The sequence below is a fragment of the Actinocatenispora sera genome (genome assembly GCF_018324685.1).
GTDB classification, from domain to species: domain Bacteria; phylum Actinomycetota; class Actinomycetes; order Mycobacteriales; family Micromonosporaceae; genus Actinocatenispora; species Actinocatenispora sera.
The window spans coordinates 571,882-628,684 of record NZ_AP023354.1; the positions used below are offsets into that span (position 1 = coordinate 571,882).

A 56,803-nucleotide genomic window follows, 5' to 3' on the forward strand; every position below is an offset into this window, starting at 1 on the left:
TGAGCTGGTTCGCCGGATCCGGCAGCGGCGGTACGCGCATGTCATCGAGCGTATGCCCCACGCACGGGTCGTCGGCACCTGGCGCTGGCAGGTCGTGGTACTTGACCCTCACGTGGCGTCATGCCGCATGGTCGAGGAATGGCGGAGCACCTGACCGTGGGACGCGTGGCCGAGCTGGCCGGGGTGAGCGTCCGCACGCTGCACCATGACGACGAGATCGGGCTCGTCCGGCCGTCCGCACGGACCGCGGCCGGCTACCGGGCCTACCTCGCCGACGACATCGAACGGCTGCGCGAGGTGCTCGCGTACCGGCGGCTGGGCTTCGGGCTGCGCGAGATCGCCGATCTGGTCGACGATCCGGCCGCCGACGCCATCGGCCACCTGCGCCGGCTGCGCGGCCTGCTGCTCGAACAGCGCGACCGGGCGGCCGCCATGGTGACCGCCATCGACCAGGAACTGGAGGCTCGGGCCATGGGGATCAGGACGACACCGGAGGACCAACTCAGGGTGTTCGGCGCGCAGCTGTACGAGGTCATCGGGTCCGCGTACCCGGCGACGCGACGCACCGAGCCCCGGATCGCGGAACGGATCTGGGCGGCGCTTGGCGACGCCCGGACGGTACTCAACGTCGGCGCGGGGACCGGTTCGTACGAGCCGCCCGACCGCGACGTCACCGCCGTGGAACCGTCGGCGGTGATGCGGGCCCAACGTCCCGCGGGCGCCGCACCGTGCGTGGCCGCGAGCGCCGAGAGCCTGCCGTTCGAGGACCGGTCCTTCGATGCCGCGATGGCGGTCAGTACCGTGCACCACTGGCCGGACCCGGTCGCCGGGCTGCGCGAGATGCGTCGGGTGGCCCGCCGGGTCGTGGTGTTCACGTACGACGCCAGCAGCCCCGGGTGGCAGGACCGGTTCTGGCTCACCCGCGACTACCTGCCCGAGTTTGCCGAGCTGTTGTCGGGCCGGCCAGCACTGGCCGACCTGACCCGTGCGATCGGTGGACGGGCGGAGCCGGTACCCGTGCCGTGGGACTGCACCGACGGGTTCTTCGAGGCGCACTGGCGGCGACCCGAGGCGTACCTGGACGAGCAGGTCCGCCGCGCGGTGTCGGTCTGGACCCGGGTCGGGCCGTCGGCCGAACTGCGGGCGGTCGAGAACCTCCGCGCCGATCTCGCCTCCGGCCGCTGGGCCGAACGCAACCGCGACCTGCTCGACCTCGACGCGGCGGAACTGGGCCTCCGCCTCCTCACCGCCTGAACCAGCTACCGTTCCCGGTCGACACCTCCAAGTCCACCGTGGAGTGGATGAGCCGGCAGCGGGCCGCACTGCGCACCGGCACCATGCCCGAGCCGCATCGCGTCGTGGCTGGCCGCCGTGCTTGCTGAGCCGGCAGCGGTCGGCACCGTGTTGGTGCCGCACCATCCGCCTATCGCGCCGATCGATTCGCCGCTGCTGGGTTCGGTGAACCTTGCCGATGCCGACCGGCTCGGCAGCGTGGTCCGCGGTCCGGACGTTCGGGCGCTGCTGTGCGAACACTTCCACCTGCAATTGACCGGCGTCACCCACACCGGTATACCGGTGTGGGTGACGCCAGGTGTGGTCACGCGCATCGACCGCACCGCACCGCCGCACCTGGAACGCGCCGTACTCGGCGCGAGCGCAACCGTGGTCGACCTTGATGTGTCTGGCGGACCGATGTTCCATGCGTTGCATGCACGCGACCCACGCGCCGGCACGACCGCCTACCTGGTCGACGCGCCTTCGGGCGCTGACGCGGTGGAAGAAGAAGACCGCCTCATCAGCTGACCGCTCGTCTGGCTCGCTGCGGGTGCGGGGCCGCGCTGGGGCGACTGCGCGGGGATTCCTTGGAGTGCCGTGGATCTGGACAATGCCGTGCTGCATGTGGCTCAGGTCGCCGTGGAGACGTCGCACAGCGTCGAGCTACGTCCGTACCCGAAAACGGAGGCTGGGCGGCGTAACGGCCCCGATGGGCGCCGGGCTGTCGGCCATCCTGCGGGAGTACCGGGAGATGACCGGCAACCCGTCGGACCGTGACCTCGCCGTGCTGAGTCGCGTCGGCCGTCCGATGCGTCGCGCCAACTTCCGCAAGCGGGTGTGGCGTCCGGCGCTGGTACGTGCCGGCCTGCTCGGCGCCGTTACCGAGACCACCGACGGTCGCTGGCGCGCTGAGTGGCCTGCCGCGGACGGTATCGAGGGTCGACCACGCTGAACCTGTACACGCATCCGTCCGCGGGCTTCGAGGAGCGGATTCGGCGGTCCATCGACGGCGAGTCTCCTGACTTTCTGCTGACTTCTGGGCCGGACGACCAGGACGACGACGGTGCGGCCGGCGTGCCCCTCCCGGCCTAAGCTGCACGAACGTTCAGGAACACACAACCCCGGGATAGGGACGACCCCCGCCGGGGGGTGGCGGGGGCCGTCAGGGGGGCCGGCTCCGGGGGGGTCGAGCCGGGCCCACTCAGCGGTCACGGGGGGTGCAACCGCCGAGAGTGTGGTGACGAGCCGGAAGCGACTGCCTCGGCCCGCATGCACCTACTCCATAAGGATGCCCGAGATCGAGGCGCGACGTCGAGTAGTAGCAGGAATCCGGCGCACGTACCTCCACCTTCAGGGTGCAACCGTTCGGCCACCCAGCGCGGCCCACCGACCGGGACACGAACCGCCCGGTCGAGGCGAGTGTCGGTGGTGATGAATACACTCGGCCCGTGGGCCCAGGCGCCGCTTTCTTCGATCTCGACCGGACAGTGATCGCGACGTCGAGCGCTTTGGCATTCGCGCGGCCGTTCTACCGCGACGGCTTGTTGAACCGCCGCGACGTGGTCGCCAGTGGGTACACGCAGGCGGTGTACAAGTTGGCCGGCGCGGGCGACGAGCAGATGGCGAGAATCCGCGACCAGTTGGCCACCATGAGCCGCGGCTGGCCCGTTGACCAGGTAAGACGGATCGTCGCCGGCGCGATCGACGAGCTGATCGCGCCCTACGTGTACGCCGAGGCGCTGGTGTTGATCGAGCAGCACCGGGCGGCCGGGCGTGACATTGTGCTCGTCTCGTCCTCGGGCGAGGAGATGGTCCGACCGATTGCGCGATTGGTTGGCGCGGACGATGTGATCGCCACCCGGATGGCGATCCGGGACGGCCGGTTCACCGGCGAGGTCGACTTCTATGCCGCCGGCGAGAGCAAAGCGGAGGCGGTGCGGGAATTGGCGACCCGAAACGGCTACGATCTTGCGACCTGTTACGCCTACTCCGATTCCGTGAGCGATGTACCGCTCCTGTCAACTGTCGGATATCCGACAGTTGTCAACGCGGATCGCGGACTGCGCCGTGTCGCCCGGGAGCGTCAGTGGCCGCTGCTGGCCTTCCGGAACCCCGTTCCGACCCCGCTGACCCGCATCCGGTACGTGCTGAGCCGACCGCCCGGCGGGTCCCTGGTCCCGATGGCCGCCATCGTCACCGCGGGCGCCGCCGTCACCGCCGCCATCTGGTACGCACGCCGTCGCCGCCCCACCGCACGGATCGAGCCGGCGCCGCAGCGACCCGGCGCCTGAGCCAGGGTCGCACCGCACCGGCACGCCAGCGGGCCGGGGCCCGACGGCCGTTCCCGCACGCCGCCGGCCCCCGGCATCCGTACCCTGCCGGCTCCCGCACCCGTTCCCCGCCCCACACCAACCATGCCCGTACAACGACACCCGTCCCCTGCCGGCGCGTCGGGTCGTTTCAGGAGCGCTCCCGTTCGTGCCGTGCCGGCGCATTCCCCCTCGTGCCGTATCCGTGGGCGGGCGACCATGCGCGGAACGCACGCCCGCGCGGCCGCGGCGGTGGCCAAGGCACCAACGCACCAACGCACCGACGCACCGGCCGACCGTTCTTCGGTCAGGATTCCCTGGCGTACAACGGGTTCGGCACCTCACCGGACGCGCCGATGGCGTGCCGCAGCGGACGGTCGGCGTAGCCGGTGACGAGCAGCCGGTCGGCGTTGAGCCGGTAGCGCGGGAACGTCGGCCCGAGCAGCGGGTACTCGTCGAAGCGGGCCGCAAGCTGCGGCTCGGCACGCTGCACCGACCGGACCGCCTCGCGGGCGATCGACCAGAACTGCGGCTCCGGTACGTCGAGCTGGTCGGCGCACAGCGGTGCCAGGTAACGGAAGTGGCCGATCAGTACGCTGTCCACCACGTGCTGGGCGATCAGCTTCGGCGCCTTGCGCGGCACGATGCCGGCCGGTTCCGGCAGCCGTTCCGGTACCACCGTGTCGGACAGTTCCAGGTCGTCGACGAGGTCCTTGAGCAGCAGCCGGCGTGGCAGCTCGTCCGCGTCGAAGGTGACGAGCGCGTTCTGGCCGTGCGGGTTGACGGTCAGCCCGTACCGGTAGAGCAGGTGCACGAGCGGTCGCAGCACCGTGCGAGCCAGCGCGGTCAGCCACTCGGCCGGCGACCGGCCGGAGGCCGACACCAGTTCTGCCAGCAGCGATCGGCCCGCTGCGTCCACATGCAACAGTGCGGCGAGTGACCGGGCGCGTTCACCGTCAGCCAGGGCCGGGGTGACCGGCTCGCGCCAGATACACCCCAGCGTCTCCAGCTGCCGGTACGGCACACCGTCCACGTCGGACAGGTACGGGTGGCGCACCGTCACCGAGGCGACCTCGCCGAGCAGTACCGTGCCGGCCAGGAACTCGTCGGCCGCCACCAACCCCTGTACCCACGCGGTGAGCACCGGCGCGCCGGCGGTGCAGTGTGGCGGGATGCCCCGCCACACCGAGGTGTTCAGGATCGACACCGGCAGCTTCACGTCGTACCGGCCCCGGTCGCTCAGGTTCGTCATCGTCCGGATCGACTGCTGCGCCAGGTACCGGTCCGGTGAGTCGCCGAGCGGCACGATGCGACGCTGCGCGATCTCTCCCGCGTACCCAACCGAGATCTGCCGGTCCCACTGCCACGGATGCACCGGCAGCCACACGTACGCGTCCGGGTCGAGACCGGCGTCGCGCAGCCCGGCGGCGAACCGCGCCTCGGTCGCCGCACCGAGCTCCGACCGGCGTACCGCGTGTTCGGACAGCCCCGGGGTACCGGTGAAGGTGGCGAGACCACGATGGACGGCCACCCAGCGCAGCCGCAGCGACCGCCGAGCCTCCGGCGCGTACCGGCGCAGATCCGTTGCCCCGAACCCGATCCGGCCCTTGTTGGCCACCAGCCACGGGTGGCCGGTGAGGTGGCCCTCGAGTTCGGCGTGGTCCAAGGTACGCAGCTTGGCGACCGGCAGGTCGTCCGCGCTCGCGTCCGCGGCGAGGGTCGCGGACAGCTCACCGAGGTACCCGGCGAGCGTCGCCGCGTCGACGCCCATCGTCGGCGCCGCATCGACGGCGAGCCGCTGCACGTCCCAGGCCGGCGCGCCGCCGCGGTTGCCGAGCAGACCCGGCGCGTACCGCCGGATCGAGTCCGGGCGGACCCGCAGCGTGCCGAAGGCACCGGCGCGGGCGGCGAACTCGTACCCGACGTCGCCGGCCAGGTCGATCCGGTACGCGCCGGCGCTCGTCTCGACCGGCGTCAACAAGCCCTCGTAGCACCATTCGCTCAGCGCCTTGGCGGCGAGGGCACGGTTCACGTCGCGCCAGCGTTCGTCGTTCACCGGACACCGCCGAAGGTCTGGAACGCGGTTCGCTTCGGCAGCCGGAACGCCTCCCGGCCGGTGACGGCGTTCAGGATCGTCGCCGACCGGTACGCGCCGATGCCGAGGTCGGGTGCCGCGGCGCCGTGCGTGTGCAGTTCCGCGTTCTGCACGTACAGCCCGCCGGACACCACGGGTGCGGTACGGATCCGGTGCTGCGCGTCGATGCGGTAGCGGCCCTGCTCGTCCCAGTCGATCAACGACCGCACCGGGTCCAGCAGCGCGGGCGGCTCGGCCGCGTAGCCGGTGGCGGCGACGACCGCGTCGGCCCGGAGCTTCCCGCTGCTGCCGGTGTCGGCGTGCGTGCAGGACAGCTCGATGCCGTCGCTGTCCCTGGTCGCGTCCGCTATCGTGGTCGCGGGATACAGCCGCACCGGCGGCAGCGTGTCGTCGATCAGCCGGTGGTAGAGCTCGCCGTGGATCGCGTCGATCGTCTCGCTGTCGATCCCCTTGTACAGCTGCCATTGCGTCCCGATCAACCGGTCCCGCACCGCGGGCTCCAGCCGGTGGAAGTAGTGCATGTACTCCGGCGTGGTGTACTCCAGCACCAGCTTGGTGTAGTCCAGCGGCGCGAACCCGGCGGTACGGGTCAGCCAGCTCACCGCCCAGCCGCGCTCACGCTGCCGCCGCAACAGGTCGAGGAACACCTCCGCGCCGGACTGGCCGGAGCCGACCACGGCGACGTGCCGCACATCGCCGCCCCAGCCGTCCGCTGTAGACAGGTAGGACGCGGAGTGGATCACCCGGTCGCCGCGGATCGCCCGCAGCGGCGCCGGCAGTACCGGTCGGGTGCCGACGCCGAGCACCACGTGCCGGGCCTCCACGGTTCGCTCCCGGGCCGAGTCGCGCAGCCGTACCGTCCACAGTCGATGCTCGGGATTCCAGTCCAGCGCGGTGACCTCCACCCCGAAGTGGGTGGACGGCAGCCGTTCCGCGGCCCAGCCGCAGTAGTCGGCGTACTCCCGGCGCGGCAGGTGGAACCGTTCCGCCACGTAGAACTGGTACATCCGGTCCCGGTCGGCCAGGTAGGACAGGAACGACCACCGGCTGGTCGGCCGTACCAGGCTGACCAGGTCGGCGAGGAAGCTCACCTGCACCGTGGCCCAGTCGAACAGCACGCCGGGGTGCCAGTCGAACCGCGGCTTCGCGTCGTACGCGGCGAACCGCAGCTCGGGCATGTCGTCGGCCAGCGCCGCCAGCGCCAGGTTGAACGGACCGATCCCGACCGCCACCACATCCAACGTCTCGCTCACACCGCACTCCCCTCACCATCGCGCGGTGCCGGTGCCGGTGGCGTGCTCCGGCGTTCGGCGATCAGCAGTGCCGCGGTCTTGTCCGGGAGCCGGATCTCGCCGCGGTGGGCGAACCCGGCGCGCCGGAACGCCCGTACCGAGGCGGTGTTGCGCACGTCCGGCTCGGCGACCACCCGGGTGCAGGCCGGATCGGCGGCGAACAGGCCGTCGCGGACCGCGGCAAGCAGGGCGCTACCCAGCCCGCGCCCGGTCAGCGCCGGATCGCCGATCAGCACGTGCACCCCGATGTCGGTCGGCCTTGCGGGGTAGGCGGCGCCGACGGGTTCGACCGCCGCCCGGTAGAGCTCCCAGTACGCCACGGGTACGCCGGCGAGGAGCCCGAGCATCGGCCGGGAGACCCGCCCGGCGAGCAGACCGGTGAGGTAGTCCCGTACCCGGTCTGCCGGCCAGTCCTGCTGCCAGTAGCGGGCGACGTGCGGGCGGTTCATCCAGTCGTGCACCAGATCCAGGTCGTTGTCGACCCGAACCGGTCGCAGGGTCAGGATGCCGCGCCCGGTCGGCACCGAGAGCCCGTCCGGCAGCCGGCGACAGCCGGCCCCGACAGGGGTTGCGGCGTGAGGGGCGCCGTCGACGGCGTTCATCGTGCCTCCCGCACGGGATTCGGTACGGTCAGGTAGATCGACTGCCGGTCCACCGGTGCGAGCACCTCGTCGATGCCGGCCAGCCGGGTGGCGAGGTTCGCCTTGCGCGGCAACCGGTCCGCGGTCAACCACCGGCGTACCAGGCCGCTGCTCGTGTCGTGGCCGCGGGACACGATGGCGCGCAACCCGTCCCGCAGCGCGCCGAGCAGGTCGCGCTCGTCCGCGACACCGGCCGCACCCAGCGCGGACACTGGCGCGAACGCCTGGTTGAACAGCAGGTAGTAGGTGAGTCGATCGTCCACTATGGAGTCCTCGGTCACCGCCAGGGTGGACTCCGTTGCGCCGGTGGCGGCCAGTACCGCCGGCAGCGCGGAGGTGGCCAGGTAGTAGCCCTGGTTGTCCCGGTACCAACCGGTGTCCGGCCAGCCGTCGCCGTCCAGCAGCACCAGCGTGTTCTGCTGGTGCGCCTCCAACCCGATCCCGGTCGTCGCGTACAGCAGCACCATCGGCGCGAGTACCCGATCCACGTACCGGCGCACCCACTCGGTGGCGACGGTGGCGGTGGATCGACCGGCGGCGAGACCGCGCACCAGCCGTACGACGGTGGTGTCCCGCACCCCGGGCTGCGGCGCGACGAGCCCCGCCAGTACCCGGGCGGCGGTCAGGCCGGGCGGCGCCTCCCGTACCGACACGTCGAGCTGGGTCGGCGTGCCGTCCGGATGCTGCACGCTCGCGTATGCCGGGTCCGCCAGGATCCGGAACTTCGGGTACGCGGCGGCGACCGGTGCGGCGATCCCGGCCGCCAGCAACCGCTGCACCTCCAGCCCGCGGACCAGCTCGGTCGGGGTGTTCTCCCGCCGCGAGTTGGTGATCCGCAGCCCGAGCGAGAGCTTCAGCATCACCGGATGGCCGGGCCGGTACACGGTGCGCAGCGACGAGGTCGGATACCAGTCCGGTCCGGCCGGCCCGAGCGGTTCGATCCGACCATCGTCGATCAGCTGGCGGAAACCGCTGCGGTGCAACAGATCGGCGGCCTGCCACGGATGGGCGGGCAGGATCGGCCGGGCGTCGCCGGTGGGTGCGCCGAGCAGCTCGGGCAGTGGCGCCGACAGCGCGGGATGCGGCACCGAGCCGGTCCGTACCAGGTCCGGGTCGACCGCGAACCAGTGCAGCGGGAACCGGCCGCGCAGCTCGGGTGCGTACCGCGCGTCCTCGTCCGGGTCGATGCCGTCCCTGCTCTTGGCGGCCGGATGCAGCAGGTGCCCGAGCAACAGATCCTGCTCGGCGGCAAGGAACCCGTCCGCCGCGCGCATGGTCGCCCATCGAGTGGCGGCAGGCGGTGCGGAGACGGCGCCTGGCTCCGGGATCGGCGGTTGCGCCGAACCGCCGTCCGTGGCCGCCTCGGCGGCGCGCGCCCGAAGGTACCGGTCGATCCGCCCGGCGCTGTCCGCGACCCGTGCCACCAGATCGGGATCGTCGCCGGTCAGCAGCGCCGCGAGAGCGGCCGCGGACCCGACCGCACCGTCTACTGTGGACACCGGGCCGAACCCGTGCAGCCCGGTGGCCGAGCGGTACCGGACGTCCACCGTGACGGCGCCGCCGCCGGGCAGTCGCAGCCGCAGCGGGCCGCGTTCGGGTACCGGTACCGCGTTGTCCAGCACGTAGCACCGCAGCAGCGCCTCGATCGCCGCCCGCTCGCCGGCGCTCGGCGCCGCGTTCGGCCGGGTCGCGGGCGTCTCCAGCGTCGTCATGCCGCCTCCCGTTCCTGATCGCCGGCGGCCAGGACGGCGTCCACGAGGTCGTCCACGTCCACGGTGCGGGCGGCCGGGTTGAGCAGCGTCAGCTTCAGGTGCACACCGCGGCCGGCGATGGTGGTACGGCCGACCAGGGCGGCACCGGTGCGCAGCAGCCGGCGCCGCAGCCGCCCGTTCAGCGCGTCCGGGTCGGGGCCGCGGTGCCGGAACACCACCGTGGTCAGCGTCGCGCCCGCGGCGAGCTCCAGCCGGGGCTCGGCCTCGATCCGCCGCTGCGCGTACCGGGCGAGGTGGTGGCAGCGGTCCAGCAGCGCACCGAGCCCATCGGCACCGAGCGCCAGGAACGTCGCCGCGACCTTCACCGCGTCCGCGCGGCGGGTGGTGGCGAGCGCGGACCGGTCCAGCAGCCCGTCGTACCCGGCCGCACCGTCGTCGGCGGGGTTGAGGTAGTCGACCCGGTGCGGCGCGAAGTCGGCGCCGTCGGCCACCAGCAGCACGCTCGCCGGCGCCGGCTGCCAGCCGAGCTTGTGCAGGTCCAGCGTCACCGAGTCGGCCGCGGCGATCCCGGCGAGCAGTCCGCGCAGCCGGGCCGAGAACACCGCACCACCGCCGTACGCGGCGTCCACGTGCAGCCGGCACCCGTACCGCCGGGCCAGCTCGGCGCACGCCGGCAGCGGGTCGATGCTGCCGAAGTCGGTGGTACCGGCGGTGGCTACGATCGCCACCGGCACCTCGTCGGCGGCCAGCCCGGCGAGCGCGCCGGCAAGCAGGTCGTCCCGCAGCCGGTACCGCGCGTCCACCGGTACGGTGTGCACCGCGTCCGCGCCCAGTCCCAGCACCGCACACGCGCGGGACACCGAGAAGTGCGCGACCGCGGAGCAGAACACCACCGGCCGCGCACCCGCCGCGAGCCGGTCGGCCACCGCGCCCCGCGCGATCAGCAGGGCGTGCAGGTTGGAGGCGGTACCGCCGGAGGTGAAGACGCCGTCCGCGGTCCCGGGCAGCCCGAGCCGGTCGGCCAGCGCGCGCACCACGTGCCGCTCGATCTCCACCGCGTACGGCCCGGAGTCCCACGTGTCGACGCTCGCGTTGAGCGCGGCCACGATCGCCTCCACCGCCGCCGGTACGCCGAGCGTCGGCGGCTGCAGGTGCGCCGCCGCGCCCGGGTCGGCCAGGTCGACGGCGCCGGTGGCGTACCGCCGGATCAGGTCGACGACCGCGGCGGCGCCCCGCCCGGCGTCCGGCAGCACGCCACCGCCGGCGGCAAGCTCGGCCCGTACCTGCTCCGCAAACTCGGCGGGAGTGCGGGCGGGCAGCGGCCCGGTGCGGTCGCGGAGCCCGGCCGCGGCGGCGGTGGCGAGCGCCGCGGTGAGTGGGGCGAGCCGGGCCAGACCCGCGGGCGTACCGGCGAGGTCGTCGGCGTCGATCGCCAGCGGCACCGTCGACCCCGCGGCCGGCGTCGACTCCGGAACCGCCGAGGCGCCCGAAGCCGGCACCGGAGTCGGCGCCGTCCGGCCCGGAGCCGGAGTCGGCGCCGTCCCGCTCGGAGCCGAGGGCGGCGTCGTCGGGTCCGGAGCTGGAGCTGGCGTCGTGGGGCTCGGGGCGGGGCCCGTTGACGGGCCCTGGGGCGGGGGCGCGGGGTGCGGCACGGCGGCCGGCACGGTGTCAGGCAAGATCATGACGTGCAGCTTAGGATAGCCTTTCCTAAGCTAACGACCCGCCCCCCGACCCGCACGGAGCGTTGCCCTTCCTGGGGAACTTCGAGCCGCACCCCTGGCGTGATTGCGCTGGTAGGCGTACAAATGGGCGTACGGAGCTGGGTCAGTCGAGCGGCACGGGGAGTGTCCGCAAGGCCGAGTCCGTGGCGCGACCACCCGGGGACCCACGTGCGATCAGCCGCGGAGGGCACAGTCGCCGGGACCGACGGTCACCGACCGCGCGGCCCTGAGTCGACGAACACGAATGCACGCCTGGTACCCCGGGCGGACGCGTGGCGACGGCGCCCCACCGAGGGCGCCGTCGATCTGTCCGCGGCCGGCTTCACCCGGCTCCGGTGCGCCGATCGGCGCGAGGGCAGCTCCGGTCATCGCGCGGGGCGACCGCAGGGGACGAGTCTGGTTTTCCGGTTCGGCTAGGGTCTGTGGCGAAGTCCGCGCGCCGGCCGCGTCGGCCCCTCGCTTCGTACGGCGTCCCTTACGCCGTGTGCGGCCCGTACCCACGTGCGGTCATCCGAGGCGCCACCGGTCGGGGATGCAGTGTCTGCCGCTGCTCGACATCCAAGGAGCCGTCCCGCATGCAGCCGAACGATCCGTCGCAGCCCCCTCCGTACGGGCAGCCTGGGCAACCCACGCCGCCGGCCGCCCAGCCCGCACCGGGCCAGCCGGTCCCGCCGCCCGGCCCGGTACCGCCGCCGAATTCCGGTCCGGCGCAACCGATGCCGGGGCCGGGCGGCTTCGACACCGGACTGCCGCAACCCTCCGGCGCGCCGTACGCACGACTGCCCGGGCCGGGATGGTCGCCGGAGCGGCGGATCCTGATCGGCGACGCGCTCACCGCGTTCGGCGGGCTGCTGGTGTTCGCGTTCTCGTTCGCCCCGTTCGTCGGGTACTCCGACGACTCGACCGTGCGCGACCTCGCCCGGGAGAACCTGCCCACCTGGTTCAGCGCCTGGGCCACCGAGACGTTCATGGCGCCGCTGACCTGGTTCGTGGTGCTCGGCGGGCTCATCTCGATCAGCCTGGCCGCGGCCCGGATGGCGGTACCGCGGGAGCGCGAGGTCGCCGGCTTCCGCACCGGCCACCTGCAGATCGGCGTCTCGATCTTCGTGTTCCTGGTGCTGTTCGGCTACGCCACATCGGCCAAGAGCATCATGTTCGGCCACGACCTCGGCGTGAGCATCACCAGCCTGGGCAGTTCCGAGGGACTGGACATGTCGCTCGGCTGGGGCGGTTACCTGATGCTGTTCGGTTCGCTCGTCGCGGCCGTCGGCGCGGTGCTCAGCCACCTGGAGATCGGCCCCACCGTGTACCCGCAGCCGCCGCGCCCGGCCGCACCGGTCGCCGCCGGCTACCCGCAGCAGCCCGGATACCCGCCGGCGCAGCAGGCGTACCCGCCGGCCGGTGGCGACCAGCCGACCGCGCCTTACCCCACCGTGCCGCAGCCCGGTCAGCCCGCGCCGCAGCCCCCCGCCGCCCAGCCCGCGCCGCCCGCGGGCCAACCGGTACCGCCGGCCGGGCAGCCCGCGCCACCCGCGGGCCAGCCGCTACCGCCCGGGGGTCAACCCGCACCGCCGGCCGGCCAGCCGGGTCAACCCGGGCCGCCGGCCGGCCAGCCGGGTCAGGCCGGCGGGCAGGTGGCGCCGCAGCCGCCGACCGGACAGACCTGGCCCCAGCAATAGGGCCCCTGCAGCCCGGCCCGGAGCCCGAGCGAGCGGAACCCGACGACCGCCGGTACCGATCGGTGCCGGCGGTCGTTCACGCCCGCCAGGTCACGGTCGGGACACGCGTGGTGGCCTGCCGAAACGATGCCCCACGGGTTGCACGACACGACTAGTGTCAGGCGACCCTGCTCGGGCGCCGCCCGTCCACACCCCCTCCCTCAAGGGACATTCCATGAGTCACCAGACAATCCTCGCCGAGATGACGTTGACCCCCGGCCAGTTCAAGGCCATCGCGGTCTTCTACGTCATCGCCGGCCTGATCTGCCTCGGCATCGGCGTCCTCAACCTGAGGAAGAAGAGCACCGGCAGCGGCGTGCTGTCGCTGCTCGTCGGCATCGCCGGCGTCGTGTACGGCGCGTACATCCTGATCGGTGACCCGGACACGGTCTGGGTCTCGTTCAAGATCTTCATCCTGCCGGTGATCGCGATCATCTACGGCATCGTCGCGCTGGTGAAGGGCAAGGCGGGCGGCTCGTCCAGCGGCCCGGCCCAGGCCGCGCCGTACAACGCGGCCGGTGCGCAGCCCGGCTGGAACCAGCAGCCCGGCCAGCCGATGCCCGGCCAGCCCGCGCCCGGCCAGCCGGCTCCCGGGCAGATGCCCGCCGGCCAGTACGGCCAGCCCGCCGGCTACCCGCAGGCGCAGCAGCCGGGCGCTGCCCCGACCGCGTACGGCCAGCCCGTCGCCCAGCAGCAGTGGGGCCAGGGCGCCGCGCCGCAGCCGGTGCAGCGCGACCCGCAGAGCCCGCCGCCCCCGCCGCCGGCGCAGACCGACCAGCCGCTCTGGCCGGGCCAGAACCGGTAACACCCGCGGTCGGACCGGCGAACCCAGCAACGCCGGTCCGACCCACCGCCTCGCGCACATCCGAACCCTCGACGCCGTGCACCGCCCGGCGCGCACCTGATCGACGCCCCAGGTGGGCGGCCCCTAGGGTCGGTCGAGTTGGTCCACCGCCCACTCGGCCCAGTCACGGCGCATCGCGCTGAACCGCAGTCCCCATTCGAGCGCCATCCGGCCGTAGCGGGACAGGTCGCTGTCGTCCCAGTCGATCGCCGTGCTGATGTGCTCCATCGCCGCCCGGTCGCGCTTGGCGTGCTCGAGCATCTCGTCCAGCACCGCTTCGCGTTGCTCCGGGTCGAGTACTCCAAGGAAGAACACCCGTAGCAGTGACGGGTTGCGGGTGGGTCGGCTCGGCTTGCTCTCGACGAGCCAGTGCTGGAGTTCGGCGCGGCCGGCGTCGGTCAGCGCGTACTCCTTGCGACCGCGCGGACCGGTCTCCGAGACGGTGATCAACTCGTCCGCGGCCAGCTTGGTCAGTTCGGTGTAGATCTGACTCTGGGACGCCGGCCAGACGTTGGCGAGCGATCCTTCGAAGAGTTTCAGCAGGTCGTACCCGCTGGCGGGGTGTTCGACCAGCAGACCCAGCAGCGCATGACGAAGACTCATGCCCCACACCCTACATTCCATACTTGACATGTCTCCAGAGCACCTTCTAGTTTTGACATGTCAGTTCTGGAGTGCCGGAGGAGCCCGCCATGTCGTACCTGCTCGCGTTCGCACCATGGATCGTCTACACGGTGGTTCCCTCGTCGCAGTGGCAGTGGGGTGCGCTCGCCGCACTGGCGCTGACTGCGGTGACGCTGGCCTGGTCATTCGCCCGGCGCCGGCCCATCGACTCGCTGATCATCCAGCTCGGCTCGGTGCTGTTCTTCGCCGCCGGTACCGCGTTGGCGTTCGCCGATCCGGACACCGCGCTGCACCCGTACCTGCCCGCGCTGGCGAACGGCTGGCTCGCGGTGATCTCGTGGTTCTCGCTGGCGATTCGGCGGCCGTTCACGTTGGGCATCGCCAAGCTCGATGCCCCGCGCGAGGCATGGCGCCAGCCGCTCTTCATCCGGACGAACGTGATCATCACGCTGGTCTGGGCGATCGCCTTCACTCTCGGCGGGGCCATGCTCGCGGCCGCTCGCGTGGCCGATGCCGGTACGGTCGTGGTCCTGGTGGTGCAGGTGGTGATCTTCGTGCTCCCGATGGCCTTCACCGTCCGGTACGTTGCGGCCGTGAAGCGCCGGGTCGCGCAGCTGCGGGCCCAGGCCGGCACAGCCCGGTAGCAAGCCGCGCCCCCGCCGAACGCCCCGCCGCAGCGCCGGCCGGTGCCACGATCAGGCGGTACGGGCGGCTTCCAGTGCGGCGGTCCGGTCGGCGCCGAGCCGTACCGCCTCGGCGTAGTGACGCAGCCACGAGCGGACGCCGTCCTCGGTGCCGGCGGCGTACGCGTTGGCGGCCCCCTGGTACTCCGGGGCCCGGTCCAGGTGCCCGGCGTCGACGGCGATCAGGGCGCGCGGGTCGACACCGCGGGAGATCAGCGTCAGCCGGGCCGCGGCGCGCGCGACGACCCCGTTCGGCCCCGGGAACGGCGCCAGCGCGAGCAGTTCGGCGTGCACCACCGCGGCGTGCAGCAGGCCGGGTCCCGGGTTGGGGTCGGCGATCAGGCCGAGCAGCCCACCGAACCGGGCCGTGGCGCTCGCGGTGAGGTCGGGCCGGCCGAGCTGGTCGTCCGGGACGGTGCCGCGAGCGGCGAGCAGGTGCAGCCGGGCGAGCGCTTGGCCGGGCGCCTTGCCGTACGTGTCGGCGAGGCCCGGGAGCGCCTCGGCGACGCGCAGGGCACCCTGCACCACCGGGTCGGTGACCGTCCCGGCGCGTACCTCGGCGAGGTCGGCCTCGGCACCCTCCAGCGCGGCGGAGGCGTGTGCGCAGCGCAGCGAGACCTCGGCGGCGAGCGGGCCGCCGGTACGGCGCAGGCTGCGCTGGCCGAGCACCGCGTCGACGGCGTCGCGGGCCGAGTCCAGGGCGGCGGCCACGTCGGGGAGGTCGAGCAGGCGGTTCAGCACGGTCATGGCTCGCCAGCGTACCGACCCGGAGGCCTGCCACCGGGCACAGCCGTGCGCAGCTCGTGCATCAGCCGTGCAAGTTCGTGAACGGAACCCTACGATAATGATCAAGCTTTGACAGCGGTTCGCGGACACCCGGCCCTCGCCATGTGTGCCGCGTCGCACTAAGTTGACCAATACGAGGTGCCAACACGACGGCGCCGGATGCCCGCAGGCGCCGACGGCCGTCGTGCTGGAACCGCTGAGAAACCTCGCTGGAACGGCACGTCGGAGAGGGAGTCGCGCTGATGACCGAGACATCTACCGAGGGCACCGGGCCGGAAGGCGGCGCCCTGTCCAATCTGCTGCACGAAACGCGCAGGTTCGATCCGCCGGCCGAGCTCGCTGCGAACGCCAACGTCAAGGCCGACGTGTACCAGCGCGCCGCCGACGACCGGCTCGGCTTCTGGGCCGACGCGGCCGAGCAGTGCCTCACCTGGGAGCGCAAGTGGGACCAGGTGCTCGACTGGTCGAACGCACCGTTCGCCAAGTGGTTCGTCGGCGGCAAGCTGAACGCCGCGTACAACGCGGTCGACCGGCACGTCGAGGCCGGCCACGGCGACCGGGTCGCGTACTACTGGGAGGGCGAGCCGGGCGACACCCGCACGATCACCTATGCCGACCTGCAGAAGATGGTGTCGCAGGCGGCGAACGCGCTGGTCGAGCTGGGTGTACAGACCGGTGACCGGGTCGCCATCTACATGCCGATGATCCCCGAGACGGTCGTCGCGATGCTCGCATGTGCCCGGCTCGGCGCGCCGCACACGGTGGTGTTCGGCGGGTTCTCCGCGACCGCGCTGCGCGACCGGATCCAGGACTGCGACGCCCGCATCGTGATCACGGTCGACGGGCAGTACCGGCGGGGCAACCAGGCGGCGCTGAAGCCGGCCGTGGACGAGGCCGTCGCGGACTGCCCGGACGTGCGCAACGTGCTCGTGGTCCGGCGCACCGGCCAGGACGTCGCCTGGACCGACAAGGACCTGTGGTGGCACGAGGTCGTCGACCGCCAGCCCACCACGCACACGCCGGAGGCGTTCGACGCCGAGCACCCGCTGTACGTCATGTACACCTCGGGTACGACCGGCAAGCCGAAGGGCATCCTGCACACCACCGGCGGCTACCTGACCCACTGCGCCTGGACGCACTGGGCGGTCTTCGACCTCAAGCCGGAAAAGGACATCTTCTGGACCGCGGCCGACATCGGCTGGGTCACCGGCCACTCGTACATCGTGTACGGACCGCTGATCAACGGCGCGACCTCGGTGATGTACGAGGGCACCCCGGACACGCCGCACCAGGGTCGCTGGTGGGAGATCATCGACAAGTACAAGGTGTCGATCCTCTACACCGCGCCGACCACGATCCGGATGTTCATGAAGTGGGGCGCCGAGGTCCCGGCCCGGTACGACCTGTCCACCCTGCGGGTGCTCGGCAGCGTCGGCGAGCCGATCAACCCGGAGGCGTACATCTGGTACCGGCACAACATCGGGCACGACCGGACCCCGGTCGTCGACACCTGGTGGCAGACCGAGACCGGCGGGCAGATGATCAGCCCGCTGCCCGGGGTGACCGCCGGCAAGCCGGGCTCGGCGATGACCGCGCTACCCGGCGTCAGCGCCGACGTGGTCGACGACGCGGGCAAGCCGGTCGCCAACGGCCAGGGCGGCTACCTGGTGCTCACCGAGCCGTGGCCGGGCATGCTGCGCACCATCTGGGGTGACGACCAGCGTTACCAGGACACCTACTGGTCGCGGTTCCCCGGGTTCTACTTCGCCGGTGACGGCGCGAAGAAGGACGAGGACGGCGACCTCTGGCTGCTCGGCCGGGTGGACGACGTGATGAACGTGGCCGGCCACCGGCTGTCCACCACCGAGATCGAGTCGGCGCTCGTCAGCCATCCGAAGGTGGCCGAGTCGGCCGTCGTCGGCGCGACCGACGAGACCACCGGCCAGGCGGTCGTGGCGTTCGTGATCCTGCGCGGTTCGGTACCGGCGGAGGAGGCGCAGGGCGCCGAGCTCGCCGCCGAGCTGCGCAACCACGTGGCCAAGGAGATCTCGCCGATCGCCAAGCCGCGGCAGATCCTGATGGTGGCCGACCTGCCGAAGACCCGGTCGGGCAAGATCATGCGCCGGCTGCTGCGGGACGTCGCGGAGAACCGCAAGATGGGCGACGTGACGACGCTGCAGGACTCCTCCGTGATGGACCTGATCTCGGCCGGCCTCGCCGCCGGCAAGTCCGACGAGGAGTGACCAACCCGCACGCCAGCGGCCCGCACCGAGCACGGTGCGGGCCGCTGCCACGTTCTCCGCAGGCACCCCCGAGTTCTGCCCGGTCGGTACGTTTGTCTCCCCTCGCGCTGGCACATCCGGTACGTGGTCGAGACGAGCTGCTGGCGGAGCTGGCGGACGGGATCCACGGCCGGATCACGGTGCTGTGGGGTTTCCGGGGTGTCGGCACGTCCACGGTGGCGACCGCACTCGCGCAACGGGTGCAGGCGCGTACCTGGTTCGTCCGGGCGGCCGATGCCGACGCCCTGCGGGCCGGGATGGTCAGCCTCGCGTACGAGCTGGGTGCCGGCGAGGGCGAGGTCCGCTCGCGACATCTCGGCGACCTCGTCTGGCAGCGCCTGCACGACCTGGACACGCACTGGCTGCTCGTCCTCGACGGTGTCACCGAGCCGGACGCTCTCGGCACCGACGGCACCGGTTTCCTGCGCCAGCCACCGGACAACGGTGCGCTCGTCGTCACCGCGCAGACCGATCGCTGGCCCGGCTGGGTCACGGAGCGTGCGATCGACACGCTGGACGCCGAATCCGGAGCGCGCGTTCTGCTCGATCGCGCGCCGGCGGCCGGTTCGGTGGAGTCGGCCGCACGGGTGTCCGAGCGGTACGCGAACTTCCCGGCGGCCCTCGACATCGTCGGCACACAGCTGGCGTCCGGCGCCGAGGGCGTCACGACGTGCGACGAGCACCTGGCGACGTACGTCCGACACGCCTATGCCGACCAGATCGAGGACCTGCTCGACGACCCGCGCATCGGCCTGGCGGGCCGGTTCGGCGCGGCCGGGAGGCACGACTTCGTCGCCGACCAGCTGCTGAACCTGCTCTCGCTGCTCGGTCCGGCGCCCATCCCGTACTCCGCGCTCACGGCCGATCTGGCGCCGCTGACGGGACCGGGCGGGCTCCGGGACGGCATCACCGCCGAGCGACTGGACGCGGCCCTGCGCGACCTCGCGGACCACGGCTCGGTGACGATGCACGACGCCGGACCGCCGTCGATCGGGCGGCTAGTTCGCCCGCATCCGATCATGCGGACCTGGATCCGGGACGAGATCGCGAGCGGCTTCATCCCGGCCAGCCGGGCGGTGTGGGTACGGGTCCTGGCCTCCGAGCGGCGCGGCGGCATCGCGAACCGGCCGGCAACGGATCCACTGTGGACACTCCTGGCGCCGCACCTGCGGTGCCTGGTGGACGATCTGGCCCGCGGACCGCGCGCGGACCGGCACCTGATCGCCGACCTCGTACCGGTGCTCGACATCGCGGCGGTCGCCCGCAACGACCCGGGCCCTGCGGCGGCCGGGCCCGATCGGGGCGACGACGGAACAGCCGTCCGTCGATAGCCCCGGCCGCCCACCACCCACTGCCCCGGCGGGTCTCCCGGTTCGGCGGGCAGTTGCGCGCCGCGGTGCCGGGATTCGACCGGCTGGTCGCCGGCACGTATCGCCGGCTCAGGACGCTGCCGGTCCGGCCGGGCGGGCTGCTGCACGGCGATCTGTGCCTGCCGAACGTGCTGATCGGGTCGAACCTGTACGACCCGCTCGGCCGGGACGGCCACTTCGCCTGGTGCGTGCGCGTGCTCGCCGACCCGGGGATCACCGCGCTGCTGCGTTGAGCTCGCTCGACCGTGTTTACGGTCTTTGAGAAGGTTCATGGCAGTCGCGTAGTTTGGGTCTTCGCCCCTCGTCGCCACGGAGGACTCGATGCGCATCCGTACCGCCCTGCCACTGGTGCCCGCCGCGCTGGCGCTCGTCGCCGCCGTACCCGCCGCGCCCGCCGCCACACCTCACCTTGCCGCATCCACCAGCCGTGCAGTCCGCACCGCGGCGCCGGCCACCGGCGCACTCCGCACCGCGTCGCTCGCCGCGGCAGCCCCCGCCGCCGCGACACCGCCGCACATCTCGCTCGCCCCGGGCAGCGCACTGTTCGGGCGGGCCGGCGATCGCGCCGCGCCCGCGACCGACACGTTCACCTACGTGTACGGCCGACAGTCGGTGGCCACCGACGGGGCCGCGGTGACGATCGACCAGGCGGCGCCGGCGCTCGCCACCGCGGACTACCACTCACTGGCCGAACTGGCGCTCCAGTCGGCGGACGGCCAGCAGATCGTCGAGATCGGCTGGACCGTCGACCGCGCGGTGAACAACGGTGACACCGGGCCGCACCTGTTCGTCTACCACTGGGTCGACCGTCAGGAGTCCTGCTACAACGGCTGCGGCTTCGTACCCACCTCGACCACCGTGCACGCCGGCGATCCGGTCACGCCGGGCACCGCCGGCCGGTACGAGATCGTGCACACCGCCGGCCAGTGGCAGACCTGGTACAACGGGACCGAGGTGGGCTATTTCCCGGATGCCTTGTGGGGCAACGGGTACACCCGCGCCGGGCTGGTGCAGGCGTTCGGCGAGGTGGCCTCGTCGGGCACGGCGCCGTGTACCGACATGGGCAACGGCACGTTCGGCGACGCGGCCGGGTCGACCACGATCGGCGCCTTCGCGCTGGACAACGGCTCGACCTCGGCCCAGCTGTCGGTGGCCGACACGAGCCCTGACTACTACGACCACGGCGGTACGACGGGGACGTCGTTCCGCTTCGGCGGCCCGGGCGCCTGCTGAACGCCGCGCTGCCCCTGGATCAGCTGCTGAGCACGCCCCCCGGCCGCTGGACGTCGCTGCCCTGGACGGCTGCCGGACGCGGTGCAGATGATCACTTTAGTTTGCTGAGTTGCTCAGGATTCTGTAGTTTGGTGGCGGGCGGCGCGGAGCGCGTCGCCGACCGCGAGCGGGTCGGGCGGCGCGCCGCCGGCCGTACAGGGAGATGCACAGATGGCGAAGCTGGAGATCATCGTGGGCAGCGTCCGGCCCGGCCGGGTGGGGCTGCCGGTCGCGCAGTGGATCGAGCAGGAAGCCCGGTCGCACGGCGGATTCGACGAGATCGAGCTGGTCGACCTGGCCGAGGTCGACCTGCCGATGGCGAACGAGCCAGAGCACCCGCGGCTGCGGCGCTACGTGCACCAGCACACCAAGGACTGGAGCGCCAAGATCGACGAGGCGGACGCGTTCATCTTCGTGATGCCCGAGTACAACTACGGCTACAACGCGGCGCTGAAGAACGCGATCGACTACCTGCACCACGAGTGGGCCTACAAGCCGGTCGGCCTGGTCAGCTACGGTGGCGTATCGGCCGGGACCCGCGCCGCGCAGATGATCAAGCAGGTGGTGACGACCGTGAAGATGTTCCCGGTGCCCGAGGCGGTGCAGATCCCGTTCGTCGCCAACTTCCTGACCGCCGAGCGCACCCTCGCCCCGAACGAGGTCATGACCGGCGCGGCGAAGGCGATGCTGGACGAGCTGGTCCGGATGACCGGCGCGCTGCGCACCCTGCGGACCGGGCAGGGCTGAGCCGTGACGCGGCCCGTCTGCACCCGGTTCCACGCGGCGATCGAGCTGATCGGTGCCCGCTGGACCGGCGCGATCCTGCGCGCCGTGTTCACCGAGGCGCACCGGTACCACGAGATCAAGGCGGCGGTGCCCGGCGTCTCGGACACCATGCTCGCCCAGCGGCTGCGCGCGATGGAGGCGGACGGGCTGCTCACCCGGCAGGTCGACACCGGCACGCCGGTGCGGGTCGAGTACCACCTGACCGAGATGGGCCGCGACCTGGCGCCGGTGATCGACGCCGTTCTCGCCTGGTCGCACAAGTGGATCCCGGTGCCCGCCGGCGGGGACCCGCACTGACGCTCAGCGCGACAGCCTCGGTACCTCGGCCAGAAACGCGCGCCACGCCGCCGGACCGACGGACAACATTCCGTTTGTGGGGTTCTTGCTGTCCCGCACGTACCAGGCCGACCCGCCACCGGCAACCTCGACACAGTTCCCGCCCTGGCCACCAGACCGACTGCTCTTGAACCAGCGCAGCTGGTTACTGTCATTCGCATCCATACCGCTCTCTCCTGACCATCTCGATGAAGGCGATTGAGTCTGCCATGGAAAGCGCCTGGCACTGCGCGGCCGAAAACGCGCGGGCGAAGCGATCGACGATCTCTTCATCCGGCACCAACCGGCCGTTGCCGACACCTTCCACGTAGAGGACTCGCTCTCGCTGCGGCAACTCCAGTACCACGAATGCCCCGTCCGTCGGCGCATCGCGCGCCTGCTCGAAGGTGAGGATCTGGAGTTGGATGTTGGGGCGGGCGGCCGTCTCGATGAGGTGGGTGAGTTGGGCGGCCATCATCGACGCGGGGCCCATCGGGCGGCGCAACACGCTCTCGTCCAGGACGAAGGAAAGCAGCGGCGGGTCGGCCCGATCCAGGATGCGCTGCCGGTCGAGGCGAGCGGCGAGCCGACGCTCGATCTCCTCCGCTGACTTCGGCGGCCACGAGTTGAGCACCGCCCGGGCGTAGTCCTCGGTCTGCAACAGGCCGGCGATCACCTGCACCTCGAACTCCTGGATGGCGGTGGCCTCGGCCTCCATCTCGACGAACGGGCGGAACCACGACGGGTACGACTCGGCGGCGAGCAGCGGCAGCAGCCGGGCCAGCGCGCCGCCGGTACGCAACACGTCGTCACACCGGGACGTGAACTCGCGGGTGGGGTTGCGCTGCAACTTCTCCACCATGCCGACCAGCGCCGCCGAGTAGTGCGTCAGCGCGGCGAGCCGTTCCTGCGTGACGCCGCGCTCCTGCCGCCAGCGCCGCAGCTCGGCCGCGTACAGCCGGTGCGCGGCGTCGCCGCATTCGTCGGTCTGCGTGGCGACGCTCGTCATCACGGCTGCTCCCACCCGTGCCGTCAGAACCGGTACACGTTCACGTGTAGAGGCTAGAGCACTACCGTGCGTCGATTCCAGCCGGCAATGTCGACGGCATGACCGACGAGACGACGGCGTACGACGCCGAGCACGACACCATCGACCTGGCCGCACTGACCGGTGGCGCGCTGCCGCGCCGGTTCGCGATCTGCACGTACTCCGACGACGACGGCGAGCCGTCGCTGCGGTACTGGGGGCTGCAGACCACCGACACCGCGATCGGGTTCGGCCGCGGCGCAGTGCATTCGGCGGCCAGCGCGGAACGGATCGCGCGGCGGCTGTCCCTGGTGTACGACGTGGAACTGCTCTGGCTCGACCCCCGCCGACCAGCCCGAACATCTAGGCTGGCCCGATGCCCACCGACATCGGGTTCCCTCGATGGATTCATGGCGCGCCGGCCAAGCGGCGGCGCAACGACCCGCCGATCCAGGTGCACCGGCACGACGAGCGCACCTTCGTCCTGCGCCAGAGCAAGGACCTGTCGTACGAGGCGCCGTTCCTCTACCTGCTCTGCGGGACGGACGCCGCGCTGCTGCTCGACACCGGCGCCACCGCCGAGGCGGACAGCTTCCCGTTGCGCGCCACCGTCGACGGGCTGCTGCCGGACCGACCCGGCTACCGGCTGATCGTGGCGCACAGCCACGCGCACGGCGACCACGTCGCGGCCGACGCGCAGTTCGCCGACCGGCCCGGCACGACCGTCGTCGGCACCGACCTCGACGCGGTACGCGCGCAGTTCGGGCTGGCCGACGAACCGTACGCGGCGGCAGACCTCGACCTCGGCGACCGGCTGCTGCACGTCGTGCACACCCCCGGCCACCACCGGGCCGCGATCACCCTGCACGACCCCCACACCGGCTGGCTGCTGACCGGCGACACCGTCTACCCGGGCCGGCTGTACGTGGAGGACTATCCGGCGTTTCTCGGCAGCCTGGACCGGATGGTCGCGCTGACCGAGGAACGGCCGGTCACCGCGGTGCTCGGGACGCACGTCGAGATGGCCGACCGGCCGCGGCGCGACTACCCGCTCGGTTCGACCTGGCAGCCGCGCGAGCACCGACTGGAACTGAGCGTCGAGGACCTGGTCGCGATCCGGGACGCGGCGCGCGGCTTCGCGGACCGGCCCGGCGTGCACCGGCTCGACCACGTGGTCGTCTTCCACGGGTTCACGCAGCGCCGGCTGCGGTACGAGCTGGCCCGGCACTACCTGTACCAGGCCCGCAGCACCGTCGCCGCGCTGTTCGTCCGCAGTCCAGCCCGACCGGCCCGACCTCCGGTCGACGCGGCGTGACCGACGCCGCAGCGCGCTCGGCGGCCCGGCGCGGTGTAATGGCCGGATGATCGAGCTACCCGACGACCTGCCGGTGCTGGAACGCGAGGTGGTCCGGCTGATCGTGCGCGACGCCACCGGCGCGGTACTGCTGTTCCGTGCCCGAGAGCTGACCATGCCGGAACTCGGCTACTGGTGGGAGCTGCCCGGTGGCGGCATCGAGCCGGGCGAGACGTACGTCGACGCAGCCGTACGGGAACTGCGCGAGGAGACCGGCCTGCGGATCGACCCGGCGCAGGTCGGGCCGGCGAACTGGCGGCGCACCTCGTCGTTCCGGATGCGCGGCAAGCGGCGGGTGCAGCACGAAGTGGTCGCGGTGGCGACGCTGGACGCGGTGGCCCCGGGCATCGACGAGCAGGACCGCGAGCAGCACGAGATCGAGGACTACGTCGGTTTCCGCTGGCTGCCGGTGGAAGAGATCGTGGGCAGCGCCGAGCGGTTCTACCCGGGCCGGCTGCCGAGCCTGTTGCCGGATGTGTTGGCCGGCAAGGACATCGACGAGCCCTTCGAACTCTTCTCCTGACCCCGACGGGACGACACCATGACCTCGAACGCCAAAGAGCTGGTCCGCGAGTTCCTGCTGGAGGTGCGGTCGGGCCGGCATCCGGAACGCACCGACCGCTACCTGGCGCCGGAGGTTCGGGCGCACCAGGTCCAGGCGGAGGACCCCGTCACCGTGGTCCGCACGCCCCAGCAGTACACCGAGCACGTGCACGAGATGCTCGACGCCAACGGGCGGTTCGAGTTCGTGCTCGACGAACTCCTGGCCGAGGGCGACCGTGTCTACGCCCGCTGGCACCAGGTCGGCCGGCACGTGGGTACCGTCGACGGCCACGCACCGACCGGGCGGCCGCTGATCCAGTTCACCAGCGCGGTGTACCGGGTCCGGGACGGAGCGATCGTCGAGTACTGGATCCAGATCGATCGCGCTGGCATCGCCGCGCAGCTCGCCGCTGACCGGGGCTGACGGCTGGGTCGTACGCGGCGGGGCGCGCCTTCCGACGAGCGTGCCGGGTCGATTGCGGACCGTCGGCACATGCCGCGCAAAAACGTCATCGCACGCGGACGACGGCTGACTGGCCGTCGAGCTTAAGCATCCCTTAAGAGGAGGTCATAACAGGATTTCCATTCCTGAAGGGGGATCTTCCTTGTGCCAGGGTGGGCGGCACCGTGCCCTCCGATCCCACGGGCACGCCATCCGGCATCCCCAGTTCGCCGGAAGGACACAGAGGAGGAACGCGTGCGGAGACTAACCGCCGGTGTGATCGCCGGCGCCGCAGCGGGGCTGCTCGCCGTCGGCACCATCGGCTCCGCGGCCGGTGCCGCGCCGAGCGACGGCCATCCCGCGACCAAGACGACGAGCAAGGCCGAGCCGGCCCGGGCACACGCCGAGGACGATCTGCCCAGCCCGCTCTCGGACAAGCGCCGCGAGCTGATGCAGCAGGCGGCGAAGAAGCAGGCCCAGGGCAAGATCACGCCGAAGCGGGTCGGCAAGTCCGACGTCGTCAAGATGGGCAAGCGCGCCGACGGCAAGAACCAGTACGTCGAGACCTCGAGCACGCGCACCGACGAGATCTTCACCGTGCTGGTCAGCTTCGGCGACCAGACCGATCCGCGTACCGGTGGCACCGCCGGCCCGGCCAACGGCCAGATCAAGCAGCCGGACCGGAACTGGAACGGCGACTCGACCGACGACAACTCGACGTACTGGGTGCCGAACTTCGACACCCAGCACTACAAGGACATGTTCTTCGGCAAGAAGGACTCGTTCAAGGACTTCTACGAGCACCAGTCCAGCGGCAAGTTCAGCGTCAGCGGTGACGTCTCCGGCTGGGTGACCGTGCCGTACAACGAGGCGCGGTACGGCAACAACGAGATCCCCGAGACCGACGGCTACTGGAACCTGGTCCGGGACTCCGTCAACGCCTGGTACGCGGCGGAGAAGGCCCAGGGCGCGACCGACGAGGAGATCGCCGAGTACCTGTCCCGGTTCGACAAGTGGGACCGGTACGACTACGACGGCGACGGCAACTTCGACGAGCCGGACGGCTACCTCGACCACATCGAGATCGTGCACGCCGGTGAGGGCGAGGAGGCCGGCGGCGGCCCGCAGGGCGCCGACGCGGTCTGGTCGCACCGCTGGTACGCGTACTCCACCGACCAGGGCAAGACCGGCCCGGAGGGCAACCTGCTGGGCGGCACCCAGGTCGGCGACGCGCCGTACTGGGTGGGCGACTACACCACCGAGCCGGAGAACGGCGGCCTCGGCGTGTTCTGCCACGAGTTCGGTCACGACCTCGGCCTGCCGGACGAGTACGACACCGCCGGTGGCGACAACGGCACCGGCTTCTGGACGCTGATGTCGGCCGGTTCCTGGCTGGGCAAGGGCTTCGACTCGATCGGCACCACCCCCGGCTACATGAACGCCTGGGACAAGTACCAGCTGGGCTGGCTCGACTACGCGGTCGTGCCGTACCAGGGTGCGAAGACCAAGGTGACGCTCGGCCCGGCGGCCCGCCAGGGCAAGCAGCCGCAGGCCCTCGTGGTCACGCTGCCGGAGCAGACCATCACCAACGACTACAACACGCCGGCCTCCGGCTCGTACGAGTGGTGGGGCGGCGCCGCGGACAACCTGTCCTCGTCGCTGACGCGTGAGCTCGACCTGACCGGCGCCAGCAGCGCCAGCATCAGCACCAAGGCGTGGTACGACATCGAGGAGGGCTACGACTTCCTGCTCGCCGAGGTGTCCACCGACGGTGGCACGCACTGGACCTCGCTGAACGGCGACGGCATCACCGGTTCGTCGAACAACCAGTGGACCGACGTCAGCTACGACCTGTCCGCCTACGCCGGCCAGAAGGTGCTGTTCCACTGGCGGTACGCCACCGATGGCGGCGTGCACTACGCCGGCGCGTTCCTGGACGACCTGGCGCTGACCGTGGACGGGGCCACCGCGTGGTCCGACGACGTCGAGTCGGCCGACCCGGCCTGGGCCGCGGACGGCTTCACCCGGATGACCGGCAGCACGTCGGAGCAGAAGGCGCGGTTCTACATCGCGGAGAACCGGCAGTACGTCGACTACGACGACACGCTGCGGACCGGCCCGTACAACTTCGGGTTCGGCGACACCAAGGCCAACTGGGTCGAGCACTTCCCGTACCAGAAGGGGCTGCTCGTCTGGTACGTGAACTACGCGTACGAGGACAACAACACCAGTGTCCACCCCGGTGGTGGGCTGGTGCTGCCGGTCGACGCCCACCCGGGCGCGCTGTTCTGGTCCGACGGCAAGGCCGTCGGTAACCGGATCCAGCCGTTCGACGCCACCTTCGGGACGACCAAGACGACGGCGCTGAGCCTGCACCACGCGGGTGGCGCCACCATGTCGTTGCCGTCGCAGAAGGCGGTGAAGACGTTCGACGACAGCAACGTCGACCGCTACTTCGACCCGCTGAACCCGATGGGTTCGGTGAAGGTCGCCGGCAGCGGCACCAAGATCACCGTCACCAAGCAGGCCAAGAACGGCAACCTGACCGTTCAGGTCTCCTTCAAGTAAGGGGTCGGTCCGGCCGGCGTTGCGCGCCGGTCCGACCGCACCGGCAAGGCTCGACCCGGGCGCTCCACGCGCCCAGGCGGGGCGGGAGTTCGTCGGATGGCTCCCGCCCCGTCTTGCTGTCCGCACCCCGTTCCGCCCGACAATCCACTGTGGACCCCTCGGTGAGGTCGGCCGGTGGCCTGCCGCGCGCCGGCGCCCGAAGCAGATGGTTGGGGGGACGGTCAGCCGGCGTACCGGGACGCGGCGAGGTGCACCGCCGCCGGCAGGGACGTGGCGACCGGTACGCCGACCTCGGCGAGCCGGTCCGGGTCGGTGAAGCCGCCGGTCACCAGCACGCACCGGGCGCCCACCGCGGCCGCGGCCGCCGCGTCGTCCACCGTGTCACCGATCAAGGTGCAGTCGGTACCGGCGACGCCCAGCGCCGCGAGATGCCGGACCAGGTGGTCGGCCTTGGCGCCGCCGCCGATGGTCGCCCGCAGCCCGTCGACCCGGGCGAACCGGTCGGACAGCCCGAGCGCGTCGACGAACGGCACCAGCCGCTCGTGGAACCACATCGACAGCAGCGACTGGCTGCCCGGCCAGCCGGCGATCGCGATCTCGGCCCCCGCAGCGAGCCGGCACTCGGCCAGCCGGGTGTGGTACGTGTCGTGGAAGATCCTGTCCAGCCGGGCGAACTCGTCCGCGTCCACGGCACGCCCCAGCACGTCGGCGTAGTAGTCGGCGATCGGCCGCCGGTACCGCCGGCGCAGCTCCTCGGCCGGGAACGGGCCGTCGCCGCAGGTCGCGAACGCCGCGTTGGTCGCCTCGACGGTCAGTGCGAAGTCGTCGAGCAGCGTGCCGTTCCAGTCCCACACCAGATGCATGACGCCGACCCTAGATCGGCCGGGGCCGGGCGAACCAGTCCGCAGCCGCGGAACCGACCCGCATCACAGCCGCGGCCGACTCACCGGGCCAGGTCGCGCAGCAACCGCTGCTCCTCGACCCGCCAGTACCCGTGTTCCCTGCCGTCCAACAGGATCACGGGCAGCCGGTCCCCGTACTCGCGGTCGAGCTCCTCGTCGGTCGCCACGTCGATCTCGCGCCAGCCCACCCCGGCGGTGGCCGCCACCCGCGCCATCGCCTCCCGCGCCGCCGCGCACAGATGGCAGTCCTGCCTGGTCAGCAACGTCAACCGGTCGTCCACCCGGCCAGTATCGCCGCTGCCGGGCCACCGCCCCGGCCCCGCCCCCCACCGGACACCGGTGCCACGCCTCCGGAACCACGCCCTCGGTGCGACGCCCTCGCTGCCATGCCCGCGGGTCACGCCCACGGGGTCACGCCCACGGGGTCACACCCTCGGGGTCACACCCTCGGGGTCACGCGCGCGGGGCCACAACCGGGAAGCCGCGCGCCTCGGAATCACGCCGTCGGGGTCGCACCGTGCGGCAGGTCCGCCTTGCGTACCTTGCCGGTGGCCGAGTGCGGCAGCCGCGCGACGATGTCCACCGCGACCGGACACTTGAAGTGCGCCAGGCTGCGATGGCAGTACGCGATGAGCTCCTCCTCGGTGGCCGCCACGCCGGGCTCGGGCACCACGTACCCGCGCACCGCGTGGCCGGTCATCGGGTGCGGCACGCCGATCACCGCGGCCTCCCGTACCGCCGGGTGCGCGGCGAGCACCGCCTCCACCTCGCGCGGGTACACGTTGAAGCCGGACACCACGATCAGCTCGTCGACCCGGTCGATCAGGAACAGGTCGCCGTCGGCGTCCAGGTAGCCGATGTCGCCGGTGTGCCACCAGCCGTCCGGGTCGGGCCCGTCGGCGCCGTTCGGCCAGTACCCGGAGAACAGGTTGTCGCCGCGCACCACGACCTCGCCCGGATCGGTACCGGGGCTGGCGTTCTCGTCCGCCTCCGACTCGGCCTCGGTCAGCGGCTCGCCGTCCGCGCCGACCAGCCGCAGCTCGATGCCGGGCAGCGGCCGGCCGACCGAGCCGGGCTTCGCGGCGGGCGCGGCCAGGCTGCTGGTGACCACCGGCGCCGCCTCGGTCAGCCCGTACCCCTCGTGCAGGGTGATGCCGTTGTCCTGCAACGCCGTGCGCGGGGCCGGCGGCAGCGGCGCGGCGCCGGACACGGCGAGCCGGACCGACCGCAGCGGCGCGGCCAGGTCGCCGTGCGCGACCCAGCTCGCGAACATCGCCGGCACCCCGAGCACCGTCGTCACGCCGTACCGCTGGATCTCGGCCAGCGTGGCCTCGGCGTCGAACCGCGGCACCAGCACACCGGTCGCGCCGTACCGGGCGACCTCGTGCAGCCCCGGCCCGAGTCCGAACGCGTGGAACAGCGGGAGCGCCAGCAGCACCACGTCGTCCACGCCGACCGGAGCCGGGTCGAGCCGCCCCATCTGCGCGCCGTTCGCGAGCAGCGCGCGGTGGCTGAGCATCGCCGCCCGCGGGCGGCCGGACGTCCCCGAGGTGTACAGCAGCACCGCCAGGTCCTCGCCGCCGCGGCTCGGCGCGACGCCCGCGCCGCCGGACTCGGCCAGTTCCTCGTACGGCCGGGCCAGGCGGTGCGCGCCGCCGGCGACGAACCGGTGCGGCACCTCGACGCCGGCGGTGGCGTCGTGCACGGCCGGGGTACCGAGCAGGATCCGGGCGCCGCAGTCGCCCAGCAGCCGGGCGAGCTCGGGTTCGGTGTAGCCGGGGTTGACGGGGACGGGCACCAGGTCGGCACGCATCGCGGCGAAGTAGCCGACGACCCAGTCGATGCCGTTCGGCAGGGCGATGACGAGGCGGTCGCCGGGGGTGAGCGCGCGGGCCAGCAGCCCGCTGGCTACGGCGTCGACCCGGTCGGCCAGCGCCGCCCAGGTCAGCGCGGTGTCACCCAGCCGCAGCGCGACGTGGTCGGGCCGTGCCTGAGCGGCCCGCGGTACGAGATCGGCGATGTTCCGGATGTCCTGCGACACGGCCACCGAGTCTGGCATACCCGTTGCGGTGGGACACACCCCGACGCACGATGCCGAGTATCGTTTCCGGGTGCGGCAGGACAGTGTTCGGCACGCTCAGCCGACAAGGTGCGAAGTGAAACTTGCTCACGACAAAATTCGCTCCGCACAGACGGACAGGATGTCCGTCACTGGCGGTAGGGACCCCGACACACTGTTGCTCGTAGTAGTCGAGTACACACATCAGTGTGATGTCCGGCCTTATCATCACTTGGCCGCCCAACACTGAGCCTTGGGAACCGACACCCCTCGCCCGAGGAGGCCGCAAGTGCCCGTCGAAGCACCGCTCTGTTACCCCATAACGCCTGGCCGCGCGCATCGATACGGTGCGCGTCGCCATGAAGGGTGGCACCGGTGAGCGCGGCCAGCGTGTCCGCGCCGTTCGACGGCGCGGACCCCGTCGGCAGACTGAACGCCTTACGCACCCTCGTCACGGACCGGGCCGAGACCAAGGGCAGTTCCCTCGCGGCCCGCGCCGGTCAGGCGCTACGCGCCGCCACCAGGACCAAGCCGCAACCGCGGCCACACACCCGGCAACACAGCGGCGACGACACGCCGACGCAGTCCATCACCCGGGTCGAACCGGCCACCCCGACACCGGCGCCGGAGCCCACCCGGCCGGACCAGGTGCCCGAGTCGGCCACCGACGTCTGGCGGCTGGTCCAGCGCGCCCAGGCCGGCGACACCGAAGCGTTCGGCCTCATCTACGACCGGTACGTGGACACCGTGTTCCGGTTCATCTACTTCCGGGTGAGCACCCGGCAACTCGCCGAGGACCTCACCTCCGAGACGTTCCTGCGGGCGCTGCGCCGCATCGGCAGCTTCACCTGGCAGGGCCGCGACCTCGGCGCCTGGCTCGTCACCATCGCCCGCAACCTGGTCGCCGACCACTTCAAGTCCGGCCGGTACCGGCTGGAGGTGTCCACCGCCGAGGTGCTCGACGCGGACAGCCCGGAGCGGGGCCCGGAGGGCAGCCCGGAAGCGGCGGTCGTCGACAAGCTCACCAACCAGACACTGCTGGAAGCGGTCAAGCGACTCAACCCGGAACAGCAGGAATGCATCGTGCTGCGGTTCCTGCAGGGGTTCTCGGTGGCCGAAACCGCCCAGACGATGGGCAAGAACGAGGGCGCGATCAAGGCCCTGCAGTACCGAGCGGTGCGATCGCTGGCCCGGCTCCTCCCGGAAGGCTTCACACCCTGAACACCCAGTGCCCGAGTGTCGCGATGTCGCCACCGTCCGCTATGACCGGGGACGGTGGCGGTTGCGGCTGTTGACACCGGGACGGGGCTTCTTACCTGACTCGAGGCATGTCAGGATGGCCGGGCGTAACCCGGTCCCGGCAGTACGCGTTGGTCCAGACGGGGTCGACGGTGTGCGACAACGCACCCAAGGCTGCCTGGCCGACCGGCGTCGCCGGAGGCTCGGCGTGCCGCGAGACGGAAGGAGGTGCGCGCGGCGATGAAACTGTTCCTGCGCCGGCGGACCGAACGCTTCGCGCGACTCGTGGCGGACGACCTGCCCGACCACGACAACGCCGAACAACAGACCGGACACCACCAGGCCCGTGCTGCTCACCATACTCGCGACGTGGACGACACACTCGCACTTCTGGTGCGGGTGGGCCGGGAAGTTTCCGCGCAGGCCAGTACGTTCGAACGCAGCCACCGGATGGATCCGGATGCCAAGGCGGACATCCGTCGCCGATTGCTCGCCGACGCGGCGATCCACGGCATCGGGGCGGCCCGCGCCGACGCCGAGCCGGACACCGACATCAGCGTGCGCACGCACGGCACCCCCCGGCCCACCCGGCACGCCGTGCCACCGAACCGGCGGCCGAAGGTACGGCTGATCGTCATCGGCGGGGTGGTCGCCGGCGCGCTCGGCGTCTCCGGCGTCGCCGCGGCGAGCACGTCCGCGGTGCCGGGCGACGCGCTGTACAACGTGAAGCGGTCCACCGAGCGGGCCCAGATCGCGCTGGCCGGCTCGGACAGCAACTCGGGCCAGCTCTACCTGCAGTTCGCCCGGACCCGGTCGGGCGAGGCCGGCTCGGTCAGCGACGACCCGGCGCAGCTGTCCCGGGTGCTCGGCGACATGGACCGGGAGACCCGGCAGGGCGTCTCGCTGCTGGACTCCACCGCGGTACACGATCGCAGCGCGACCGCGCTCGACCAGGTCGACTCGTTCACCACCGCCCAGCGTCCCGTGGTGGCCCGGCTCGCCGGCCGGCTGACCGGCCCGTCGCACCACCGGGCGCAGCAGTCGCTCGACCTGATCGACCAGGTCAAGCAGCGGTCCGGCGAGCTGCGCCGCCTGCTGCTGTGCACCACCGGCAAGTCGGTCAAGCAGGACGCGCTCGGCCCGGTACCGCAGAGCTGCGCGTCGCTGCCCGGCGCGAAGCCCGGCCCGTCCGGTACCGGGAAGGGGTCCGGCCGAGGCCCCGGCCAGGCGCCGACCGGCGCGAGTCCGAGCGGGAAGACCAGCGCCTCCGCGACGCCACGCACCTCCGGCACACCGTCCGGATCGAGCGGGCCGTCCTCGAGCGAGAGCGGTTCACCGGCGCCGAGCCCCTCGACCAGCGATTCGGGCAATGGCGGCCTTCTCGGGACGATTGGCAAGATCCTCGGCGGTCTGCTCTGACCGGGAGCGGTCGCGGCCGATACGCTCGGCGGGTGGACGTGTTTGCCCGGCTAGGACGTCGTCGGCAACGGCTGTCCGCGCGTGCGAGGGTCGCCGGTGCGGCCAGCGCGGCGCACGCATCGATGGCCGAGCCGGCCGATCCGGGTGCGGTGGCGACGCTCGCCGAGCCACCGGCGTCGCACGCCGGTACGCCGGATCCGACCGCGGCGGCGTTCTTCGACGTGGACAACACGCTGCTGCGCGGCGCATCGATCTTCTGGTTCGCCCGCGGCCTTGCCGCACACGACTACTTCACCGCCCGCGACATGCTCGGCTTCGCCTGGAAGCAGCTCAAGTTCCGGGCCACCAGCAACGAGGACACCGACGACATCGCGAGCGCCCGGGACAGCGCCCTGGCGTTCGTGGCCGGCCGCCGGGTCGACGAGATCGTGACCCACGGCGAGCAGATCTACGACGAGCTGCTCGCGGTGCGAATCTGGTCCGGTACCAGGGCGTTCGCCCAGCTGCACCTGGACGCCGGGCAGAAGGTCTACCTGGTCACCGCGGCACCGGTGGAGCTGGCCCGGCTGCTCGCCCGCCGGCTCGGGCTCTCCGGCGCGCTCGGCACCGTGGCCGAGACCCGCGACGGCGTGTACACCGGCCGGCTGGTCGGCGAGATCCTGCACGGCGCCGCGAAGGCCGAGGCCATCCGGGCACTGGCCGAGCGGGAAGGCCTCGACCTGGACCGCTGCGTCGCCTACAGCGACTCGATCAACGACCTGCCGATGCTCACCGCGGCCGGCGGCGCGGTCGCGATCAATCCCGACTCGTCGCTGCGCCGGCTGGCCCGCGAGCGCGGCTGGGAGGTGCACGACTTCCGTACCGGCCGCCGTGCCGTCCGGTACGCGCTGCCGATGGTCGCGGCGCTCGCCATCAGCGCCGGCTACGCGTACCACCGTCGCCGCCGCTGACCCGCGCCCCGGCGGCAGCTGTCGCGTCGCCGTCCAGGGTGATGGCGGTGGCGGCGCGGTGGATCGACGCGACCGCCGCGGCGAACAGCCGGTCGTGCCCGGGTAGCCGGCCGAGCAGGCCGAGCATCCGCATCGACATCCGTACCTGGCGGTCGGAGTGCAGCACCATGCGGCGCACGTTCGCCGGCCCCAGCTTCTGGTTGGCCTCGACGAACGGCCGCATCCGCCGCTCGTACCGGTCGAAGGCGGCACGGTGGTCGGCGGCGGCGGCGAGCTCCTGTGCGAGCACGTACCCGCCGACCAGCGCGACGCTGGTGCCCTGGCCGGACGCGGGCGACGCGGCGTAGCCGGCGTCGCCGACCAGCGCTACCCGGCCGGCCGACCAGCGGTCGGCGTGCACCTGCGCCATCGTGTCGAAGTAGAAATCCGGCGCGTCCGCCGCGGCGGCGAGCAGCGCCGGCACCTGCCACCCGTCGTCCGCGTACGTCTCGGCGAGCAGTCGGCGCTGCTCCTCGACGGACGGCCGGCCGGTCGAGCCGCCCTCGAACAGGAACATCGCGGTGGCGCCGGAGTCCTGCGCGGTGCGGTAGGCGAGCGCGGTGCGGCCCGGCGCGACGTAGGTCAGCTCCTCCCGGTCGAGCCCGAGGGTGTCCGGCACCCGGTAGACGCAGATCTGATAACCCATCGGCCGCACGTAGCGCTCCTCCGGGCCGAAGGCGAGCCGGCGGGTCGCCGAGTGCAGGCCGTCCGCGCCGACGACCACGTCGTAGCGCCCGGTGCGGCCGCTGGAGAACGTCACGTCGACACCCTCGTCGTCCTGGGTCAGCGTGGCGATGGCTTCGCCGTACCGGCAGTCGACGTCGAGCGCGTCGGTGAGCACGCGGAGCAGGTCACCGCGCCGGATCTCGGTGTCCGGGCCCTGCCGGCCGCCGAACGTGTCGCCGCCCATGCTCGCCACCCGACGGCCGCACCCGTCGACGATGGCGCCCGCCCGCACGTCGGTGGTCAGCTCCTTCAGCTGCGGAAGCAGGCCCATCCGGTCGACGACGTCGAGCGCCGCACCGCGGATGTCGATCTTGTACCCGCCGGTCCGGGGCGCCGCGGCCCGCTCCACCACGGTGGTCGCCCAGCCGTGGCGACGCAGCCAGTACGCGAGGGTCAGGCCGGCGACGCCGGCTCCGGAGACGAGAACGCTGCGCTCGGTCATCGGGGGCTCCTTGGCACGTCGAAGTGTTCGATGCGGAGACCATACAACCGTGTCAGACACATGTGCAAGACATTTGTCTGACACAGTTGCTAGGCTGTGCGCATGGGAAACCGGGAGGCGCTGCTCGACGGCGCCACACAGTGCCTGTACGAGAAGGGCTACGCGCGGACGACCGCCCGCGACATCGCCACCGCGGCCGGCGTCAGCCTCGCCGCGATCGGGTACCACTACGGCTCGAAGGAGGCGCTGCTCGACGCCGCGCTGCAACGCGCGATCGAGGAGTGGGGCGACCGGCTCGCGGCCTCGCTCGCCGACGTCGGCGCGACCCGCGGTACCGGTGAGGCCGACGACCTCAACGCGGGCGCAGGGACCGGCGGCGCCAGCGCGGACGGCGAAGCCCGCGGCACGGGCGCTGACGGCGCGCCCGGCGACGCCAGCGCGGACGGCGGCACCAGCGCGGACGCTGGAGCCGGCACGGACGGTGGGGCGGGCACGGACGGTGGGGCGGGCACGGACGGTGAGGCGGGCACGGACGGTGAGGCGGGCACGGACGGTGGGGCGGGCACGGACGGTGAGGCGGGCACGGGCGGTGGGGCGGGCAGGGGCGGTGGAGCGGGCGGGCGGTTCGAGCGGGCCTGGGCCGGGGTGCTCGCCTCGCTGGCCGACAGCCGGCCGCTGTGGGCGGTGCAGTTCGAGCTGATCGCACACCTGGAGCGCACCCCGGAGCTGCGGCACAGCTACGCCGAGGCGACCCGGCGGGCCCGACTCGAACTCGCCGCGATCTTCGGCACCGAGACCACCGACGAGGCCGCCGCGCTGCGGGTCGGCGCGTTCTACCAGGCGCTGCTCGTCGGGGTGGTCGGGCTGTGGCTGGTCGATCCGGCCGATGCGCCGTCCGCGCCGGACCTGCGCGACGCGATCCGTACCGTCGCGGCCGGCCTCACCCCCGGCTGACGCCAGACCGACGGGCGGGGTGCCCCGAAGCGGACCGGCCCGACAGGCTGGGTGGGCCGGGGCTGACGCGGCCCGACCGGCGGGGCGGCCGGGGCGGCGCGGCCCGACCGGCCGGGTGTCACCGGCCGGCGGGCGAGCTCAGAAGGTGCTGCCGCGGCGGAGCAGCAGCCGGTGCAGCGTCTGCTGGATCGTCTCCCGTACCTGGTCGGCCAGGCCGAACACGGCGGCCGGGTCGTCCGGGTCGGCGTCCAGTGCCGCGGTGTCGATCGGCTCGCCGCACTCGATCAGCCACTTGCTCGGCAGCGGCACCGCACCCAGCGGCCCCAGCCACGGGAAGAACGGCGTGACCGGGAAGTAAGGGATGCCGAGCAGCCGGGCCAGTGGCTTGATGTCACCGATCAGCGGGTAGATCTCCTCGGCCCCGACGATCGACACCGGCACGATCGGTACCTTCGCGCGCAGCGCGGCGGCCACGAACCCGCCGCGGCCGAACCGCTGCAGCTTGTACCGGTCGGTGAAGCGCTTGCCGATGCCCTTGAAGCCCTCCGGGAACACCCCGACGATCTCGCCGTCGGACAGCAGCCGCTCCGCGTCCGGGTTGCACGCGAGCGTCGCGCCGGACTTGCGGGCGAACTCGCCGAGCATCGGGGTACGGAAGATGAAGTCGGCGCCGAGCAGTCGCAGGTGCCGGTGCGCCGGATGCTCGTCCAGCAGCGCCAGCTGCAGCATCAGGCTGTCCATCGCGATGGTGCCGGAGTGGTTGGCGACCAGCAGCGCCGCGCCGTCGGCCGGCACGTGGTCGAGGCCGGACACCTCCACCCGGAACCACGAGCGGTACAGCGGCCGCAGCACCCGGGCGAGCAGCTGCTCGGTCAGCTCCGGATCGAAGCCGAAGTCGTCGACCGGGTAGTCGCCGGTGACCCGCCGGCGCAGGAACGCCAGCCCGTCCGCGATCCGCCGCTCCCACACGTCCGCCTCGGCCGCACCCTCCGGGGACGTGCCACCGGCCGCGGCCGAAGCCTCAGCGGCGGTACGGTCGTCAGCCGCGGCCGGCTCGTCGGCGGTCACCGCCGGTTTCCCTTCGCTTCCAGCATCGAGCGCAGCCCGGACAGTACTGCGCGGCCGCCGGCGCGGAGCAGCCGCTCGGCCTCGTCCAGGCCGCCGGCGTGGACCGGCGCGCCCATCCCGTGCCCGGCGATGAAGTCGTCGAACGCCTCCGGCGTGCTGCGCGGCGAGTAGTCGAAGTCGTCGATCAGCCGCCGCACGTCCACCACCCGACCGTGCACCAGGAAGTCGAGCTGGTCGAGCGAGAAGTCCACCAGCCCGGACCGGCGCGCCAGCTGCGCCACCGTGGTCATCGCCGGGTCCGGCATCGGCCACGGCACCCGGCCGGCCCGGCGGACCGCCTGGGACAGCAGCAGCACGCCCGGCCCGGCCACGTTGAAGTCACCGGGATGGTCCTCGCACGCGGCCCGGCAGGTCACCTCGACGGCGTCGTCGGCGTGGACGAACTGGATCCGCGGGTCGTGGCCGAGCACGGTCGGCACGACCGGCAGCGAGAAGTACCGGGTGAGGGTGGTGTCGGCGCGCGAGCCGACGAACGGGGCGAACCGCAGCACGGTCACCGCCGTGTCGGGGCGACGGCGCCGGAACCCGCGCACGTACCCCTCGATCTCGACGACGTCCTTGGCGTAGCCGCCGCGCGGCATGGCGCGCAGCGCGGTCTGCTCGGTGAAGATCGCCGGGTCCCGCGGGGACGCACCGTACGCGGCGGTGGACGAGCGGACGACCAGCCGGCGCACCGTCGGCGCGTGCTGGCACGCCGCGAGCAGCTGCAACGTACCGATGACGTTGAGCTCCTTCATCGCGTCGCGGCCGCCGGCCCCGGTCGGGCCGGCGACCACCGCGAGGTGTAGCACGGTGTCCACCGCGGCGTCGGTCACCAGCCGGGCGATGCCCGGACTGCTGATGTCGGCGCGGCGGTAGTCGACCGCGGTCAGCAGGCTCGCGGCCACCCCGGTCGGCTCGGTCTCGTCCACGCCGACAACCCGGTCGATCCGGGGGTCGGCGGCGAGGCGAGCCGCGACCTGGGCCGCGAAGTACCTGCTGACGCCCGTGACGAGCACGACCCGTGGTGCGACTGCGTGCATGCGCGCCCCCAGCACCATCAGTGGCTGACGCGAATCCTGCCGGTGGACGACGTCGTCACGACCCGTCCCACGGCACCGGCGATGCGGTCGGCAGCGGCCGACCCGGGCCTACTTGCCCTGACGGCGCCGCTGGATGCGGGTCTTACGCAGCAGCTTGCGGTGCTTCTTCTTCGCCATCCGCTTGCGCCGCTTCTTGACGACGGAGCCCATACGTCATCCCCTTGCTTGCGATTGTCGCCGGCCGACGATGCGGCGGCCTGGCGCAGGTAGTGAACACCAAACCTTATCCGGGTGAGCGGGTGGTCGGCGCAGCGGGCGGAGGTGCACCGACGGGCGTCACACCATCTCAGCGGCGCTCGTCACGCTGAGCGATCGCCGCGCCGGTGCCGCCGCACCTCGCCGGCGGCGGTACGCGGTAGCTTCCGGGCCTCGGTCCGCCGCGGCGCGCCGCATCGGTGGCGCGTGGTAAGTGGCGCGGCTGAAACCGGGTGGCGGCTGCCGTGGACGGATCGCCACCCGGTTTTTTCGACCTGTCGAGGAAGATTTTCAGCTCAGGTCGAAACGGCCACCGCGAATTCCTTCGAGGAACTCGCCCCAGGCCGCCCTGTCAAATACGAATGCCGTACCCAGTCGATTCTTGGAATCGCGCACACCCACACCCGACGGGACGAACGCGACTTCGACGCAGTTGTTTCCGCCCCCGCTGCGGGTGCTCTTGCGCCAGGCCGCGAAGGCCAGCTCGGTAGGGTACGCGGTGCCTTGGTAGTGCATCACAACTCCTTCGTCAGCGCGACGAGCCGCTCCAATGCATTGTCCGGCTTGAGCGCCGCCGCGCGTAGATGGTCAAACATCAGGTTATAACGACGAACCTCCTGGTCAGTTTCCAGATAGAGGCCACCAGTTGCATTGTCGAGATAAACCACATCCGGATCCTCGGGATCCGGGAAACCGAGGATGACAAAGGCACCGTCCATCCCCGCATGTTCGCCGGAATCGAAGGGCACCACCTGCATCGTCACGTTGGTGCGCTCGGCCACGGCGGCCAGGTGGTGCAGCTGCTCGCGCATCACCTCGCGGCCACCGACCCAGCGGTGCAGGACCGCCTCGTCGAGCACCAGCCAGAGCTCCGGGGGATCACCCTCCGTAAGCAGCTTCTGTCGAGCGAGCCGCAGGTCCACCCTGCGCTCGATCTCCTCGGGGGTGAGGTCCGGTCGGGCCGCCCGGGTCGCGGCGCGGGCGTACTCCCGGGTCTGGAGCAGGCCCGGAATCAACAGCGCCTCGTAGGTGAAAATGGTCTCCGCGGCGGCCTCCAGCCCGATGTACGGGCCGAGCGCGACGTCGCTGTACGGATGCCACCAGGCCTTCTGCCGCGCCTCCCGGGCGATCTGGACGAGTTCCTCGCACTTCTGCTCGTCCAGACCGTAGATGTGCAGCATGAAGCGGACGTCCCGGGCCGTCGGCGAGACCTGGGCGTTCTCGGTCCGGGAGATCTTGGACGCGGAACACTCCATCCGGCCGGCGACCTGGTCGATGGTCAGCCCGGCCTCCTCCCGCAGCCGGCGCAGCTCCATGGCAAGCCGCCGGCGCCGTGCGGTCGGGCTGCGTCGTCTGAGGGTCATCGCCTTACCTCCTCGGCACGCCGATCGGGAGTGGGATCCGGCTCCACCCAGACCGGCGCAGCTAACCCCCCGCCGATCTTGCACCTACTCACCGATCCTGCCCAGACCGGAAGCACAGAAATTCGTCGACACCGGCGGAGGACATCTCCGGCGAACGGCACCGTTGCGCTGTTACCTCTCGGATGCGAGGTTTCGCCGACCTTCCACCGGCCTAACGAAGCGGACCGCGGGAGGTGGCGGATGCGGTCAGGTCTGCTTGATCAATAACAAAGCGCCAGCTCAGTACGGGGGCGGAGACGACGACGGGGCGCCCGGCCGATGCCGGACGCCCCGTGGCCGTCTCGCTCGCTCAGCCGCGGCTGCCGAGCGAACGCAGGAAGAACGCCAGGTTGGCCGGGCGCTCGGCAAGACGTCGCATCAGATACCCGTACCACTGCACGCCGTACGGCAGGTAGACACGCATCGTGTACCCGTCGGCGATGAGCCGGCGCTGCTCGTCCGGCCGGATGCCGTACAGCATCTGGAACTCGAACGAGTCGGGCGAGCGGTCGAACCACTTCGCCCGGTCCTCCGCGATCGCCACCATCCGCGGGTCGTGGGTGGCGACCATCGGCCGGCCCTCGCCCGCCATCAGGATGTTCAGGCACCGCACGTACGACCGATCGACGTCGAGCTTGGCCTGGAACGCCACCGACTCGGGCTCGTCGTACGCCCCCTTGCACAGCCGGACCCGGGAACCCGCACCGGCCAGCTCGCGGCAGTCCGCCTCGGTGCGTCGCAGGTACGCCTGGAGCACCGCACCGGTGTCCGGGAAGTCCTTGCGCAGCTGCATCAGCAGTTCGAGGGTCGAGTCGGTGGTGGTGTGGTCCTCCATGTCCACCGTCACGGTGGTGCCGGCGTTCGTCGCCGCCTGGCAGATCTCCCGCGCGTACCGGTAGGCGAGCTTCTCGTCGAACAGCTGCCCCAGCGCGGACAGCTTGATGCTGACCTCCACCGGCGGGCACAGCCCCTCGGCGGACAGCGCACCGAGCAGGTCGAGGTACGCCTGCTTCGTGGTCGCCGCCTGCTCCGGGCTGGTGGTGTCCTCGCCCAGGTAGTCGAGGCTGACCGCGAGGCCGGAGGAGACCAGCTCGCGCGAGGTCTTGAGGGCGTCGTCGAGCGCGGCGCCCGCGACGTAACGACGGACCACGTCCCGGCTGACCGGGGCGGTCCCGACAAGCCGCTCGACCCGGTCACTGCGGGCGGCGGCGAGGATCACCGATCGGAGCATGGCCCCGACTTTAACCCTGCCGCCGGTCCGCTCGACAGGGAGACCCATCACAGAACGTCAACATGTTTCGAAGGGCTGCCTCGTCCGATTCCGTCGATCTTTCACACAGCTCCCGCGCCACCGTCAAATCGTCGGCCGCAGCGGTGGCTGCGCGACGGCCCGCCCACGCGTGGCGGCCGAACCGGACACCGCGGTACGGCGGCGCCCGGCCGGGGCCGGTACCGGTGGGAGGATGCAGGGATGGACACGCCCCGGGAGCTGGTCGTCGGCCTGGGGTCCGGCGCCGAGCAGCTGGCCGATCCGGACCTCGCCACCGCCGACATGGTGCTCAACATCGGCCCGCAGCACCCGTCCACGCACGGCGTGCTGCGGCTGCGGCTGACGCTCGACGGCGAGCGGGTGAAGGCCGCCGAACCGATCATCGGGTACATGCACCGCGGCGCCGAGAAGCTGTTCGAGGTGCGCGACTACCGGCAGATCATCATGCTGGCGAACCGGCACGACTGGCTGAGCGCGTTCAGCAACGAGCTGGGTGTGGTGCTCGCGGTCGAGCGGCTGATGGGCATCGCGGTACCGGACCGGGCGGTGTGGCTGCGCACCCTGCTCGCCGAGCTGAACCGGGTGCTCAACCACCTGATGTTCCTCGGCTCGTACCCGCTGGAGATCGGGGCGATCACGCCGATGTTCTACGCGTTCCGGGAACGCGAGACGCTGCAGGCCGTCATGGAGGAGGTCGCCGGCGGCCGGATGCACTTCATGTTCAACCGGGTCGGCGGGCTGAAGGAGGAGGTGCCGGCGGGCTGGACCCGGCGCTGCCGGGACGCCATCGCCTCGGTACGGCGGCGGCTGCCGGACCTCGACGACATCATCATGCGCAACGAGATCTTCCTGGCCCGTACCGTCGGGGTCGGCGTGCTGAGCGCCGAGGCGGCAGCGGCGTACGGGGTGTCCGGGCCGGTGGCCCGCGCCTCCGGGCTCGACCTCGACCTGCGCCGGGACGAGCCGTACCTCGCCTACGACCGGCTCGACGTGCCGGTGGTCACCCGCACCGCCGGCGACTGCCACTCCCGGTTCGAGTGCCTGCTGGAGCAGGTGCACGTGTCGCTCGACCTTGCCGACGCCTGCCTGTCCGAAGTGGACAGGACCACCGGACCGGTGAACGTGCGGCTACCCAAGGTGGTCAAGGCGCCGGAGGGCCACACGTACGCCTGGACCGAGAACCCGCTCGGCATCAACGGCTACTACCTGGTCTCGCGCGGGGAGAAGACGCCGTGGCGCCTCAAGCTGCGCACCGCCTCGTACGCCAACATCCAGGCACTGTGCACGTTGCTGCCGGGCTGCCTGGTACCGGACCTGATCGCGATCCTCGGCTCGATGTTCTTCGTCGTCGGCGACATCGACAAGTAGCGCGGCCGCGCGACGTCCGGGATCGGTCCCCGTCGCGGTCAGCCCTCGGCGCTGGTCCGTCCTCGGCTCAGGGCGGTCCCCGTCGCAGGTCAGTTCTCGCGCGCAGGTCAGTCCTCGGCGCGGTGCCGGGCCCGGCGTGCCGCGCGGGGCGACACCGGTGCCGGAGGCAGGGGCGGCGGCGGATCCTCGCCACGCAACTCGGCCCACGGATCGAGGCGGGCGACGCTGTCTCGGAGCGGGTCGACGGCGCGCGGCGACCGGCGGCGCACGACCGGCGCCGGGGGCGCGGCCTCGGGTTGCGGCTTGCGCCGCTCCACCCGCAACGGTTCGAACCGCTGCACCCCGCTGTCCCGCAGCGGATCCGGCGCGGGCGGCAGGGTGCCCCGGCCGGCCGCGGTGCGCGCGGCGTTGCGCCCCGGCGCCGTCGCGCCGGGACGCACACCGTCCCGTACCGGCTCCATCGCACCCGGCCGCAGACTGTCCCGCACCGGATCGACCGCACCCGGCCGCAGACTGTCCCGCACCGGATCGACCGCACCCGGCCGCAGACTGTCCCGCACCGGATCGATCGCGCCGGGCTGCATGCTGTCCGCCACCGGGTCGCGGCGGCGGGGCGGCATCCCCGGGCGGCGGGCACCGGCGGGCGCCTGGGCCGCGCTCGCCCCCACCGGCTCCCGGGCCGGGTCGGCGCCCAGCCGCGCGGCCAGCGTGTCGAGCTGCTCCTGCATGGCGGCGAGTTCGGCATGGGTACCGTGCTTGGTGCGCTGCAGCGCCGTGGTCATCGCGGAGCCGAGGTCGCCGCGCACCGCCTCGATCTCGGCGGCCAGGTTCTCCTGCAGCTCGATCCGGACCCCGTCGGCGTCCCGGCGCAGCACCACCGACAGCCCGATCAGCACCGTACCGGCGATCGCCAGGACCGCGGTGCCGCGCAGCTCACCGCCGTCCCGGGCGAACCAGAGCGCGATCCCGGCGAGCGGCGCGAGCATCGCACCGATCCAGAACAGCACGGAGGGCAGCCGACCGCGGTGGGGTCGACGTCCCCGGTCGGACGCTGCGGTACGGGCTGTCATGGGAGCCGAGGCTACCGAGTGCGACACGGTCGAAGAAAGGCCGGGCCATCGCGCAATCGGTAAAACGATCGACAACTGCCCGGCCACCCGGCCCGATCATCGGCAACCGGTGACCCGGCCTGGACCAACCGTCACGACTGCGACGAGAATTACCCCGGTTCGGGGACTCCGATGCGAACGGGCCGGCGGGGTCGACTGACCCCACCGGCCCGATCCGTGACGCTCGGTCAGCTGCCGGCGAGGGCGGCGTCCGAGCTGAGCAGCAGGCTGATCGACACCTTGCCGGTCTTCAGCCCGTTCTTCGACTGCGAACCGCCCGCGTCGAGCTGGACGAACTTGCCGAACTTCATCCCGTACTTGCTCTCCAGGCCCTGCTCGCAGAACGCCCGGTCCGGGCACTCCGGCGGGCCGCCCAGGATCGTCGCCTTGCCGTTGCACTTGGCGGCGAACTCGGACAGCGTGGAGACCTTGTTCTTCTCCGCGAACTCCTTCGTCACCCCGAACGCGTTCTCGTCGGCCGCCGCGGACGGCTCGCCGAACTTGAGCCCGTCCTTGGCGCCCAGCGAGGTCAGCGCCTTCATCGTGGTGTCGATGTCCGGCGAGGCCATCGGCTTCGCGTTCTTGCCGTTCGCCTTCTGGTTCAGGAACTCGGTCAGGGTCGCCGCGTACTCCGGCACGACCTGGATCTCGCCCTTCTCCAGCGCCGGCTCGTACAGCTCGCGGTTGCCGATGGTGCGAACCGAGGTGGTGAAGCCACCGGCGTCCAGCACCGTGGAGTACAGGTAGGCGAGCGTCTTGCTCTCCGAGAAGTTCGCCGCGCCGATGGTCACCGAGCCGGAGCCCTTCTGTACCCCGTCGGTGAGGTTGGCGGTCTTGGCGAAGCCGGCCGCGACCTTCTGCGGCGGCACCCGGTCGACATCGGCCTGCTTGTTCAACTGGATCAACTTCGGCGTGTCCAGCGCCGCGGAGACCTTGTTCAGGTCGGCGATCAGCGCCGGCGACGCGACCTTCGCGTTCACCGCCGGAACGATGTTGTCGGAGTTCTGCAGGTGCTTGTCGTCCTTCAGCACGACGAGTTGGCTGCCCGCCACCGGGGCGCAGCCAGCACCCTTGACGTTGGTCTCCTTCTTGGTGCCGGACGAACCGGCCTGGCCGCACCCGGCGGCCAACGCCGCCACCGAGAGCCCAGCAAGAATCCCGATCGCCACCCGGCGCGGAGGCACGCCGCGACGGCGCGCTCCCCTCGCAGCGAGTCGCGACCGCGAAAGCCGCGTTGCCATTACTGCCCGCCTTCCGTGTCCCGGCTCGGCCCCCCTGGCCGGCCGCGTGTCCGACGAGCGGTCGGCGCGCCCCTACCCGGACCTGGCCGGCCGGGAACACGGTGCCTTCCGCGCGCAGGGACTACCCAACCTCGCCGATGCGGGTGCCGCAACTCGAATGGCAACAGTTGTCATCATCGTTACCCACCGGAGCCCCTGCAGCACCGTCACCGCCGGTGATCACGACGCGGTCTCGACGGAGAACGTTTTCCGAGCGACCGCGTCCATGATCACCGTGGCGGGCGTCAGCGGGCGAGGGCGGGCTTCGACGCGCGCCGGCGGGTACGGCGACGGGTGTGGCGCAGCGGGCGGGGTGTGACGGCCCGCTCGACCAGCACCAACACCCCCTCAACGAGCAGGCACAGCACCACCACGAGCAGCCCGCCGGCGAGCACCTCGCCGCCCCCGGACGCGATGCCCAGGCCGAACCCCTCGTTGATGATCGCGCCGAGCCCGGGGCCGCCGACCAGCGCGGCCAGCGTGGTGGTCGCCACCACCTGAACCGCGGCGGTGCGGAACCCACTGGCCAGGTACGGCACGGACAGCGGCAGCTCCACCCGGAACAGCACCTGCCACCCGGACAACCCCATCCCGTACGCGGCGTCCCGCGCGCTCGGGTCCACCTCGCGCAGCCCGAGTACCGCGTTCGCCAGCAGCGGCGGGATCGCGAACACCGCCAGCGCCGCCACCGCCGACCACGGCCCGAAGCCGAGGATCGTCAACGGGAAGATGGACAGCAACGCCAGGGTCGGAATCGCGCGGGTCAGGTTCGACACGCCGACGACCAGGCCGCCGCCGCGGCCGTGGTGGCCCAGCCAGATGCCGATCGGCCAGGCGATCGCACAGCCGATCGCCACCGACGCTGCCGAGATCCACAGGTGCTGCCAGGTCAGCGCGAGGATCCCGTCGGAGTTCGTCCAGTTCAGCGGGTCGTTCAGCCACACCCACGCCTGCGACACGATGCTGCTCACGAGCGCCCCTCCCTCGTCGGAACGCGCACGAGGCACCGGCCCGCACCATGCCCATGATTCGCTCGCTGACGCTCGTTCACGACGCCCGCCTCCTCGACCAGGGGGTGGCCAGCCGGCCGAGCAGGGCCAGTACCAGGTCGAAGACCAGGGCCAGCAGGACCGTGGCGATCGTCGCCGTCATGATCTGCGCCTTGTAGAAGTTGTTCCGGAAGCCTTCCAGGATCAGCTCCCCGAACCCGCCGTACCCACCGACCACCGAACCGACCGTCACCATCGCGACGGTCGACACGGTCGCGATGCGCAGGCCGGTCATGATGCTGGGCAGCGACAGCGGCAGCTCGATCCGGGTGAGCAGGCCCAGCTTGCCGTAGCCCATGCCGCGGGCCGCGTCCCGGATCTCCACCGGTACCTGATTGAGCCCGGTCAGCGTGTTTCGCACGATGACCAGCAGCGCGTACAGCACCAGACCGATCACCACCGTACTGGCGTAGAGGCCGAGGAACGGCGCCAGCACGGCGAACAGCCCGAGGGACGGAATCGTGTACAGCACGCTGGAAAGTGCAAGGATCGGACCGGTGAGCCAGCTGACGCGGTACGCGAGGATACCGAGGGGGATCGCGAGCACCGCCGCGATCAGCACCGACGCCGCGGTCAGCTCGACGTGCTGGATCAGCGCGGCGAGCAGCGCCGAGGCGTTGGATTGCACGTAGTCCCAGGAAAACCACGGGTTGCCCGCGGCGTCGGTGACCGCCGCCAACGGGACCTGCTGAAGAGAGGACACAAGTGGACGCTACCCGGGCGGAGCACGCCGCCGAGCGCCCCAACCACGGCGATTCGTCCCGCACCGGCGAGAATCGTGCCGCCGAGATCAGGCTGGACCGGTTGACGAAGGCGTACCCGAACGGCACGGTCGCGGTGGCCGAGCTGAGCCTGGCCGTACCGGCGGGGGAGCTCGTCACGCTCGTCGGGCCGTCCGGCTGCGGCAAGTCGACCATCCTGCGGATGATCAACCGGCTGGTCGAGCCGACCGGCGGGCAGATCTTCCTGGACGACGACGACATCACCACCGCCGACCCGGTCGAACTGCGCCGCCGCATCGGGTACGCGATCCAGGACGTCGGGCTGTTCCCGCACCAGACGGTGCGGCAGAACGTGGCGACCGTGCCGCGCCTGCTCGGCTGGTCCAAGCCGGACACCCGGGACCGGGTCGACGAGCTGCTCGACCTCGTCGGCCTCGACCCGGCCGAGTACGGCAAGCGGTACCCGGACGAGCTCTCCGGCGGGCAGCGGCAGCGGGTCGGGGTGGCCCGCGCGCTCGCCGCCGACCCGGTGGTGCTGCTGATGGACGAGCCGTTCAGCGCGGTCGACCCGATCGCCCGCGGTCGGCTACAGGAGGAGTTCCTGCGGCTGCAGGCCGAGGTGCGCAAGACGACGGTGTTCGTCACCCACGACGTGGACGAGGCGGTCCGGCTCGGCGACCGCATCGCGGTGCTGTCCGCGGGCGGCAAGCTGGAGCAGTACGCGCCGCCGGCGGAGATCCTGGGCCGGCCGGCGTCGTCGTTCGTGGCCGAGTTCGTCGGCGCCGACCGCGGCATCAAGCGGCTCGGCGTCACCTCGATCCCGCCGGCGGCCCTGCGCTCGCCCGACGAGGTGCCCAGCTTCGCCACCGCCACCGCGCCGCCCCGGGTACCGCTGACGGCCACGCTGCGGGAGGCGCTCGCGGCGCTGCTGGAGGGCGGTACCGGCTGGGTGCGGGTGGACGACGGCGACCGGCTCGCCGGCGTGCTCACCCCGGACGACATCTACCAGGCGATGCACGACACCCAGCCCGGCCGCCCGGCCTGACCCCGGCTCGCGTCGATCATGGCTGCCCGGCCGGCGTCGCGCGGCGGCCCGGCGCCATGATCGACAACGGTGCGGCGCGGGTGACGGTCAGGAGTGCTTGGTCACGTAGTCGATGAAGCGGGCGCGCATCAGCGGCTCGGCATCCCCGTACGACTCGTGGCCGGTGAACTCGCGCCACACCCCGACCAGCTCGTCGACGGCCTCGCCGATCGAACCGCTGGAGTCGTCCAGCACGTTGCTCTCCTGCGCGTGCGGCAGGTGCCGGACCAGGTCGACGAAGAAGTGCCGGTCGTGCCGGCGGTGCGCCAGCGCGAAGGCCCGCTCGCGCAGCTCCTCGGTGGACAGTGCGTCCAGCTCGTCGAGGTCGTTGCTCGACGTACCCTCAGTCATACGCCGAGCATACGGGCGCTCTCGCGGCGCCGGCCGCCCCACTCCACCAGCCGCGTCACGACCAGCCCGAGCACGATCGCGCCGCCCGCGACGCCGAACGTGGTGGCCGGTCCGGGCCAGCCGCGCATCGTGCCGAACTGGACCGCGAGCACCAGCGCCAGCACGCCGAGCATGCTGCCGAACACGCCGCCGCGCCGCCCGTACGCGGAGACGCCGCCGACCAGGACCGCGCCGAGCGCCAGCAACAGCTGCGGCAGGATCGAACCGGAGCCGACGGCGGTGCGCACCTGCACCGCGGACAGCACCCCGGACAGTCCCGCCAGACCGCCGGACACGGTCAGCGCGAGTACCACCATCAGCGCCGCGCCGGGGCCGCGCCGCTCCGCCGGGTCGGCCACCGGCCGGAACGCACCGATCGCCCGGCGCAGCGGCCGGACCAGCCCGAACACCCCCGCCAGCACCGAGGTCGCGGCCACCGCGATGAACCACACGTACGCCCAGCGGCGCGGGTCGGGCGCGCCGTCCGCCACCGTGACCGCGGCGCCGTGGCCGATCAACGTGGTCGCCACGAGCCCGCCGCACAGCGCGGCGAGCGAGGCCGCCCAACCGGGCACGTGCAGCAGCGCCACCAGCACCCCGAGCGCCAGCCCGGCAACCAGCGCCACGCCGAGGCCGGGGATCAGCGCCACCGGAAGGTTGTGCTCGTACGCCCGGGCGAACAGCAGGCCGGCGACCGCGGCGAACGCACCGACCGCGAGGTTCGGCGCACCGGCCCGCAGCGACACCGAGACCGCCATCGCGAGCAGCCCGAGCGCCGCCGCCTGCACCGCGATCAGCCGGAGCCCGGCGCTGTGGAACATGGCCGGCTCGACCCGCCAGCAGAACACCGCGAGCGCCGCGACCAGCACCACCAGCAGCAGCTCCCACACGACGTGCACCAGCAGCCGGTCGTTCGCCGGCGGGGGCGGCGGGGTGAGCAGCGCGCCGGGCGGGGTCTGCCCGGGCAGGGTCAGCGTCCGGTCGCTCTCCGGCGCCGCGTACCCCGGGTCGAACGTGGGCTCGTCGGACGGGTAGTCGCCGTAGCCGAACCCCTGGTCCGGCACGTCGTCGGGATAGCGGCTCGGCTCGGACCGGCGACCGGGCAACCGGACCGTCGAATCGTCCTCGGACATGTTGGCCCCCTCGGCAGCGCACCCACCGGTCGGCGACACGCTCACGCACATCGTCGCCTACCGGTTCCACGGTCGCACGCCGGCACGGCGCATGCACCCTCGGTACCGGGAAATCCAGCGTGTCTTCCTACCGCGGCGCAGCCGAATGGCCGTCGTGGTTCGCGAGGTCGTCGACAGCGGGTGGAATGGCGGGCCGTCAACGCTGACGGGACGTCACCGTTCGGCCTTCTTCTCCTCGTCCGGGTCGGGCGGGATCCGGCACGAGTGCTCCAGCCACAACGCGGCGGCGGCGAGCGCCAGCGACGCCACCGCACCGGACGCGGCGGGCAGCACGTCGGCGGCGGCCGACGCGAGCTGGCCCCGGTTCTGCACCACCCACAGCAGTCCCCCGCCGTACAGCCCGGCGAACAGCGCACCGGCGGCCGACGACGCCTTGGCGATCAACACGTACCGTGCCACGGAGAGCGCGTTGACCGGCTCGGTACCGGGCTTGCGCGCGATCCGCCGACCGGTGCTCAGCGCCGCGATGCCCTCGACGATCGCGAGGACCGCGAGGGTGATCGCCGGCAGCAGCGGCAACGGCGGCAACGACCCGTAGAACCGGGCGAACAGCAACCAGCCGGCCACCCCGGCGACCAGCGCGGTCACCACCAGTGTCGGCACGCTGGTCGGCCGCACCCGCGGCTGCGGCGGCTCGCTCATGAACGTTCCTCCCGCGCCGGATCGGCCGCACCGGTCACACCGCCCACTTCGGTCGCGGCGCCCGCACCGGTCGCTTCGGCCGCCCCGGCCGCTTCGGTTGCTTCGGTTGCTTCGGTCGCTTCGGTCGCTTCGACCGCCCCGGCCGCTTCGGCCGCTTCGGTTGCGGTCACACCGTTCCGTACGCGGTCGCGGACCAGCGTGACCGACACGTCGGTGAATCCGTGCGCGATCGGCGCCTGCGGCTTGTGCACGGTCAGCCGGACCCGATCGACCCGCTCGTCCGCAAGACACGCGGCGACCAGCCGGTCGGCGAGCTTCTCGATCAGCCGTACCGGTTCGCCGGCCACGATCGCCGCCAGCCGGTCGGCCAGCTCGCCGTAGTGCACCGTGTCGGTCACCTCGTCGGTACGGGCCGGGCGGGACAGGTCCAGCTCCAGCTCGGCGTCGATGACGAAGTCCTGCCCGTTCTCCCGCTCGAACTCGTACAACCCGTGCCGGCCGCGGACCCGCAGCCCGGTCAACGTGATCCGGTCACTCACCGGCTCCTCCTTCGCCGGAATCCGCTGCGGCGCAACGCAATACCCCTGATCTGCTCACCCCATCGGCCTTCCTCCGCCGCCGGAGACCCACTGTGGCACGGAACGCCGTACCGCCGGCTCGCTCGCTCACTGCGCCGTCCCCGCGCGGGCCGCGCACCAGGCCCGGACCGCGTCCACCGTGGACCGCACCTCGTGTACCCGGATGCCCCAGGCGCCGGCGTCGACGGCGAACAGGTTCGCCGCGAGGCTCGCCGCCTCCCGGTCGTCGACCGGCCGCGGGGTACCGTCCGGCGCGGCCAGCAGCGAGCCGAGGAACGACTTGCGGCTCACCCCGACCAGTACCGGGAAGCCCAGGCCGCGCAACGTGTCGAGGTGTGCCAGCAGCTGCCAGTTGTGCGCCGGCGTCTTGGCGAAGCCGAGCCCCGGGTCGACCACGATCCGCTCGGCGGAGACCCCGCCAGCGACCGCGGCGTCGACCCGCTCGGCCAGTTCGTCCCGCACGTCGACCACCACGTCGTCATAGCTCGCCAGCCGGTACATCCGCTTCGAGTGGTCGCGCCAGTGCATCAGGATCCACGGGCAGCCGGCGTCGGCAACCACCCGGACCATGTCCGGATCGGCCAGCCCGCCGGACACGTCGTTGACCATCGACACGCCCGCGGCCAGCGCCGCCGCGGCCACCTCGGCCCGGGTGGTGTCGATGCTCATCGGCACGCCGGCGGCGGCGAGCTGCCGGATGACCGGTACCACCCGGGCCTGCTCGGTGGCGGCGTCGACCCGGTCGGCGCCCGGGCGGGTCGACTCGCCGCCGACGTCGACCAGATCGGCGCCGTCGCGCCACATCTGCACCCCGTGCGCCACCGCGGCGTCGAGATCGGAGTACCGGCCGCCGTCGGAGAACGAGTCCGGCGTCACGTTGAGCACGCCCATCACGACCGGTGCGGCACTCGTTCGGTGCACCGCGAACTTCCCCCCACTGTGCTCCCTCACCGCACCGACGCTACCGGTCCGGGCGGCCGGTGAGCCGGTGGGGAACCTCATGCCGCGGCACCGGGCCGCGCGGCTCAGCCGGTACCGGCGGAGCCGCCGGCGGCGCGGCGGCGGGCCCGCTGGGCGCGGCGGATGCGTTCCGCGCCGGCGGCGCCGGGGCCGGTCCGCATCCGGCCGACCACGGCGGGGAACGGTTGTCCGTCGTTGTGCTCGGCCTCGAGCCGTTCGACCTCCTGCCGGACGGCCCGCTCCACCAGTTCGGAGATCGTGGTGGGACCGGCGCCGCCGGTGCTGCTCAGCCAGTACGCGGCGGCGCGGGCGCGCTCGAGCACCTGGCGCGAGAGGTGGAACGAGCGGGGTGTGCGCTCGGTGGGGTCGATGCCCAGCCCGGCGGGTAGCCGGTCGGGGTCGGGTGCTGCACCGGGGATCTCCACGCTGTGCTTGCTCCCTTCCGTGCCGCGATCTTCCGCGGGGCAGGTCCGGATCGGTGGGTACCGGCGGGCACCGGCCGGCCACCCGACGGGCGCTCCGGCGGTACGGCCGTCACCGCGCCGGCGCCGCCGGACTCTCCGTGGTCGCCGGTGGCCCGGAGTCGGCGGCGTCGAGGGGCCACACCGACAGCTCGACCGTGCCGGCGACCGACAAACGGCCGGTCGCGCCGGCCAGCTCGAGCCGGAAATCGGGCAGCCGGACCAGCCGGCGGCCTGTGGCGGTGATCACGCAGAGGTACCAGCCGCCGGCGGGATCGGTCAACACCCAGCCCGGTTGCACGTCCGCCGGAACGGCCGGATCCGGCCTGTCCGATTCATGCATGGGGGGACTGGTTTTCGCCGGCGGAATGGTGGCAGTCTGGTGAGGCCCGCCCGGTCGAGGTGCCGTCGTGCGGTACAGGGGAGAAGGCGACCGGATGAGTGCGTTGAGTTCGACCCGATCGGCCACCTTGGCGGCGATGATCATGCCCAGGACCAGCACGATCACCGCCGCGCCGACGCACGCTGCGACCGCGGCGAAGCCGGTGAGCGGCAGCATCGTGGCGAGCACCACGGCACCGCCGGCGATGGCCGCCAGCCCGGCCGCGAGCTCCACCCCGGCGAGGCCGCGACCGATCCGCGGCCGGGGTGCCGACGGCCACTTGCGCGCCGCGCGCACCACGCCCAGCTGGTGCACGCCCAGGCCGGTCAGCACGACACCGAGGACGACGAGCAACGCACCGGTCGCGAGCGTCCGGACCATGCCGCGCCTCCCTCGACCTCACCGCCGCACCACGAGCGCATTAATGTTACATGCAACTAGCCTTGTCGCATAGTTGAGTGCAATGTACAGTCAGGGACACTTTACGCGTTACTACGAGACACACCGTGATCACCTAGTACCACTAAGTGGGGATATCGAGGAAGCTGGAAGCAATGAGACTCGTGACGAACACGGAGAGCGACGGGGGACGGGTCGATGATTAGCGACCTCATCAGCGCCGGACTGGGCACGTTCCCGCTCAGTGCCGCGCTCGGCGCCCTACCGCTGTCCGCCCCCGACGCCCACGTGATCCACCTTGCCGGCGGCGCCCTCTCCGGCGGCCTCGCCGCCCCCAAGACCGTCGACACCAGCGGCATCATCGAGTTCCTCGCCACCAAGATCGCACCGATCCTGCTCGCCGTGCTCGGCCTGATCTTCATCGGCCGGGCGAACAAGGGCGAGGTGTCCCGAGTCCTCACCAGCTCCGTGATCGCGATCGTCGGGCTGGTGTTCATCGGCGGCGCCGTCACCCTGCTGTTCCTCGGCGGCTACCTCGTCGACCTCATCTTCAAGTGAGGTTCCGATGCGGCTGCGGACCGACGACGACATCTACCGGGCACGCCTGCTCTACCTCGGCCCGCCCGGCTACACCCTGCCGTTCCAGCTGCCGTACGCGCAATACGGGCTGTTCGCCCTGCTCGTCCCGGTGTTCATGCTCATCCACTACGCCTTCACCCTGACCGTCGACCTGTTCCCGGCGTGGGAGATCGCGCTGTCGATGGTCGCCACCTCCCTGGTCTTTCGGTACGTGGATCCGGACCGCCCGGCCCGGCAGGTGCTGCGCACCGCGCTCACCGACTGGCGCCGCACCCGCGAACCGCACACCGAACGGCCTGAGCCGTCGCTCGTCGCCAGCCGGGTCCGCGTCCGCCAGGAGTTGACATGACCACCACCCCGTCCCGGGCCGACCGCGCCCGCCAGTCCGCCGCCGAGCCGGCCGCACCGGACGAGTCCGCGCCGGCCCGACCGGACCAGGAACGCCCGGACCAGGAACGCCCGGACCAGGAACGCCCGGAGCGACCGCCCGGCAGTACCGGCGGTCCCGCCGGCGGCGCCACGACGGGACCAGCACCGCTCGCGGTCTTCCGCGCTCCCGGCGCCGCTCCGACACCCCCCAACCCGGCGACGCCGGGTACGCGACCGGCCCCGACCGGTCCGGGTGGCCAAGCGGCCCCACCAACCTCCCACCCCACCCCCCGAACCGCCGAACCCCCCAGCGGCCAGTACCCCACCGTTCCGCCGCCCACCGCGCAGCCCAGCGGCCAGTACCCGACGGTGCCGGCGCCCACCGGACAACCGAGCGGGCAGTACCCGACGGTGCCGCCGCCCACCGAGCAGCGCAGCGGGCAGTACCCCACGGTGGCGCCGCGCGACAGCCAGCCCAGCGGGCAGTATCCGACGGTGCCGGCGCCCGCCGGGCAACCGAGCGGGGAGTACCCGACGATCGGGTCGCGGCACGGCCAGCACCCGGCCGCACCGCCGCGCGCCGATCAGCCCAGCGGCCGGTACCCGACCGTTGCACCCCCCACCGACCAACGCAGCGGGCAGTACCCGACGGTGCCCGCACCGGGCGGACAACCGAGCGGGCCGTACCCCACCGTGCCGCCCGCCAGCGAGCAGCGCAGCGGGCAGTACGCCACCGTGCCGGCGCCCAGCGGGCAGTACCCGACCGTGCCGCCGCGACCGGCGCCGGCGACGCCGCCGCCCGCGGCGCGACCGACGCCGCCCAGCGCGCGCCCGACCTCACCCGCCGCTCCGCCGGCCGCACCGGCGACACCGCAGCCGGCCGGGCCTTCGCCGGCCGGTACAGCGGCGCCGTCGGTCGGCGCACCGCCCGCAGCGCCGGGACGGCCGGCGACGCGGCCCGCCGCACCGGCCAAGCCCAGCAAGCCCGGCAAGCCGGTGAAGCAACGCACGGCGGCACCGCAGAAGCGGGCCAAGGCGGCCGGGCCGGTCGCCCACAACCGCACCCCGAGACACAAGGACCGGCCGGCGCCGGTGGAGCTGGCGATCACCGAGATCGCCGGGCACCTGACGTTCAGCCCGACCAGCGTCACCGCCTGGTACTGGCTGCCCGAGATGCGGTGGGCCTTCCGGCCGGACACCGAGCGCGAGGCGATGATCGTCGCGATCGCCGAGCAGTACGCCGGTCTCGCCGGGTTCCGGTTGCACCTGCGCCGCACGACCAAGCCGTTCCCGGCCGACGCCTGGGCCCAGACGATCAACGCCAACACGCCGCACCCGCTGCCGACGCCGCCCGGCGCGCCGAGCTGGTCGGACCACCTGGTCAACGCGCAGCGGCACCTGCTGCAGGTCAACCACGCCGAGGGCCAGACCTACCTGGGCATCACGTTCGCCCGCCGTACCTTCAAGGACAACCTCGCCGAGCGGCTGGGTGCGTTGCGCGGCAAGGGAACGGGCAACGCCGAGCGCAAGCGCGTGGCGCGGATGGTCGGGCAGTTCGACGAGGTGCTCGGCGCGTTCGGGATGCGCGGCCGGCGGGTGACGCCGACCGAGCTGGAGTGGCTGATCTACCGCAGCGTGGCGCTGTGCATGGACCCGCCGCAACTGCTCTCCTCGGTACGCCAGTCCGAGTGGGAGCGGTCCGACCTGCTGGCGCTGACCGAGCAGATCGAGCGCTACCGCACCCCGTACGGGTCGACGGTGAAGCTGGTGAACCGGCTCACCGGCGAGGAACGGCACGCCTGCGTGCTGACCGTCGGACGGATGGAGCCGCTGGAGATCCCGGAACGGCACGAGCCGTGGATGCACTTCCACGAGCGGCTGCCGTGGGCGATGGAGATCTCCTCGCACGTCGACGTGCTCGGCCCCGGCGACACGTTCCGCAACCTGGAGCACCGGCTGCGGATGATCCGGTCCCAGCAGAGCGACTACGTCGAGCACGGCATGGACGTACCGCCGGAGCTGGAACGGTTGGCGCGCCGGGCGCTCGTCGTCGGCGACGACATGACCACCGGGCTGCCGCTGGACGCCAGCCGGGTGCACGGCTGGCACCGGATCGCGATCGGCGGCAGTACCCGGGAGGAGTGCCTGGAGCGCGCCCGCGCGCTGACCAAGCTGTACTCCCGGGACATGCGGATCTCGTTGCAGCACCCGAAGAACCAGGACTGGCTCGCCCGCGAGTTCATCCCGGGTGAGCCGATCGCGAACACCGGATACGTGCGCCGGATGCCGGTGAAGCTGTTCGCCGCCGCGCTGCCACAGGGCGCGTCCAACGTCGGCGACCGGCGCGGCGACCTGATCGGCCGCACCGCCGGCACCTCCCGCCGGCCGGTGTTCCTCGACCTGCACTTCCCGATGGAGGTACGGGAACGCTCCGGTCTCGCGGTCTTCGTGTCCGAGCCCGGCGGTGGTAAGTCCACACTGGTCGGTGGCCTCGGCTACCTGGCCGCCCGGCGCGGGGTGCAGACCACGCTGCTCGACCCGTCCGGCCCGCTGGCCCGGATCTGCGAGATGCCGGAACTCAAGCCGTACTCGCGGGTGCTCAACCTGACCGGCTCGCAGGAGGGCACCCTCGCGCCGTACGGGCTGATCCCGACGCCGATGCGGTCGCACTTCGCCACCGGCCCCGGCGGCGACCGCGAGTACGAGATCGGGGTGTCCAACGCCCGCGCCGAACGCCGGATGCTGGTCCAGGACATCTGCTCGATGCTGAT

55 protein-coding genes and 2 pseudogenes (2 of these 57 running past the window's edge) are annotated in these 56,803 nt (G+C 72.2%); 26 read left to right on the top strand and 31 right to left on the bottom strand.

All coding sequences use genetic code 11. From position 1 onward, the window contains the following. Positions 1–40 carry the beginning of a GrpB family protein gene (locus tag Asera_RS02615; RefSeq protein WP_051802384.1) on the bottom strand. The gene continues 605 nt to the left of window position 1, outside the view, so the window shows 40 of its 645 coding nt (coding positions 1–40); the start codon lies at positions 38–40; the stop codon falls past the left edge of the window. A 98-nt stretch (positions 41–138) separates the two neighbouring features. On the opposite strand from Asera_RS02615, the gene Asera_RS02620 reads away from it, so the two are divergent. The 4 genes from Asera_RS02620 to Asera_RS02635 all read left to right on the top strand — a co-directional run bounded on the left by Asera_RS02620 (position 139) and on the right by Asera_RS02635 (position 3,566). Continuing rightward, positions 139–1,254: a MerR family transcriptional regulator gene (locus Asera_RS02620; protein WP_030446893.1), complete on the top strand. Its 1,116-nt coding sequence runs from the start codon at positions 139–141 to the stop codon at positions 1,252–1,254. Between the two features lie 117 nt (positions 1,255–1,371). After that, complete coding sequence (locus tag Asera_RS02625; protein WP_157034877.1) at positions 1,372–1,803, top strand: metallophosphoesterase family protein; 432 nt, start codon at positions 1,372–1,374, stop codon at positions 1,801–1,803. A 223-nt stretch (positions 1,804–2,026) separates the two neighbouring features. After that, the gene (locus Asera_RS02630; protein ID WP_157034878.1) at positions 2,027–2,227 is read left to right on the top strand and encodes a hypothetical protein; all 201 of its coding nucleotides are present in this window, start codon (positions 2,027–2,029) and stop codon (positions 2,225–2,227) included. A 496-nt stretch (positions 2,228–2,723) separates the two neighbouring features. Next, complete coding sequence (locus Asera_RS02635; protein WP_030446895.1) at positions 2,724–3,566, top strand: HAD family hydrolase; 843 nt, start codon at positions 2,724–2,726, stop codon at positions 3,564–3,566. A 325-nt stretch (positions 3,567–3,891) separates the two neighbouring features. On the opposite strand, the gene Asera_RS02640 is transcribed toward Asera_RS02635, so the two are convergent. Genes Asera_RS02640 through Asera_RS02660 form a run of 5 tightly spaced genes read right to left on the bottom strand, consistent with a single transcriptional unit; the run spans position 3,892 to position 10,766 of the window. Beyond that, positions 3,892–5,640, bottom strand: coding sequence for an IucA/IucC family protein (locus Asera_RS02640; protein WP_035297039.1), 1,749 nt, complete (start codon positions 5,638–5,640; stop codon positions 3,892–3,894). Next, entirely contained in the window at positions 5,637–6,932 is a 1,296-nt protein-coding gene (locus Asera_RS02645) for a lysine N(6)-hydroxylase/L-ornithine N(5)-oxygenase family protein (protein ID WP_030446897.1), read from the bottom strand. Before Asera_RS02645 ends, Asera_RS02640 begins: the two co-directional genes overlap by 4 nt. Then, positions 6,929–7,573, bottom strand: coding sequence for a GNAT family N-acetyltransferase (locus tag Asera_RS02650; protein ID WP_084131746.1), 645 nt, complete (start codon positions 7,571–7,573; stop codon positions 6,929–6,931). The genes Asera_RS02645 and Asera_RS02650 overlap by 4 nt, the downstream gene beginning before the upstream one ends. Next, on the bottom strand, positions 7,570–9,324 hold the full coding sequence (locus Asera_RS02655) for an IucA/IucC family protein (protein WP_035297042.1): 1,755 nt from the start codon (positions 9,322–9,324) through the stop codon (positions 7,570–7,572). The genes Asera_RS02650 and Asera_RS02655 overlap by 4 nt, the downstream gene beginning before the upstream one ends. Then, a complete protein-coding gene (locus tag Asera_RS02660) occupies positions 9,321–10,766 on the bottom strand; it encodes a pyridoxal phosphate-dependent decarboxylase family protein (RefSeq protein ID WP_244843709.1) in 1,446 nt (481 codons plus the stop codon). The genes Asera_RS02655 and Asera_RS02660 overlap by 4 nt, the downstream gene beginning before the upstream one ends. A 995-nt stretch (positions 10,767–11,761) precedes the next feature. Between Asera_RS02660 and Asera_RS02665 the strand changes: the two genes are divergently transcribed. Together Asera_RS02665 and Asera_RS02670 are read left to right on the top strand one after the other, a co-directional pair. Beyond that, positions 11,762–12,724 (top strand): hypothetical protein, encoded by a 963-nt coding sequence (locus Asera_RS02665; RefSeq protein ID WP_030446901.1) that lies wholly within the window; start codon positions 11,762–11,764, stop codon positions 12,722–12,724. A 214-nt stretch (positions 12,725–12,938) separates the two neighbouring features. Beyond that, positions 12,939–13,568, top strand: a complete 630-nt coding sequence (locus Asera_RS02670) for a hypothetical protein (protein WP_157034879.1) — start codon at positions 12,939–12,941, stop codon at positions 13,566–13,568. 123 nt (positions 13,569–13,691) lie between these two features. On the opposite strand, the gene Asera_RS02675 is transcribed toward Asera_RS02670, so the two are convergent. Continuing rightward, positions 13,692–14,210, bottom strand: coding sequence for a PadR family transcriptional regulator (locus Asera_RS02675; RefSeq protein ID WP_030446903.1), 519 nt, complete (start codon positions 14,208–14,210; stop codon positions 13,692–13,694). 89 nt (positions 14,211–14,299) lie between these two features. Here Asera_RS02675 and Asera_RS02680 point away from each other — a divergent pair, with 89 nt between their 5' ends. Further along, positions 14,300–14,875 (top strand): DUF3159 domain-containing protein, encoded by a 576-nt coding sequence (locus Asera_RS02680; protein WP_035297043.1) that lies wholly within the window; start codon positions 14,300–14,302, stop codon positions 14,873–14,875. Positions 14,876–14,926: 51 nt separating this feature from the next. Here the strand turns inward: Asera_RS02680 and Asera_RS02685 are convergent, their stop codons facing one another. Further along, positions 14,927–15,661, bottom strand: coding sequence for a Fic family protein (locus Asera_RS02685; RefSeq protein ID WP_030446905.1), 735 nt, complete (start codon positions 15,659–15,661; stop codon positions 14,927–14,929). 281 nt (positions 15,662–15,942) lie between these two features. Here Asera_RS02685 and acs point away from each other — a divergent pair, with 281 nt between their 5' ends. From acs to Asera_RS02715, 6 genes are all read left to right on the top strand, one after another. After that, entirely contained in the window at positions 15,943–17,943 is a 2,001-nt protein-coding gene (gene acs, locus Asera_RS02690; protein ID WP_051802387.1) for an acetate--CoA ligase, read from the top strand. A gap of 92 nt (positions 17,944–18,035) precedes the next feature. Next, positions 18,036–19,313: a hypothetical protein gene (locus Asera_RS02695; RefSeq protein ID WP_030446907.1), complete on the top strand. Its 1,278-nt coding sequence runs from the start codon at positions 18,036–18,038 to the stop codon at positions 19,311–19,313. Positions 19,314–19,378: 65 nt separating this feature from the next. Next, positions 19,379–19,585, top strand: coding sequence for a hypothetical protein (locus Asera_RS02700; RefSeq protein WP_157034880.1), 207 nt, complete (start codon positions 19,379–19,381; stop codon positions 19,583–19,585). A gap of 88 nt (positions 19,586–19,673) precedes the next feature. Beyond that, entirely contained in the window at positions 19,674–20,585 is a 912-nt protein-coding gene (locus Asera_RS02705; protein WP_084131751.1) for a neprosin family prolyl endopeptidase, read from the top strand. A gap of 210 nt (positions 20,586–20,795) precedes the next feature. Further along, positions 20,796–21,371, top strand: a complete 576-nt coding sequence (locus tag Asera_RS02710) for an NADPH-dependent FMN reductase (RefSeq protein ID WP_030446910.1) — start codon at positions 20,796–20,798, stop codon at positions 21,369–21,371. 3 nt (positions 21,372–21,374) lie between these two features. Continuing rightward, on the top strand, positions 21,375–21,707 hold the full coding sequence (locus Asera_RS02715; RefSeq protein WP_030446911.1) for a winged helix-turn-helix transcriptional regulator: 333 nt from the start codon (positions 21,375–21,377) through the stop codon (positions 21,705–21,707). A gap of 3 nt (positions 21,708–21,710) precedes the next feature. Here Asera_RS02715 and Asera_RS02720 read toward each other — a convergent pair whose 3' ends face one another. Together Asera_RS02720 and Asera_RS02725 are read right to left on the bottom strand one after the other, a co-directional pair. After that, entirely contained in the window at positions 21,711–21,911 is a 201-nt protein-coding gene (locus Asera_RS02720; RefSeq protein ID WP_084131752.1) for a DUF397 domain-containing protein, read from the bottom strand. Then, on the bottom strand, positions 21,898–22,734 hold the full coding sequence (locus tag Asera_RS02725) for a helix-turn-helix domain-containing protein (RefSeq protein ID WP_051802402.1): 837 nt from the start codon (positions 22,732–22,734) through the stop codon (positions 21,898–21,900). Before Asera_RS02725 ends, Asera_RS02720 begins: the two co-directional genes overlap by 14 nt. Before the next feature lie 394 nt (positions 22,735–23,128). On the opposite strand from Asera_RS02725, the gene Asera_RS02730 reads away from it, so the two are divergent. The 4 genes from Asera_RS02730 to Asera_RS02745 all read left to right on the top strand — a co-directional run bounded on the left by Asera_RS02730 (position 23,129) and on the right by Asera_RS02745 (position 27,659). Then, complete coding sequence (locus tag Asera_RS02730; protein ID WP_084131754.1) at positions 23,129–24,067, top strand: MBL fold metallo-hydrolase; 939 nt, start codon at positions 23,129–23,131, stop codon at positions 24,065–24,067. Between the two features lie 46 nt (positions 24,068–24,113). Further along, positions 24,114–24,629 carry an NUDIX hydrolase gene (locus tag Asera_RS02735; protein WP_030446915.1) on the top strand — a complete coding sequence of 172 codons (516 nt, stop codon included), beginning with the start codon at positions 24,114–24,116 and terminating at the stop codon, positions 24,627–24,629. 18 nt (positions 24,630–24,647) lie between these two features. Continuing rightward, a complete protein-coding gene (locus tag Asera_RS02740; RefSeq protein WP_030446916.1) occupies positions 24,648–25,073 on the top strand; it encodes an ester cyclase in 426 nt (141 codons plus the stop codon). A 273-nt stretch (positions 25,074–25,346) separates the two neighbouring features. Continuing rightward, positions 25,347–27,659 carry an immune inhibitor A domain-containing protein gene (locus Asera_RS02745; protein ID WP_030446917.1) on the top strand — a complete coding sequence of 771 codons (2,313 nt, stop codon included), beginning with the start codon at positions 25,347–25,349 and terminating at the stop codon, positions 27,657–27,659. Between the two features lie 221 nt (positions 27,660–27,880). On the opposite strand, the gene Asera_RS02750 is transcribed toward Asera_RS02745, so the two are convergent. From Asera_RS02750 to Asera_RS02760, 3 genes are all read right to left on the bottom strand, one after another. After that, positions 27,881–28,522, bottom strand: coding sequence for an HAD family hydrolase (locus Asera_RS02750; RefSeq protein ID WP_030446918.1), 642 nt, complete (start codon positions 28,520–28,522; stop codon positions 27,881–27,883). An 80-nt stretch (positions 28,523–28,602) separates the two neighbouring features. Then, a complete protein-coding gene (locus Asera_RS02755) occupies positions 28,603–28,842 on the bottom strand; it encodes a glutaredoxin family protein (RefSeq protein ID WP_030446919.1) in 240 nt (79 codons plus the stop codon). 215 nt (positions 28,843–29,057) lie between these two features. After that, complete coding sequence (locus tag Asera_RS02760) at positions 29,058–30,608, bottom strand: AMP-binding protein (RefSeq protein ID WP_244843710.1); 1,551 nt, start codon at positions 30,606–30,608, stop codon at positions 29,058–29,060. A 387-nt stretch (positions 30,609–30,995) separates the two neighbouring features. Between Asera_RS02760 and Asera_RS02765 the strand changes: the two genes are divergently transcribed. The 3 genes from Asera_RS02765 (at position 30,996) to Asera_RS02775 (ending at position 34,228) form a co-directional block, all read left to right on the top strand. Continuing rightward, positions 30,996–31,841, top strand: a complete 846-nt coding sequence (locus Asera_RS02765; protein ID WP_342344409.1) for an ECF subfamily RNA polymerase sigma factor, BldN family — start codon at positions 30,996–30,998, stop codon at positions 31,839–31,841. A 258-nt stretch (positions 31,842–32,099) separates the two neighbouring features. Continuing rightward, a complete protein-coding gene (locus tag Asera_RS02770; RefSeq protein WP_157034881.1) occupies positions 32,100–33,278 on the top strand; it encodes a DUF5667 domain-containing protein in 1,179 nt (392 codons plus the stop codon). Positions 33,279–33,400: 122 nt separating this feature from the next. Continuing rightward, the gene (locus tag Asera_RS02775; RefSeq protein WP_084131755.1) at positions 33,401–34,228 is read left to right on the top strand and encodes an HAD family hydrolase; all 828 of its coding nucleotides are present in this window, start codon (positions 33,401–33,403) and stop codon (positions 34,226–34,228) included. On the opposite strand, the gene Asera_RS02780 is transcribed toward Asera_RS02775, so the two are convergent. Further along, positions 34,191–35,435, bottom strand: coding sequence for an FAD-dependent monooxygenase (locus Asera_RS02780; protein ID WP_030446924.1), 1,245 nt, complete (start codon positions 35,433–35,435; stop codon positions 34,191–34,193). The two genes, Asera_RS02775 and Asera_RS02780, sit on opposite strands and share 38 nt — an antisense overlap. Positions 35,436–35,537: 102 nt before the next feature. Here Asera_RS02780 and Asera_RS32925 point away from each other — a divergent pair. Beyond that, positions 35,538–35,750 (top strand): annotated as a pseudogene (locus Asera_RS32925) (TetR/AcrR family transcriptional regulator); the annotation flags it as partial. Positions 35,751–36,527: 777 nt separating this feature from the next. On the opposite strand, the gene Asera_RS02790 reads toward Asera_RS32925, so the two are convergent. The 6 genes from Asera_RS02790 to Asera_RS02815 form a co-directional block, all read right to left on the bottom strand. Next, the gene (locus Asera_RS02790) at positions 36,528–37,358 is read right to left on the bottom strand and encodes a lysophospholipid acyltransferase family protein (protein WP_035297115.1); all 831 of its coding nucleotides are present in this window, start codon (positions 37,356–37,358) and stop codon (positions 36,528–36,530) included. Positions 37,359–37,453: 95 nt separating this feature from the next. Further along, positions 37,454–38,539, bottom strand: a complete 1,086-nt coding sequence (locus Asera_RS02795) for an NAD-dependent epimerase/dehydratase family protein (RefSeq protein ID WP_157034884.1) — start codon at positions 38,537–38,539, stop codon at positions 37,454–37,456. Positions 38,540–38,647: 108 nt separating this feature from the next. Continuing rightward, positions 38,648–38,749 (bottom strand): 30S ribosomal protein bS22, encoded by a 102-nt coding sequence (locus Asera_RS02800; protein WP_084131757.1) that lies wholly within the window; start codon positions 38,747–38,749, stop codon positions 38,648–38,650. A gap of 336 nt (positions 38,750–39,085) precedes the next feature. After that, complete coding sequence (locus tag Asera_RS02805; RefSeq protein WP_084131789.1) at positions 39,086–39,310, bottom strand: DUF397 domain-containing protein; 225 nt, start codon at positions 39,308–39,310, stop codon at positions 39,086–39,088. Next, positions 39,310–40,158 (bottom strand): helix-turn-helix domain-containing protein, encoded by an 849-nt coding sequence (locus Asera_RS02810; RefSeq protein ID WP_035297045.1) that lies wholly within the window; start codon positions 40,156–40,158, stop codon positions 39,310–39,312. The genes Asera_RS02805 and Asera_RS02810 overlap by 1 nt, the downstream gene beginning before the upstream one ends. A gap of 349 nt (positions 40,159–40,507) precedes the next feature. Further along, on the bottom strand, positions 40,508–41,428 hold the full coding sequence (locus tag Asera_RS02815; RefSeq protein WP_030446929.1) for a proline dehydrogenase family protein: 921 nt from the start codon (positions 41,426–41,428) through the stop codon (positions 40,508–40,510). Positions 41,429–41,668: 240 nt separating this feature from the next. Between Asera_RS02815 and Asera_RS02820 the strand changes: the two genes are divergently transcribed. After that, a complete protein-coding gene (locus tag Asera_RS02820; RefSeq protein ID WP_030446930.1) occupies positions 41,669–42,835 on the top strand; it encodes an NADH-quinone oxidoreductase subunit D in 1,167 nt (388 codons plus the stop codon). Between the two features lie 107 nt (positions 42,836–42,942). Here Asera_RS02820 and Asera_RS02825 read toward each other — a convergent pair whose 3' ends face one another. From Asera_RS02825 to Asera_RS02840, 4 genes are all read right to left on the bottom strand, one after another. After that, positions 42,943–43,842, bottom strand: a complete 900-nt coding sequence (locus Asera_RS02825) for a hypothetical protein (protein ID WP_030446931.1) — start codon at positions 43,840–43,842, stop codon at positions 42,943–42,945. 290 nt (positions 43,843–44,132) lie between these two features. After that, positions 44,133–45,185 carry a glycine betaine ABC transporter substrate-binding protein gene (locus Asera_RS02830; protein ID WP_084131758.1) on the bottom strand — a complete coding sequence of 351 codons (1,053 nt, stop codon included), beginning with the start codon at positions 45,183–45,185 and terminating at the stop codon, positions 44,133–44,135. Between the two features lie 284 nt (positions 45,186–45,469). After that, a complete protein-coding gene (locus Asera_RS02835; RefSeq protein WP_030446933.1) occupies positions 45,470–46,195 on the bottom strand; it encodes an ABC transporter permease in 726 nt (241 codons plus the stop codon). 76 nt (positions 46,196–46,271) lie between these two features. Then, on the bottom strand, positions 46,272–46,976 hold the full coding sequence (locus Asera_RS02840) for an ABC transporter permease (RefSeq protein ID WP_084131759.1): 705 nt from the start codon (positions 46,974–46,976) through the stop codon (positions 46,272–46,274). 86 nt (positions 46,977–47,062) lie between these two features. Between Asera_RS02840 and Asera_RS02845 the strand changes: the two genes are divergently transcribed. Then, on the top strand, positions 47,063–48,040 hold the full coding sequence (locus Asera_RS02845) for an ABC transporter ATP-binding protein (RefSeq protein WP_035297118.1): 978 nt from the start codon (positions 47,063–47,065) through the stop codon (positions 48,038–48,040). Positions 48,041–48,127: 87 nt separating this feature from the next. Here Asera_RS02845 and Asera_RS02850 read toward each other — a convergent pair whose 3' ends face one another. From Asera_RS02850 to Asera_RS02880, 7 genes and pseudogenes are all read right to left on the bottom strand, one after another. After that, positions 48,128–48,430: a hypothetical protein gene (locus tag Asera_RS02850; protein ID WP_030446936.1), complete on the bottom strand. Its 303-nt coding sequence runs from the start codon at positions 48,428–48,430 to the stop codon at positions 48,128–48,130. Continuing rightward, entirely contained in the window at positions 48,427–49,602 is a 1,176-nt protein-coding gene (locus Asera_RS02855) for a hypothetical protein (RefSeq protein WP_051802390.1), read from the bottom strand. The genes Asera_RS02850 and Asera_RS02855 overlap by 4 nt, the downstream gene beginning before the upstream one ends. Before the next feature lie 213 nt (positions 49,603–49,815). Then, on the bottom strand, positions 49,816–50,304 hold the full coding sequence (locus Asera_RS02860; RefSeq protein ID WP_030446938.1) for a DUF3180 domain-containing protein: 489 nt from the start codon (positions 50,302–50,304) through the stop codon (positions 49,816–49,818). A gap of 188 nt (positions 50,305–50,492) precedes the next feature. Beyond that, positions 50,493–50,843 (bottom strand): annotated as a pseudogene (gene folB, locus Asera_RS32930) (dihydroneopterin aldolase); the annotation flags it as partial. A 126-nt stretch (positions 50,844–50,969) separates the two neighbouring features. Next, positions 50,970–51,773, bottom strand: a complete 804-nt coding sequence (folP, locus tag Asera_RS02870) for a dihydropteroate synthase (RefSeq protein ID WP_051802391.1) — start codon at positions 51,771–51,773, stop codon at positions 50,970–50,972. Positions 51,774–51,907: 134 nt separating this feature from the next. Next, the gene (locus Asera_RS02875; RefSeq protein WP_030446941.1) at positions 51,908–52,267 is read right to left on the bottom strand and encodes a ParB family protein; all 360 of its coding nucleotides are present in this window, start codon (positions 52,265–52,267) and stop codon (positions 51,908–51,910) included. Between the two features lie 109 nt (positions 52,268–52,376). Then, on the bottom strand, positions 52,377–52,919 hold the full coding sequence (locus tag Asera_RS02880) for a hypothetical protein (protein ID WP_157034886.1): 543 nt from the start codon (positions 52,917–52,919) through the stop codon (positions 52,377–52,379). 363 nt (positions 52,920–53,282) lie between these two features. On the opposite strand from Asera_RS02880, the gene Asera_RS02885 reads away from it, so the two are divergent. The 3 genes from Asera_RS02885 to Asera_RS02895 form a co-directional block, all read left to right on the top strand. Next, positions 53,283–53,642: a hypothetical protein gene (locus tag Asera_RS02885; RefSeq protein WP_342344410.1), complete on the top strand. Its 360-nt coding sequence runs from the start codon at positions 53,283–53,285 to the stop codon at positions 53,640–53,642. A gap of 7 nt (positions 53,643–53,649) precedes the next feature. After that, positions 53,650–54,012 (top strand): hypothetical protein, encoded by a 363-nt coding sequence (locus Asera_RS02890; protein ID WP_030446944.1) that lies wholly within the window; start codon positions 53,650–53,652, stop codon positions 54,010–54,012. 671 nt (positions 54,013–54,683) lie between these two features. Then, positions 54,684–56,803: the 5' portion of an ATP-binding protein gene (locus tag Asera_RS02895; RefSeq protein WP_425305966.1), read on the top strand. It continues 856 nt past the right edge of the window; 2,120 of the gene's 2,976 nt are visible here — the first part of the coding sequence; its start codon is at positions 54,684–54,686; its stop codon lies beyond the right edge, outside the window.

Bases quoted from the DNA above. Each gene is read 5' to 3' on its own strand.
- Asera_RS02735 (WP_030446915.1), top strand. From the start codon at position 24,114: ATGATCGAGCTACCCGACGACCTGCCGGTGCTGGAACGCGAGGTGGTC.
- Asera_RS02630 (WP_157034878.1), top strand. From the start codon at position 2,027: ATGACCGGCAACCCGTCGGACCGTGACCTCGCCGTGCTGAGTCGCGTC.
- Asera_RS02730 (WP_084131754.1), top strand. From the start codon at position 23,129: ATGCCCACCGACATCGGGTTCCCTCGATGGATTCATGGCGCGCCGGCC.
- Asera_RS02750 (WP_030446918.1), bottom strand. From the start codon at position 28,522: ATGCATCTGGTGTGGGACTGGAACGGCACGCTGCTCGACGACTTCGCA.
- Asera_RS02830 (WP_084131758.1), bottom strand. From the start codon at position 45,185: ATGGCAACGCGGCTTTCGCGGTCGCGACTCGCTGCGAGGGGAGCGCGC.
- Asera_RS02780 (WP_030446924.1), bottom strand. From the start codon at position 35,435: ATGACCGAGCGCAGCGTTCTCGTCTCCGGAGCCGGCGTCGCCGGCCTG.
- Asera_RS02850 (WP_030446936.1), bottom strand. From the start codon at position 48,430: ATGACTGAGGGTACGTCGAGCAACGACCTCGACGAGCTGGACGCACTG.
- Asera_RS02725 (WP_051802402.1), bottom strand. From the start codon at position 22,734: ATGACGAGCGTCGCCACGCAGACCGACGAATGCGGCGACGCCGCGCAC.
- Asera_RS02680 (WP_035297043.1), top strand. From the start codon at position 14,300: ATGTCGTACCTGCTCGCGTTCGCACCATGGATCGTCTACACGGTGGTT.
- acs (WP_051802387.1), top strand. From the start codon at position 15,943: ATGACCGAGACATCTACCGAGGGCACCGGGCCGGAAGGCGGCGCCCTG.
- Asera_RS02800 (WP_084131757.1), bottom strand. From the start codon at position 38,749: ATGGGCTCCGTCGTCAAGAAGCGGCGCAAGCGGATGGCGAAGAAGAAG.
- Asera_RS02675 (WP_030446903.1), bottom strand. From the start codon at position 14,210: ATGAGTCTTCGTCATGCGCTGCTGGGTCTGCTGGTCGAACACCCCGCC.
- Asera_RS02775 (WP_084131755.1), top strand. From the start codon at position 33,401: ATGGCCGAGCCGGCCGATCCGGGTGCGGTGGCGACGCTCGCCGAGCCA.
- Asera_RS02795 (WP_157034884.1), bottom strand. From the start codon at position 38,539: ATGCACGCAGTCGCACCACGGGTCGTGCTCGTCACGGGCGTCAGCAGG.
- Asera_RS02810 (WP_035297045.1), bottom strand. From the start codon at position 40,158: ATGACCCTCAGACGACGCAGCCCGACCGCACGGCGCCGGCGGCTTGCC.
- Asera_RS02740 (WP_030446916.1), top strand. From the start codon at position 24,648: ATGACCTCGAACGCCAAAGAGCTGGTCCGCGAGTTCCTGCTGGAGGTG.
- Asera_RS02665 (WP_030446901.1), top strand. From the start codon at position 11,762: ATGCCGGGGCCGGGCGGCTTCGACACCGGACTGCCGCAACCCTCCGGC.
- Asera_RS02890 (WP_030446944.1), top strand. From the start codon at position 53,650: ATGCGGCTGCGGACCGACGACGACATCTACCGGGCACGCCTGCTCTAC.
- Asera_RS02860 (WP_030446938.1), bottom strand. From the start codon at position 50,304: ATGAGCGAGCCGCCGCAGCCGCGGGTGCGGCCGACCAGCGTGCCGACA.
- Asera_RS02655 (WP_035297042.1), bottom strand. From the start codon at position 9,324: ATGACGACGCTGGAGACGCCCGCGACCCGGCCGAACGCGGCGCCGAGC.
- folP (WP_051802391.1), bottom strand. From the start codon at position 51,773: ATGGGCGTGCTCAACGTGACGCCGGACTCGTTCTCCGACGGCGGCCGG.
- Asera_RS02710 (WP_030446910.1), top strand. From the start codon at position 20,796: ATGGCGAAGCTGGAGATCATCGTGGGCAGCGTCCGGCCCGGCCGGGTG.
- Asera_RS02855 (WP_051802390.1), bottom strand. From the start codon at position 49,602: ATGTCCGAGGACGATTCGACGGTCCGGTTGCCCGGTCGCCGGTCCGAG.
- Asera_RS02770 (WP_157034881.1), top strand. From the start codon at position 32,100: ATGAAACTGTTCCTGCGCCGGCGGACCGAACGCTTCGCGCGACTCGTG.
- Asera_RS02820 (WP_030446930.1), top strand. From the start codon at position 41,669: ATGGACACGCCCCGGGAGCTGGTCGTCGGCCTGGGGTCCGGCGCCGAG.
- Asera_RS02620 (WP_030446893.1), top strand. From the start codon at position 139: ATGGCGGAGCACCTGACCGTGGGACGCGTGGCCGAGCTGGCCGGGGTG.
- Asera_RS02685 (WP_030446905.1), bottom strand. From the start codon at position 15,661: ATGACCGTGCTGAACCGCCTGCTCGACCTCCCCGACGTGGCCGCCGCC.
- Asera_RS02670 (WP_157034879.1), top strand. From the start codon at position 12,939: ATGAGTCACCAGACAATCCTCGCCGAGATGACGTTGACCCCCGGCCAG.
- Asera_RS02705 (WP_084131751.1), top strand. From the start codon at position 19,674: ATGCGCATCCGTACCGCCCTGCCACTGGTGCCCGCCGCGCTGGCGCTC.
- Asera_RS02720 (WP_084131752.1), bottom strand. From the start codon at position 21,911: ATGGATGCGAATGACAGTAACCAGCTGCGCTGGTTCAAGAGCAGTCGG.
- Asera_RS02885 (WP_342344410.1), top strand. From the start codon at position 53,283: ATGATTAGCGACCTCATCAGCGCCGGACTGGGCACGTTCCCGCTCAGT.
- Asera_RS02805 (WP_084131789.1), bottom strand. From the start codon at position 39,310: ATGCACTACCAAGGCACCGCGTACCCTACCGAGCTGGCCTTCGCGGCC.
- Asera_RS02650 (WP_084131746.1), bottom strand. From the start codon at position 7,573: ATGAACGCCGTCGACGGCGCCCCTCACGCCGCAACCCCTGTCGGGGCC.
- Asera_RS02815 (WP_030446929.1), bottom strand. From the start codon at position 41,428: ATGCTCCGATCGGTGATCCTCGCCGCCGCCCGCAGTGACCGGGTCGAG.